Raw genomic sequence first — 57,671 nt, forward strand, 5'->3', positions numbered from 1 at the left:
GCGCATCCACAGGGTTCTCACTCCACCAGGCCTGCGAAGCGGCCGTGCCCATCACAGTCGGCGTCATCATCGACATCGCGATCGCCGGATCCGATCCGGTGGGACTCGCGATCGGCATCGGCATCCTGCTCGTGGTGTTCCTCGTACTGATGCTCGCCTGGCGCACCGGGGAGCTCGCCGCCGTCGCGCTGTACACCGAGATGGACTACACGACGCGTCGGGACCTGCTGGCCCGCGTGCTCGATCCGATCGGCCAGGCGCGGCGACGCGGGGGCGAAGTGCTCTCGACGCTGACCAGCGACGTCGGCGAGGCTTCGTCGGTTGCCTGGACCCTCGGTCGCGCGATCTCGTTCGCCGTCGCGATCGCGGTGGCGGCGACCGGGCTTCTGCTGGTGTCCGTGCCGCTGGGCGTCGCCGTGCTGATCGTCACGCCGGTGCTCGTCGTCGCCGTCCACTTCATCACCGGCCCGCTCGAGCGACGCACGGCGGCGGAGCAGGCGGCGCTCGCCGACTCCTCCGCCCTCGCCTCGGACCTGCTCTCGGGCCTGCGCACGGTCAAGGGGCTGAACGCGGAGGACGAGGCCAGGCGCCGCTTCCGCGCCGCGAACACGACGACTCTGTCGGCCGCCCTGCGCGCAGCCAGGGCCGAGGGGGTGTTCTCCGGCGTCACGACCTTGCTCTCCGGGCTCTTCCTCGTCGTCCTCGCGGGGATGTCCTCTCAGTTCGCGCTCGACGGTGCGATCACGGTCGGCCAGCTGGTGACGGTGGTCGGACTCGCGCAGTTCCTGCAATGGCCGGTCGCCTCGCTCGCCTTCGTGGGACCCGAACTCGCCAAGGCCCGCGCGTCACGGCGACGGATCGAGGAGCTGTCAGGAGGGGAGACGGATTCGCTCGGCGCTCCGGTGAAGGCGCCGCGCGGGGACGTGATGATCGACGGCGTCCGACTGCCCTCGGGTCGGGCGGTGACCGTGCTCATCGCCGCCGGAGAGCTGGTCGGCATCGAAGCGGAGGAGGCCGACGCGATCGCGCTGAGCGAGCTCTTCGCCGGAGCGGCACCCGCGCAGCAGGGGTCGATCCTGATCGATGGCGAACCGCTTGTGCGTCCTCCGCTGCCGGGGGACGCGCGCGTCGTCTCCGCACCGCACCAGGCCGTTCTGCTCACCGGAACAGTGGCCGAGAACGTCGGCGCATCCGATCGGGACGACCTCGTGGACGCCGCCGCGCTCGGCGATGTGCTCGCAGGGGAGGGGTGGGGCCGCCAGGTCGGCGAACGGGGCATGCTCCTCTCCGGCGGCCAGCGGCAGCGCGTCGCACTCGCGCGCGCACTCGCAGCGCAGCCGAGCGTGCTCGTGCTGCGCGATCCCACGACGGCGGTCGATGCCGTCACAGAGGCGACGGTCGCCGATGGCATCCGGCGTCACCGGCGCGGGCGGACGACGATCCTGCTCACGCACAGTCCGACCCTGCTGGCTGTGTGCGACCGCGTCGTGAGGATCGGTCGGACGCAGGAGGTGCGCGCATGACGATTCCTCTTCGCACCGCTGATCCTCGGCGCACACGCAGGGTCCTCGCTGGTCTGGTGCGCCAGCACGGGACGGGTCTCGCGGTCGCCGTGACGGTTCTCGCCCTCGCGGCAGCCGCCGGCATCGCGACCCCGTTGATTCTCGGCGGCGCGATCGATGCCGTCACCGATGGGGACGGCGCGCTGGTGCGACTGCTGCTGATCGTGCTGCTCGCGACCGTCGTCGTCCAGGCGGTGCTCGCGACCGGATCGTGGATCGCCGTCGCCGGCGTCGGCGAACGGATGCTGGCGAAGCTGAGAGACCGGCTGATGACCCACATCCTGCGGATGCCGGAGCGCCGCGTCGAGGCCGCTGGTCGGGGGGAGCTGGTCTCACGGGTCTCGGGGGATGTCGCCGTCGTCGGGGACACGGTCTCCTCGGTGGTCCCGACGGCCGCCGGGGCGGCGTTCTCGATCGCCGCCGCAGCGGTGGGACTGGCCGCGATCGATCCCCGGCTGACGCTGGCGGCGTGCCTCGCGGTTCCTGTCCAACTGGTCGCTCTGCGGCACCATCTGCGTCGCTCGATGCCGGTGTACCGTGCATCCAGGGAGGCCGCGGGCGAGCGATCGCAGCGGATGCTGGAGGGCATCGACGCGCACGCCACGCTGTTGGCCTTCGGCAGCACGGCCGGGGTCGAGGCGCGCGTCGACGAGTCCGCGCGTCGCGCCGCCGACCTCAGCATCCGCGCCGCTCGACTGGGAGTGCGCTTCTGGGGGCGGCTCAACATGGCGGAGTTCGTCGGTCTCGCCGCCGTGCTCGTCGCCGGTTTCCTCCTCGTGCAGTCCGGCGCGACGACGATCGGCGCGGCGACGGCGGCCGCACTGATGTTCTTGAACCTGTTCGGTCCGCTCGGCACGGTGCTCGCCGGATTCGACGATCTGCAGCGCGCCTCGGCGAGCCTGTCGCGACTGGTCGGCGTGCTGGACGAGCCCGTCGAGAGCGAGCGCGACGTGCCGGATGCGCGGGAGGATGCCGTGATCGGCGTCCGGATCGAGGGCGTCGGCTTCTCCTACGGCGACGCCGCGGTGCTCGCCGACATCCACCTGGACGTCGGGCCCGGCGAGCACGTCGCGATCGTCGGGGCGAGCGGGGCAGGGAAATCGACCCTGGCGGCGATCGTGAGCGGGCGGCTCGCCGCGGCATCCGGCCGTGTGCGCTTCGAGGGGGCGAACGAGCCGCGCGTCGTGCTGGTCGCGCAGGAGAGCCACGTCTTCTCGGGTCCCCTGGCGGATGATCTGCGTCTCGTTCGTCCGGATGCGACGGACGCCCAACTGACCGACGCCCTCGCCGACGCTGGGGCGGAACGGTGGGTGGCGAGGCTGGATGCCGGTGTCCAGACGGTCATCGGCGCCGGTGGCGTCGACCTGACCGATGTCCAGCGCCAGCAGCTCGCCCTCGCGCGGGTCCGGCTGCGCGATCCGCACGTGCTGGTCATGGACGAGGCGGCCTCGGAGGCGGGCAGCGCCGACGGCGACGTCCTCGATCGCGCGGCGTTGCGCCTCGCACGAGGGCGGACCACGATCACGATCGCGCACCGCCTCGAGCAGGCGAGCATGGCCGACCGGGTGGTTGTGATGGATGCCGGTCGCATCGTCGAGATGGGGTCGCACGACGAGTTGCTGAGCGCGGACGGCGGCTACGCCCGACTGTGGCGCGCGAGCGGACACGGAGAGGCACGTCAGGACGATTTCGCGCGGTGATCGCGCGGGGGTCTCGGGAAGGGAAGAGAAGAGACCCCCGCCGACCCGATTCGGCGGGGGTCTCATGCGGTTGGAAACCGCGAGCGGGAGCGATGCTCACCGCGGCGCGGAAAGTTCCTGACTACCCGTTCCGGTCTGATTCTTCCGCGCAAGAGCAGTTGTAATCGCCCGAAGTGTCCGGCGGGTGAACGCCGGTCGAACTTCGCACTATCGGACTGGAAGCGCTTGCGATATGGGCACCGCCACCCGTGGACGAGTCAACTCTAGTAAGAAATATCACCTGGAAGCGCTTGCAGGTTTCCGTGCGCAACTGCTAGCTTCGGGACCACAGCACCCGAGCACGTCGTCGTGCCCTCCGTCCCCTCAGGAGACTCCCGTGTCGAAGAAGACCGTTCACCGCCGCACCGCCCTGCTCGCCGCCGTGGCACTCGCCGCCTCCGGCATCGGCACGATCGGCGCCCCCGCAGCGGCATCCGCCGCCGACCGGACCGTCGCGCTGGTCGGCGACCTGCAGTCAGAACTCGGCTGCGCTGCCGACTGGGCACCCGACTGCGCCGAGACCGAGCTCCTCCCCACCGGTGCCGAGGGGATCTACAGCGCCGAGTTCGAGGTCCCAGCCGGGACTTACGAGTACAAGGTGGCTCTCGACGACACCTGGGATGAGGCGTACGGTCTCGACGGCGGCGGCGACAACATCCCGCTCACGATCGACGGCCCGTCGACGCTGCGCTTCACGTTCGATGACACTCTCAAGCGGGTCGGTCTCGAGGTGGTCGACCTCCGCGGCGGCTACGGCGACGACGACGCGGCACTCGTGAACGCCCCCGTCCGCCAGCCGGGCGACGGCGAGCAGTTCTACTTCGTGATGACCGACCGCTTCGCGAACGGCGACACGACGAACGACACCGGCGGTCTCACCGGCGACGCGCTCACCACCGGCTTCGACCCCACGAACAAGGGCTTCTACCAGGGCGGCGACATCGCGGGTCTGCACCAGAACCTCGACTACATCGATGGGCTCGGCACCACGGCGATCTGGCTCACCCCGAGCTTCGCGAACAAGCCCGTCCAGGGCGAAGGTGCGAATGCCAGCGCCGGCTACCACGGCTACTGGATCACGGACTTCACCCGCATCGACCCGCACCTGGGCACGAACGCCGAGCTCGAGGCGCTGATCGCGGACGCCCACGACCGCGGCATCAAGGTCTACTTCGACATCATCACCAATCACACGGCCGACGTCATCGACTACGCCGAGAAGACCTACGACTACGTCGACCAGGCGACGAGCCCCTACACGGATGCCGCGGGTACCGCCTTCGATCCCGCCGATGTCGCGGGATCGCCCGACTTCCCGGAACTCGACCCCGCCACGAGCTTCCCATATACGCCCGTGGTCACCGACGAGGACGCGAAGGTCCCGGCCTGGCTCAACGACCCCACGCTGTACCACAACCGCGGAAACTCGACCTGGTCGGGAGAGTCCGTCACGTACGGCGACTTCGACGGTCTGGACGACCTGATGACCGAGCATCCGACCGTCGTGAACGGCTTCGTCGAGGTGTACGAGGACTGGATCGACCTCGGCATCGACGGGTTCCGCATCGACACTGTCAAGCATGTGAACTTCGAGTTCTGGGAGCAGTGGTCCAAGGACGTCCTCGACTACGCGCACGCGCAGGGCGACGACGACTTCTTCATGTTCGGCGAGGTCTACGACGCCGACCCGGTGAAGCTGTCGCCGTATGTGCGGAATACCGACATGAACTCGGTCCTGGACTTCACGTTCCAGTCCTCGGCGGTGAGCTTCGCGGCGGGCAACTCGGCCAAGGGGCTGCAGTCGCTGTTCGCCGGCGACGACTACTACACGACCGCCGACACGTCCGCGACGGCGCTGCCGACCTTCCTCGGCAACCACGACATGGGTCGCGTCGGGTCGTTCCTCGACAACCTGGACGCGCCGCTCGAGCGCGACGAGCTCGCGCACGAGCTGATGTTCCTCACCCGCGGCCAGCCTGTCGTCTACTACGGCGACGAGCAGGGCTTCACCGGCCCCGGCGGCGACAAGGACGCCCGCCAGACGCTGTTCGCCACCCAGGTCGACGAGTACGCGGACCAGAACCTCATCACGGGCGAGCAGGCCGGATCCGTCGACCGCTACGCCACCGACGCTCCGCTCTACGCGCATATCGCCGAGATCTCGGCCCTGCGCGCCGCCCACCCCGCCCTGTCCAGCGGCGCGCAGATCGAGCGCTACGCGGCATCCGGCCCCGGCATCTATGCCTTCTCCCGGGTGGATGCCGACGAGAAGGTCGAGTACCTCGTCGCGGTCAACAACGCCACGACCGCGCAGACCGTCGACGTCACGACCCTCACGGCCGACGCCGGTTTCGCGCCGCTCTACGGCGACGCCGCAGCGTTGACCACGGACCAGAGCGCCGTCACGAGCATCACGGTTCCGGCCCTGTCGGCCGCCGTCTGGAAGGCGGATGCCGTGGTGACCGCTCCCGCCGAGGCGGCGCCGATCACCCTCACTGTTCCCGCACCGGGTGCAGGCGTCGAGGGTCAGGCCGTCGTCACGGCGGACATCGCCGACCAGTGGACGCAGACGAGCTTCTCCTGGCGCGTCGCCGGCTCGGACGAATGGCACCCGCTCGGCACCGCCGAGGACACCGATCCGCGGGTCTTCCACGACCTCGGGGGCCTGAAGAAGGGCACGCTGGTCGAGTACCGCGCCGTGACGACGGATGCTGCAGGGCACCATGCCGCGGCATCCACCTACGCGTCGGTCGGCAACGCCGTGACCCTCACCGAACAGGAGGAGCCGCAGCCGACGTTCGATTCGGTGACGATCGCCGGCAGCCTGAACTCCGAGATGGGCTGCGCCGCCGACTGGGAGCCCGGCTGCGAGAAGGCGAAGCTGACCCTGCGCGCCGACGGCGTCTGGGCCGGGACCTTCGACCTCCCCGCCGGCGATTACGAGTACAAGGCGGCGATCAACGGCAGCTGGACCGTCAACTACGGCCAGAACGGCGTCCCGGACGGCTCGAACATCGCGATCGCGCACGCCGGCGGACCGATCTCCTTCTACTTCGACCCCCGCACGAACATCGTGCAGTCCAGCGCCGAAGGACCCACCGTCACGCTCGCCGGATCCCTGCAGGACGAGCTCGGCTGCGCCGCCGATTGGGCGCCGGACTGCCTCGGTACGCTCATGGCCGATGGGGATCGCGATGGCGTGTACGAGTTCTCGACCTCGGCGCTTCCCACCGGGGCATACGAACTGAAGGTCGCGCACGGTCTGAGCTGGGCCGAGAACTACGGCGCCGACGGCGTCCGCGACGGGGCGAACATCTCGTTCAGCGCGACCGAGGGCAAGGTCACGACGTTCCGCTACACGCTCGAGACCCACGTGCTCGAGATCGTGAGCGACGACCCGCCGCTGCCGGGTGTCGGCGAACTGCGCGCGCACTGGATCGACGAGAGCACGATCGCGTGGCCCGCGGACCTCGGATCGACCGATGACGCCGCGTACGTGCTGCACTCGGCATCCGACGCCTCCCTCGCTCTGACGGACGGGCAGGTCACCGGCGACGATGCGATCGCACTGACCGTCGACGGTCCGCTGACCTCGGAGCAGACCGCGCGCTTCCCGGCCCTTGCCGGCGCCCTCGCGCTGAAGCTCCCCGACGCGGATGCCGCGGCCCTCGTCCGCACTCAGCTGGCCGTCTCGCAGGCGGGTGTCGACGGAGCACTCACCGCGTATACGGGGGTGCAGCTGCCCGGCGTGCTGGACGACCTGTTCGCACCGGAGCTCGACGACGTCGATCTCGGCGTGACCTTCCAGGGCAAGAAGCCGACGTTCCGGCTGTGGGCGCCGACCGCCCAGCAGGTGACCCTGCTGACCTGGGATGCGGGCGCTGACGGAGACCCCGTCCGCCACGAAGCGACGTGGAATGAGGCATCCGGCGTCTGGCAGGTGAAGGGCGACAAGAAGTTGAAGAACGACGAGTTCCTGTGGGAGGTCGTCGTCTACGCGCCCAGCACCGGGAAGATCGAGACCAACCTCGTCACCGACCCGTACTCCACGGCGCTGACACTGAACTCGGAGCGCTCCGTCGCCGTCGACCTCGACGACAAGGCGTGGGAGCCGAAGATCTGGAAGAAGGCCGAGGCGCCCGAGGTCGAGCGCGATGTGGATCGGGCCATCTACGAGCTGCACATCCGCGACTTCTCGATCGGCGACGAGTCGGTGCCGGAGGACAAGCGCGGCACCTACCTCGCCTTCGCCGAGGACAGCGCGGGCACGGATCAGCTCCGCGAGCTGGCGGATGCCGGCATCAACACGGTCCATCTGCTGCCGTCCTTCGACATCGCCACGATCGAGGAGGACCGCTCGGCACAGGCCGTGCCGGAGTGCGACCTCGCCTCATTCGGTCCCGACTCCGCGGAGCAGCAGGCCTGCGTCGGCGCTGTCGCCGGAGCCGACGGATTCAACTGGGGCTACGACCCGTTCCACTACTCGACGCCGGAGGGCTCGTACGCGGTCGACGCGGACGGCGGTGCCCGCGTGAGCGAGTTCCGCACCATGGTCGGATCGCTCCACGACATGGGGCTCCAGGTCGTGCTGGATGAGGTGTTCAACCACACCGCGGCATCCGGACAGGCGGACACATCGGTCCTCGATCAGGTCGTGCCCGGCTACTACCACCGCCTGAACGCCTCCGGTGCCGTCGAGACGAGCACCTGCTGTCAGAACGTCGCGACCGAGCATCTCGCCGCTCAGAAGCTCATGGTCGATTCGATCGTGACGTGGGCGAGGGAGTACCGCGTCGACGGCTTCCGCTTCGACCTGATGGGACACCACTCGAAGGCCAACATGCTCGCCGTGCGCGAGGCGCTGGATGACCTGACGGTCAAGAAGGACGGCATCGACGGGTCGTCGATCTACCTGTACGGCGAAGGCTGGAACTTCGGCGAGGTGGCGGACAACGCCCTGTTCGAGCAGGCGACGCAGGGCCAGCTGGGCGGGACCGGCATCGGCACGTTCAACGACCGGCTGCGGGATGCCGTGCACGGCGGCAGCCCCGTCGACGGCGCCTCCACGTTCCGCCAGGGCTTCGGGACCGGTCTCGGCACGGACCCGAACGGGGACCCGATCAACGGCACGCCCGAGCAGGCGATCGCGGACCTCGGCCACGAGACGGATCTCGTGAAACTGGGGCTGGCGGGCAACCTGCGCGACTATTCGTTCACGACCAGCGACGGCGTCGTGACCGCGGGATCCGGCATCGACTACCGCGGGGCGCCGGCCGGCTACGCCGACGAGCCGGGCGAGGTCATCAACTACGTCGACGCGCACGACAACGAGACGCTGTACGACCTGTCGGTGCTGAAACTGCCGACCGGCACCTCGATGGCGGACCGCGTCCGCATGAACACGCTGTCGCTGGCCACTGTGACGCTGTCGCAGTCGCCGTCGTTCTGGCACGCCGGCACCGAACTGCTGCGGTCGAAGTCGCTGGATCGCAACAGCTACGACTCCGGCGACTGGTTCAACCGGATCGACTGGACCGGCCAGGAATCGACGTTCGGCTCGGGCCTCCCGCCCGCGGCGGACAACCAGGACAAGTGGTCGATCATGGCACCGCTGCTGGCGGATCCTGCACTGAAGCCCGCGGCCGCCGACATCGCATCCGCCGAGGCGTCCGCGCTGGATCTGCTGCGCGTGCGCGAGGAGGTCGACCTGCTGCAGCTCGGATCGGCGGAACTGATCGGCGAGAAGGTGACGTTCCCGAACGGTGGGACGGATGCTGCGCCCGGCGTCATCGTGATGCTCATCGACGATCTGGTGGGCGACGACGTCGACCCGGCGCTGGATGGCGCCCTGGTCGTGTTCAACGCTTCGGCCGAGGCGGTGACGCAGACGGTGCCGTCTCTGTCCGGCCGCGGCTTCGCGCTGACGGATGCGCAGGCGAACGGCGCCGACGCCGTCGTGAAGACCACGACGTGGGATGCTGCGGCGGGAACGGTGACGGTACCCGCGCGCTCGGTGGCGGTCCTCGTGGACGAGCAGGCGGAGCCGGTGGACACGCGCATCCGACTGTCCTCGCCGAAGATCACGGCGAAGGCCGGATCGACGTACACGCTGAAGGCGACGGTGTCGGCTGACGACGGCAGTGCGCCGGTGGGCACGGTGACGGTGCTCGATCGCGGCTCCGTCGTCGCCACGATCGAGCTGACGACGGATGCCCGGGGCAAAGTCCAGGCGACCATCCCGAAGATCAGCCGCGGCCTGCATCTCCTCTCGGTGCGGTTCGAGGGGGCGGAGCCGTACGAGCCATCGCGCACGCTGCTGCCGCTGCCGGTGATCGTCCGCTGATCGCATCGAGCGGGTGGGCCGGGGTGCCCGGAACCACCCGCTCTGCACAGGGGACGAGTTGGCGGCGAGTTGTCCACAGGCCTCGGAATTCCGTGAGGTCATGCGCGAGGATCGCGCGATCATCGCCTCATGACAGATACGAGCACGACTCTCAAAGACCTGATCCTCGATCGCGACGACGACCTGCGCGACCTGCTGCACGTGCTGCTGCGGCGGGCGAATCTCCGCCAGATGTGGCTGCTGTTCATCGATGAGCACGGCCGCCTCGGTGACCCGCTCATGCCGATGGACGACTACCCGGAAGACCCGCATGAAGATGTCGAGGTCGACGACCTCGGGCGCGTCGACCAGGCGCACCTGCTCATGCATCGCAGCGGCATGCTCCTCGAAGCCACCGGTAACGCGAGCGTCGTGCTGGTGTGGGAGCGCGTCGGACCCAGCACGCTGGACGACGACGATCGTGCCTGGGCCGGCGCGATGGCTGATGCCGCTGTCTCGCTCGGCGTGCCCCTTCGTGCGCAGTTCCTGCTGCACAATCGCGGGATCCGCCAGCTCCACGCGGACGACTGGATCTAGATACTAGGACGCCCTAGTAAATCCGCGAGGGGCAAAGTAAACTTCCCTTGTGCCAATGACGGCATGAAGGGACTTTGCACAATGACTCGCACCATCCCCCACTTCGTAGGCGGATCGCTTCTGACTCCAGACTCCGGGCGCTTCGCGGACGTGTTCGACCCCAGCACGGGATCCGTTCAGGCTCGCGTCCCGCTCGCGAGTGCCGACGAGGTCCGTCGCGTCATCGCGGACGCCGAGGCCGCGCAGCCGGGGTGGGCCGCGACCAACCCGCAGAAGCGCGCCCGCGTACTGATGCGCTTCCTCGATCTCGTCCATCGCGACATGGACGACCTCGCGCGACTGCTCTCCAGCGAGCACGGCAAGACGTTCGAAGATGCGAAGGGCGACATCCAGCGCGGCCTCGACGTGATCGAGTTCGCCACCGGAGCGCCGCACCTGCTCAAGGGCGAGTACTCCACCGAGGCGGGTACGGGGATCGACGTGTACTCCCTGCGCCAGCCGCTCGGCGTCGTCGCCGGCATCACGCCGTTCAACTTCCCGGCGATGATCCCGTTGTGGAAGGCCGGACCCGCGATCGCCGCAGGGAACGCGTTCGTGCTCAAGCCCAGCGAGCGCGACCCGTCGGTGCCGGTCCGGCTCGCCGAACTGTTCCTCGAGGCCGGGCTGCCCGCAGGCATCCTCAACGTCGTGCATGGCGACAAGGAGGCCGTCGACGTGCTGCTCGAGGACGAGCGCGTCAAGGCGATCGGGTTCGTCGGATCCACGCCGATCGCCGAGTACATCTACGCCACCGCGGCTGCGCACGGCAAGCGCGCGCAGTGCTTCGGCGGAGCGAAGAACCACCTCGTCGTCATGCCGGATGCCGACCTCGGCCAGGTCGTCGATGCGCTGATCGGGTCCGGCTACGGTTCGGCGGGGGAACGCTGCATGGCGATCTCGGTCGCGGTGCCGGTCGGAGACGAGACGGCTGATGCCCTCGCGGCCAAGCTCACCGAGCGGGTCGCTCAGCTGCGGATCGGACCGTCGCTCGCGGACGGCATCGACTACGGCCCGCTCGTCACCCGCGCGGCCGTCGACCGCGTCACCGACTGCATCCAGCAGGGCGTGGATGCCGGGGCCACCCTCCTCGCCGACGGACGAGGTCTCGTCGTCGAGGGGTACGAGGAGGGTTTCTACCTTGGTCCGACCCTGTTCGATCACGTGACGACCGACATGTCGATCTACCGCGAGGAGATCTTCGGTCCTGTCCTCGTGATCGCCAGGGCGCGGGACTACGAGGAGGCGCTCGCGATAGCATCCGATCACGAGTACGGCAACGGCGTCGGCATCTTCACCCGCGACGGCGACGCCGCCCGCGACTTCGCCGCCCGTGTGAACGTCGGGATGGTCGGGGTGAACGTGCCGATCCCCGTGCCGCTGGGCTACTACACGTTCGGCGGCTGGAAGCGCAGCGGGTTCGGAGACCTGAATCAGCACGGTCCCGATTCCTTCCGGTTCTACACGAAGACCAAGACGGTGACGAGCCGGTGGCCGGCCAGCCCGCTGCGGTCAGTCGCCGAGCCCGTCGAAGCGGGAGCCAGTTTCGTCATGCCCACCACCCGGTGACGGGAATCGTTCGTTGAGCGAGCACCAGCGAGTAGAAACGCAGCAAGGAGCACCGATGACCCTCATCACCACCACCGCAGAGGAACGCCAGGCGATCCTGCAGGCGGTACGCGAGTTCGCCGAGACGGAGCTCGCCCCGTATGCACTGGAGCGCGACGAGCAGCACATCTTCCCGCGCGAGAGCCTCCAGCTCGCGGGCGAGCTGGGCCTGGGCGGCATCTACGCCGCCGAGGACTTCGGCGGCACCGGACTCTCTCGCGCCGACACCGTCGCCATCTTCGAGGAGCTGGCGAAGGGAGACCCAGCGGTGGCCGCCTACATCTCGATCCACAACATGGTGGTCGGGATGATCGATCGCTACGGCGATGAGTCGCAGCGGTCGCACTGGCTCCCGATCCTCACCGGCATGACCGGCTTCGGAGGCTACTGCCTGACCGAGCCGGGCGCGGGCTCCGACGCCGCGGCCATCGCCACGAGCGCGATCCGCGACGGAGACGAGTACGTGCTCACCGGGGTGAAGCAGTTCATCTCCGGTGCCGGCGAGGCGTCGGTCTACGTGGTGATGGCGCGCACCGCCGATTCGGGTGCGCGGGGCATCACCGCCTTCCTCGTCGCGGGAGACACCCCGGGGCTGAGCTTCGGGGCGCCGGAGAAGAAGATGGGCTGGCACGCCCAGCCGACCAGGCAGGTGATCCTGGACGAGCTGCGCGTCCCGGCATCCGCTCGACTCGGCGAGGAGGGCGGCGGGTTCAAGATCGCGATGTCCGCGCTCGACGGCGGGCGCCTCAACATCGCGGCCTGCTCGCTCGGCGGTGCGCAGTGGGCACTGGATCAGGCGATCCGGTACGTTCACGAGCGCTTCACGTTCGGTGAACCGCTCGCCGACAAGCAGAGCATCGTGTTCGCGATCGCGGACATGCGCGCACAGCTGCATGCGGCGCGGCTCATGGTGCAGGACGCGGCGACCGCGGTCGACGAGCACGACGACGACGCATCCGTGCGGTGCGCCATGGCCAAGCGCTTCGCGACGGACGCCGGCTTCGACGTCGCCAACCGCGCACTCCAACTGCACGGGGGCTACGGCTACCTGCAGGACTACGGCATCGAGAAGGTGGTGCGCGACCTCCGCGTGCACCAGATCCTGGAAGGGACCAACGAGATCATGCAGCTCATCGTCGGACGCGAGACCCTCAAGGTCGCGTCATGAGAATCGCATTCCTCGGCCTCGGCCACATGGGCCTGCCGATGGCCCGCAACCTCATCGCCGCCGGGCACGAGGTGTCCGGCTACGACGTGGTGCCGCAGGCGCGGGATGCCGCAGCATCCTCCGGAATTCCCATCGCCGACGCTGGAGCGGATGCCGCGGCATCCGCCGAGGTCGTCATCACGATGTTCCCGGCCGGCGCCCATGTGCTGTCGGCCTATCGGGAGGGCCTGCTCGAGGCGGCGTCGCCGGGAACACTGTTCATCGAGTCCTCCACGATCGCCGTCGCCGACGCACAGGAGGCGCACGCGCTCGCCGTCGCCGCCGGCCACCGACAGGTGGACGCGCCCGTCTCCGGCGGCGTCGTCGGCGCCGAGAACGCGACGCTGGCGTTCATGGTCGGTGGTGTGGACGAGGACTTCGACGCCGCGCAGCCGATCCTCGAGACCATGGGCAGACGCATCGTGCACTGCGGTGGTCCGGGGCTCGGTCAGGCGGCGAAGGTGTGCAACAACATGATCCTCGGGGTCTCGCAGATCGTGGTCGGTGAGGCGTTCGTCCTCGCCGAGCGCCTCGGTCTCAGCCACGAGGCGCTGTACGAGGTCGCATCGAACGCATCCGGGCAGTGCTGGGCGCTGTCGACGAACTGCCCCGTCCCCGGACCTGTGCCGACCAGCCCGGCCAATCGCGACTATCAGCCCGGCTTCGCCGGTGCCCTGATGGCGAAGGACCTGGGGCTCGCGCTCGAGGCGATCGAGCAGACCGGCACGGACGCGCGCCTCGGACGGCTGGCGCAGGAGATCTACGCCGTCTATGCCGCGGGCGCCGGGGGCGGCCGTGACTTCTCCGGCATCATCGCCGACATCCGCGACGGCTCCGTGTGACGCGTCCGACGTGTCGTCCGGTCAGAGCTTGCTGAGCGTGGCCCGGCTGCCACGGCGGCCCAGGGGGCGGACCAGATAGTGCCCCAGGATGGAGCCGGCGGCGATCGACGCGGCGATGGCCGCGGCCAGGAAGACGTCGAACAGGCCGCGCACATCGGAGGCGGCGATCAGCATCAGCCCGTCGAACAGCATGAGACCGGGCAGCATCGGCACCAGGGGCGCCACGATCATCGGCAATGCGGGGGTGCGCGCAGTCCGTGTGAGCAGCGACGCCGTGAAACCCACGGCCACCGAGGCGGCCGCGACCGACCAGATCGGTCCGAGCCCGGCATCCGTGCCGAGGAGGGTGATCGTCTCGGCGAGAGCGGCGAGCACCGCCACGACTCCCAGCGCACGCCACGGCACCTGGGTGGCGATCGAGAAGCCCAGTGCCATCACGACGGCAGCGGCGACGGCGACGGCGGGCAACTGATCGGGGCGCGCTTCGGTCACGGAGATCTCGACCGGCGCACCCAGGCGGTCCAGCAGCAGCGAAGTCGCGATCACGCCGGCGGCGATGCCGACGGTCGCCACGATGGCCTCGGTCAATCGTGCCAGGCCCGTGACGTAGAAGGCGGTCAGGATGTCCTGCACGCCACCGAACACGGTGACCCCGGCCAGCAGCACGATCACGGTGGCGACGACGACCAGCGTCGGGGAGGCGTCGGGCTGGATGATCTGGGCGATCAGCGCGGCGACGGGGCCGATGGCGCCGCCCAGGAACGTGCGGAAGAGCAGCGGGACACCGCCGCGCTGCAGCGCGGCCATGATCGCGTTCAGCGTCACGGCCGCGACGAACGCGACGGCGGCGGCGACGATGCCGCCGCCGAGCAGCACCGTCGCGCCGGCGCCGACCAGGCCCCAGCCGATCTCCTGGACCCAGCGGGGACTGAGCGGACGAGACGCACGGATCCGGGACAGCCGCCGCGCTGCGTCGGCCAGGCCGATCCGCTTCTCGACGATCTGGCGGTACAGGGCGGCAGCGGCCGACAGTCGGGAGTAGTCCAGCTGCCGGGCGCGCAGATTGTGGCTGCGGGTGTAGGACTCGTCCGTGCTCGGGTTGGTCCATGTCAGCGACAGCACGGTGTGGGTCACATCGGCATCCGTGTTGCGCAGCCCGTAGGTGCGGGAGACCGCTGTCATCGCTTCGGTGGTCTCCTGCGCTCCCGCGCCGGATCCCCACAGCGCCATCGCGAGGCGGATCGCGAGGTCGAGGATGGCCCGCGTCCGCGCGCGGGCATCCGGGGCGTATCGCGGCTGGTCGCTCATCGGCCCCATTATGCGCCGCTTCGCGCCGAGGCATACTGAGACCACCCCGAGGGAGAGGACATGCATGACCGAGTACGAGACGATCCTGGTCGAACAGCGCGGCCGCGTCGGATGGATCACCCTGAACCGGCCGCAGGCGCTGAACGCCCTCAACGCGCTGGTGGCGGATGAGGTCACCGCCGCCGCCGTCGCCTTCGACGCGGACGACGGCGTCGGCGCGATCGTCGTCACGGGCAGCGAGAAGGCGTTCGCCGCCGGTGCAGACATCAAGGAGATGGAATCGATGACGGCATCCGAGATGCTCGCCACCGATCACTTCGGCGCCTGGAACGACTTCGCCGCGGTCCGCACGCCGGTCATCGCCGCGGTCAGCGGCTTCGCGCTTGGCGGCGGGTGCGAGCTCGCGATGATGTGCGACATCATCCTCGCCGCCGACACCGCGAGGTTCGGACAGCCGGAGATCAATCTCGGCGTCATCCCCGGGATGGGCGGCACGCAGCGTCTCATCCGCGCCGTCGGATACTACAAGGCGGCAGAGCTCGTGCTCTCCGGACGTCTGATCGGCGCGGAGGAGGCGGAGCGCGCCGGGCTCGTGTCGCGGGTGGTCCCGGCATCCGATCTGCTCGTCGAGGCGTCGACGCTGGCCAAGACGATCGCGTCCAAGTCCCTGCCGAGCATCTATGCGGCCAAGGCCGCGCTGGATGCCGCGATGGAGACGACCCTCGCCGACGGCCTCGCCCATGAGAAGCAGTCCTTCGCGGCGCTGTTCGACACCGCGGACCAGAAGGAGGGGATGGCCGCGTTCCGCGAGAAGCGGGCACCGCGGTTCACGAACAGCTGATGGCGCGTCGAGAAACCACTGCGCGCGCGAGAAACACCTTCGCGCATGGTTTCTCGCGACGAGAGCGGTTTCTCGCCGCGGGCATGGATGCGGACCAGGACTGCGCCGCGTCAGGCGCGCAGCGCGGCGAGCACCTTTTCCACGCGACGGATGCGGGTCTCGTCGGTCTTCGCCTCGGCGACCTGGCGGGCGTGCTCCTTGCGCTTCGAGTACGAGAGTGCGTCGAAGGCGGCGCGCAGCGCGGCGTCCGCATCGAGCGCCTCGGCGAGGGCCGGCGGGATCTCGATCTCGCGCTCGGCGGTGTCGACAGTGATCGTCACGTCGATCTCCTGCCCCATCTCCAGGCCCATCTCGGTGCGGGCGGCCTTGCTGAATCCGATCATGTTCAGCCCACCCATCCGGGCGAGGCGCAGACGGATGCGGCGATCGTCGAAACCGACGACGACGGGGAAGACCTTGCCGGCGCCGAGGGCGGCGACCTGTTCGTCGGTGAGCACGATCGCGGCCGCGGGACCGTGCGGTTCGAGGATGGTGTGCAGGCGCAGTTCGGTCATGCCGGACAGGTTACGCGCGCTCGACCTCAGCGGCCAGGATGGCGCCGCGTTCGTCGATCAACCGCCGCATGTACGCGCGCATGAACAGCCGGTCGACGAGCGAGCCGATCGGGCCGAAGGGGGCGCGCAGCGTCACGGTGTCGCGCATCAGCGTGCCGTCCGGATGCTCGTCGAACTCGTGTTCGTGGTGAAACTGCGCGAACGGACCCGCGACCTGTCGATCGCAGAAACGGCGCGGCGGATCGAGATCGAACACGACGGACGTCAGGTGGAACGGGAGGCCGAAGTGCCGGGCGCGCCAGGTCACTGTCGACCCCTCTGCGAAGATTCCGCCGTCGGGTCCGGCGACCATGGTCTCGCCGTACCTGGCCATGGTCCGCACGTGCAGCTGCGGGTCGAGGGATGCCGCGTACACCCGATCGGGCGCCGCGCGGATCACGCGCTCGATGACGAAGGAAGCCGTCACAGCGGATCGGGCTGCGGACGCGGATCCGTGAAGTCGCCGGCATTCTTGCGCAGGCGCGCCACGATGCCGACGAGATCGGCGGCGTCCTCGGCGCTGATGCCCGGGGCGGTGAAGACCTCGGTGTTCAGGGCCGCCGTCGCGCGCTCGACGAGGTCGCGGCCGGCGTCCGTGAGCGCCAGCATCGCCGCCCGTCCGTCGTGCGGGTGCGGTTCGCGGACGATCAGTCCGTCGCGGACGAGCCGATCGGATGTGCTCGTGACCGTCGTGGCGTGCACCTGCAGACGCGACACCACGCTCGACAGCGGCAGACGCTCCCGGCGGCTGAAGGCGAGCAGACGCAGCACTTCGTAGCGGGCGAACGACAGCTCGAAGGGCTTGAGCGCCGCGTCGACCCTCGCCAGGAGCAGCTGCTGCGCGCGCATCACCGAGATGACGACGGTCATGCCCTCTGCGGCATCCGTCCATCCGTGCGCGAGCCATTGCCGCTTCGCCTCGGCGAGCGGATCGATCGGCAGGGGTCGGTGCTGGGCCACGTTTCCACGGTACTCGGCCCTGCCGCGGAGTCGGTGCGGCGCGCTACGCTCGGAGGCGGAGACCACTGGTCGGCATCCGTGGGACTGAGTTTCACCGGACTAGACTCGGAGTGTCGTGAGGAGCAATCGATGAAGATCTTCGTCCTGGTCAAAGAGGTGCCGGACACCTACGGTGATCGCAAGCTGAATCTGGAGACCGGCCTCGCCGATCGCGCGGCCGGCGATGTCGTGCTGGACGAGATCACCGAGCGTGCGCTCGAGGTCGCACTGACCTACGCCGACAAGAACGAGGGCACCGAGGTGGTCGCGCTGTCGATGGCGCCCGAGTCGTCCACGGCATCCGTGCGCCGCGCGCTCGCGATCGGAGCCGGCTCCGCCGTGCACATCGCGGACGAGCAGCTCGTCGGCGCCGACCTCGGGCTGACCGCAGAGGTGCTCGCCGCCGCGATCCGCCGTGGCGGGGCTGACCTCGTCATCACCGGCAACCTTTCGACCGATGGATCGGCCGGCCTCGTCCCGGCCATGCTCGCCGAGCATCTCGGCTTCGCCCAGGCGACCGCGCTGAGCGCGGTCGAGATCACGGCAGACGGCATCTCCGGCACCAGAGCAGCGGATGCCGGGGCGCAGCCGGTCTCGGCATCCCTCCCGGCCGTCATCTCGATCACCGAGGCGCTGCCGGATGCCCGGTTCCCGAACTTCAAGGGCATCATGGCGGCCAAGAAGAAGCCGCTCGAGGTGCTCTCGCTCTCCGACCTCGGTGTCTCCGCCGATCCGGGGGCGGCGCCGCGGACGATCATGACCTCCGTCGCCGAGAAGCCGCCGCGGGCGGCCGGCGTCAAGATCACCGATGAGGGGGATGCCGCGCAGCAGCTGGTGGACTTCCTCGTGCAGAACAGGCTGGTGTGACCATGGGCTACCCCGAGAACTCGATCCTCGTCCTCGTCGACGTGACGCCGTCCGGCGAAGCCGCGGCCAGCACGGCGGCGCTGATCGGCGCGGCGTCGTCCGTCGGCAGTCCGGTCGCGCTCGTCCCCGGCGGCTCGCAGAGCGCTGTGGATGCCGCGGCGGCTGCCGGAGCATCTGTGGTGCTCACCGCCGCGATCGACGACACCGTTCTGGTCGTGCCGCTCGTCGACGCACTGCAGGCCGCATACGAGCAGGTGTCGCCTGATGCCGTGCTCGTGTCGAACTCGATCACCGGACGCGACGTCGCCGGCCGGCTCGCGGTGCGCACGCGCAACGCCGTGTCCGTCGATGCGATCGGCGTCTCCCGCGATGACCAGGGCATCGTGGCGCATCACTCCGTGTACGGAGGCGCCTATCTCGTGGACTCGGCGCCGACCTACGGGGCACCGATCATCACCGTGCGCCAGGGGGCCGTCGACACCAGGGCCGAGGCCGTGGCGTCGCCGACCGTCGAGGAGCTCGCCGTGACGGCATCCGGTGCGCCTGCGGCCACGGCCGGCGCGATCGAAGCGGTCGAGCAGGCATCCTCCCGCCCGGATCTGCGGGGCGCGGCCCGCGTCGTCTCGGGCGGCCGAGGCCTGGGTTCGAAGGAGAAGTTCGTCCTCGTGGAGCAACTGGCCGACGCGCTCGGCGCGGCCGTTGGCGCGTCTCGTGCCGCGGTGGATGCCGGATACATCCCGTATGCGCATCAGGTCGGACAGACCGGTGTCTCGGTGTCGCCGCAGTTGTACATCGCGCTCGGGATCTCCGGTGCGATCCAGCACAGGGCCGGTATGCAGACCGCCAAGACGATCGTCGCGATCAACAAGGACGGCGAGGCGCCGATCTTCGACGTCGCCGACTTCGGCATCGTCGGAGACGTGTTCGCCGTCGTGCCGCAGGTGATCGAGGCCCTCGAAGCACGGGGGAAGTAGTGCTGCGTCGCGGACTGCCTCGCCTGCCGGGCGGAGAGCCGTGGCCTCCGGCCGACGTGTCGTCCGACGAGCCGGCGTCCGCGGTGGTCACGACGGTCGTCGGAGCAACCGGCGCCGCCGCAGCAACCGGAGCCGGGACCGCCGGAGTCGGGACCGCCGGCGCCGGCGGCGCCAAACCCGGGGCCGACACGCCAGATGTCGGACCGTCCGGCGAAGAACGTCCGACATCTGGCGTGTCGGCCCCCCGGACCGATGCCGGCGATGCCACGACGGCGTCGCACACCGCCTCCCGCGCGCTGCGTCGCGGACTGCCGCGCACGCCCGGCGGCGAGTCCTGGCCCCCCGCCGATTCGGCGCCGACGGGCGCAGGTGCCGTGGCGGCGTCCCATGCCGTCGTCGCGGCCGTGCCTGCGGACGCGTCCGACGCGAGCGCGCCCGCATCGACGCCGGCGCCCGACGTCGGCGGAGCCGCCCCTGTCGCGACGCTCGTCTCGTCGGCATCCGTCCCGCCTGGGGCAGGGGATGCCTCGTCGGCGGCGCATGTCGCCGGGAGCGTGCTGCGCCGGGGGCTTCCTCGCACTCGTGGCGGCGAACCCTGGCCTCCTGCCGGAATCGCGGTCGCCGCGCCGTCTGTCGCTGCGCCCGCCACTGCCGGAGCGCCCGTTGCTGCGACGCTCGTCTCGTCGGCATCCGGCCCGCCTGGAGCGGGGGACGTCTCGTCGCCGGCGCATGTCGCCGGGAGCGTACTGCGCCGGGGGCTTCCTCGCACTCCCGGCGGCGAGTCCTGGCCCCCGGCCGGAACCACGGTCTCCGCGGCCGAGCCCGCCTCCACCAGTCCGGGGTCCGACACGCCAGATGTCGGACCGATCGGCGAAGAACGTCCGACAGGTGGCGTGTCGGCCCCCCAAGTGGCGGCCTCGGCCGGCGGCGCGCGCGACGTCTCCGTCCCGCTGGCCGTCCCGCGCGCCGCGTGGAACGGTGTCGCACCGCGGCACGCGCCGGCCGCGGCATCCGAAACCACGCGTCCGACGTGGACGCAGGCCGTCGCGGGTCTCCTCGGCCTCGCCGGTCTCGGCATCCTGGGCATCGCCGCCATTGCGTTCGTCCGGACGATCCTCAGCACGCCGGTGATGATGGACTTCCTCGCCGCGTTCCCCGGCGAATATCACCTGCCCGAGGGCACTGCGCTCGGCATCCCCGGATGGGTGGGGTGGCAGCACTTCTTCAACATGTTCCTGATGGTGCTGATCATCCGCACCGGACTCACGGTGCGCGCGGAGAAGCGCCCGACCGTGTTCTGGACCTCGAAGCGCAACCCCAAGTACAAGATCAGCCTGACGCTGTGGCTGCACCAGGCGCTCGACGTGCTCTGGCTCGTCAACGGCGTGATCTTCGTCGTGCTGCTGTTCACGACCGGGCACTGGGTGCGTGTCGTCCCGACCAGCTGGGAGGTCTTCCCGAACGCGCTGTCCGCCGGTCTGCAGTACGTCTCGCTGGACTGGCCCACCGAGAACGGCTGGGCGAACTACAACAGCCTGCAGCAGCTGGCCTACTTCACGACGATCTTCGTCGCCGCCCCGCTGGCCGCGATCACGGGTGTGCGGATGTCGGGCATCTGGCCGAAGAACGCCGAGAAGCTCAACAGGGCCTACCCGGTGGAGTGGGCACGTGCGGTGCACTTCCCGGTGATGATCTACTTCATCGCCTTCATCGTCGTGCACGTGATCCTCGTGATGGCGACGGGCGCGCTGCGCAATCTCAACCACATGTACGCCTCGCAGGACCTCGTCAGCTGGACCGGGTTCTGGGTGTTCGTCGCATCGCTCGTGGTGATCGCGATCGGCTGGTTCGCCGCCCGCCCGCTGATCGTCGCGCCGATCGCCAAGGGCTTCGGCAACGTCTCAGGGCGCTGAATCGGAAATCGACCTCGGAGGAGGAAGGACATGGCAGAGGCATACATCGTCGACGCGGTCCGCTCACCCGTCGGCAAGCGCGGCGGTGCGCTCTCCGGCATCCATCCGGCTGACCTCGGGGCCCACAGCCTGCGTGCTCTGATCGAGCGCACCGGCGTGGACCCGGCCGCGATCGACGACGTGATCATCGGCGCGATCGACGCGATCGGAGGGCAAGCGGGCAACGTGGCGCGCACGGCGGCCCTGGTGGCGGGCTTCCCCGAGCACGTCCCGGGTGTGACGATCGACCGGCAGTGCGGCTCCAGCCAGCAGGCCGTGCACTTCGCCGCTCAGGCGGTGATGAGCGGGACGGCCGATCTCGTGATCGCCGGCGGACTGCAGAACATGTCGCGGCTGCCGTTGACGTCGTCGGTCGTCGTCGGGGAGCAGTACGGGTTCACGACCCCGTACGCCGAGTCGCCGGGGTGGCTGGCGAGGTACGGCGATCAGGAGATCTCGCAGTTCGCCGGGGCCGAACTGATCGCCGAGAAGTGGAGCATCGCGCGCGAGGCCATGGAGCGGTTCGCCGTCGAGAGCCACCGCCGCGCCGCCGCCGCGCAGGACGAGGGCCGCTTCGACGACGAGATCGCGCCGCTGAACGGACTGACCGCGGACGAGGGCATCCGCCGCGACACCACGCTCGAGCGCATGGCGGGGCTGCAGCCGTTGCGCCCCGGCGGACGGATCACCGCAGCGGTGGCCTCGCAGATCAGCGATGCGTCCAGCGCCGTGCTGATCGCCGGCGAGCAGGCCCTGAAGGATCACGGGCTCACGCCTCGAGCCCGCATCCATCACCTGTCGGTGCGCGGGGATGATCCGGTCCTCATGCTCACCGCGCCCATTCCGGCCACGAAGCACGCGCTGGAGCGCGCCGGCCTGACGATCGACGACATCGATCTGTTCGAGATCAACGAGGCGTTCGCGTCGGTCGTGCTGGCCTGGCTGGAGGAGACCGGCGCGCCGCACGAGAAGGTGAACGTCAACGGCGGCGCGATCGCTCTCGGGCATCCGATCGGCGCGACGGGTACGCGGCTCATGGCGACGCTGCTGAACGAACTCGAGCGCACCGGCGGCCGCTACGGTCTGCAGACGATGTGCGAGGGCGGCGGCGTCGCCAACGTCACGATCCTCGAGCGCCTCTGACCCCGGCATCCCGCCCCACGGAATCCGCGAGACGTACCTTGCGGGGTGAGACTTGGCCGGTGGGGCCAAGTGTCACCGCACAAAGTACGTCTCGCGGGGGTCAGGATGCCGTGGCCACCCGCTCAGCGGACGAAGCGGACCTCGGTCAGCGTCTCGCCGAGGAACGGCTCGGTGTGCGAGGCGCCATCCAGGTGGAATCCGTTGCGCGTGTAGAAGCGGTGCGCGCGGGGGTTGTCCTCGGCGACCCACAGGTACAGCGGCTCGTCCGTCTCGACGGCGGCATCGAACAGCTTCTGTCCGAGACCGGTGGAGTGCCAGGCATCCAGAAGATAGATGAAGTAGAGCTCGCGGTTCGCGGGAGCATCCTTGTCGCGCGCGGGGCCGGAGCCGACGAAGCCGACGATCTCCCCGTCGACGAGCGCTGCGCTCATCTTGAACTCGGGGCCCTGGATGGCCCAGTGCGTCCACAGCTCGGCGAGACGCCGGGGTGAGACCTTCTCGAGTGCTGCCTTGCTGATCAGGTGGTCGTAGGTCTCGTGCCAGCACTGTGCGTGCACACGACCCAGAGCCTCCGCGTCCACATCACGGACCGGACGGACGATGACTTCTGGCTGGGCTTCGGCGCTCATGCCCGTGACTCTACGCGCGGGTCGGGAGAACCGGAAATCTACCGTGTGTAGAAGATGGGGGTACTCTCGCACCTTGTGAACGTGATCTGGCGGACCCTGCTCGTGATGTGGAGCGCACGGCGTCGTGTGCGGCGCGAAGGACGCATCGCGCCCACTGAGATCGGCCGCATCCGGTTGACGACGCTGCCGACGGACATCGACGTCCTGCGGCATATGAACAACGGCCGCTATCTGTCGCTGTTCGATCTCGGCCGCTGGGATCTGCTCGTGCGCACCGGCATGAGCGATGTCATGAAGCGCAACGGCTGGTACGCGGTCGTCTCGGCCGAGACGGTGACGTTCCGCAAGTCGCTCGAGCTCTGGCAGCGGTTCGACGTCGAGTCGCGCCTGCTCGGTCACGACGACAAGGCGATCTACATGGAGCACCGCGCGGTCGTGGGCGGCGAGATCTACGCGCGGGTCATCGTCCGGGCCAGGATGCTGAAGCGCAGCGGCGGCACGCTCTCGCACCAGGAGCTCTTCGCCGCCGTGGGGCGCCCGGAGGGCATCCCGGATGTCGAGCCTTGGATGCACGAGTGGGCGGCGGCCTCCGCACTGCCGTCGACGCGCGCCGAGGCGCCCAGCGTCTGGTCGTGACGCGGCGGGGGCGCTAACGTGGCTTCGTGCTGACCCTGCTCTCCTCGACCTGGCGCGTGCTCGCCGGGCACTGGCCCGCGCTCGTCGCGTGGTACCTGGCGGGGTACCTGGTGCACTTCGGGCTCATTCAGCTCGCCGGGTGGGTCGGTGCATACACGGGCACCGGCGGGCTCCTGCTGCTTCCGCTGGCGATCCTGGCGCGACTGATCGCCTTCGTCGCCATGTTCCTCGTCGTCCGCGACGGCCTGCGCGAGCTGCAGGCGATCGCACCGGTGCCGCAGGCGGCTGCCGAACGGCGTGAGACGTTCCTGAACACGCTGCTCGCCAGCATCCTGCCCTTCTTCGCGGTGTACGCCGCGTGGGGGATGCTGCAGGACGACGTGATCGCGTACGACTTCCGTGCACTCCAGGTGCGCAGCGACATCAGCTGGCAGGCCATCGCGAACCAGACCGAAGCACCGACCGGTGGGGTCGGCAGCAACCTGACGCTGGATGCCGTCACAGGCGTGCTGATCATCGTGGCGTTCGCCGGGCGGTGGGCGTGGAAGAAGTGGCCGAAGAAGCTCCCCGCGGTGTTCTCCGTGGTGGCGGTGTACCTCGAGGCCGTCTGGGTGCTCCTCTCGATCATCGTCATCAAGGACGCACTCGAGGCAGTGAACGGCTGGGTGGACACTCGCGTCGGCATCCAATGGGCGCTCGACTTCCGCGAGTGGGTGAGCGCGCAGCTCGTCCCCGTCGCGTGGGTATGGGACGGCCTCGAGTGGTTCATCGGGCAGCTCGCCGGACTCGTCGTCGAACCGCTCGCCTGGCTCGCGATCGCCGGCGTCATCTACGGTCAGGCGATCGCCGCGGAGAAGCCCAAGCTCGACATCGCGCTGTACAAGCGGGCGCGCACGCACGCGGAGAAGGTCCCCACTCTGCTGCGCCGGATGCTGGGGCAGCTGGGCGCCGAGTTCGCGTCGCGCTTCACCCCGATCGTCGATGCGGTCGTGCTGATGTGGCGTGCCGGACCGTTGCTCATCGGCACGTTCATCCTGCTCTACACGATCGTGCTCGCCGGCGACACGACGCTGAGCTACCTCGTGACCAGGGTCATCGGACCGCAGAGCCGCGTCGATTTCTGGTTGGTCGTCAACGATGCGCTGACACTCGCCCTCGCGCTCGTCATCGAGCCGATCCGCATCAGCGTCGTCGCTGGTGCCTACGACACCTCACTCGGCGCGTTGCGCCGGCACCGGATGGTCGAAGCGGCGACCACGCCGACGGGCGGTCACGGTTCGACCGAGAACCTCATGAACGAGGGGTAGGAGTTGATCTCGGCCACCTCGACCCAGAACGGACCCTCGACGTCCTCGGGAACGATGTAGCCCACGACGATCTCGTACGGGACGATCGGCCCGGGGTCGCCGTTCTCGTCCTCCTCCGGTTTCGTGCAGCTCGTCGGCTCCTCGGCCGAGTAGGGGATGCCGAGCTCGATCGTCATCTCCTCCCAGCGCCGCCCGGTGTCCTTCTCCACCAGGACGGGGGAGAAGCAGGACGGTGAGTCGCCGTGCGGGTCCACAGGAACAGCAACGGCGATCACCCGGGCATCCGATGGCGCCGTGAGCTCTTCGACGTCGGTGACGTCGACAGCCCGCACCGGGCCCCACGTGGCATCGGCGAGCTCGATGGTCTCCCCCTCGGCGGCATCCCGCGGGAGCGTCGGCTCATACAGGTAGTGCCGCGACCAGGCGACGCCGACCAGCGTCGCTGTCGCCACCGGGACGAGGACGGCGAGAGCGATGAGCGCGAGCCGGTTGCGCCGCCACCAGCCGGTCACGGGTGGGTCCAATTGGTCTCGCGGATCTCGGCATCCGCAACCGGAGTGAGCTCGCCCAGGTCGATCTCGAGCTCGGCGATCGAGTCGACGCGGGTGTCCTCTCTCGCGGACAGCTGCAGGACGGCGGTGCTGTCGCGCGCGTCGGCGGGAAGCTCGAAGGCGAGTGCTCCGCTCTGCGAGACGCCCGTCACCAGCTGCGTCGACAGGAAGGACGGTACGCGCTCACTCGCACGGAACGACTGGCCGTCGATGATGAGGGTCGCACCCTTGAAGCTCATTCCGTACTGGTCGAGGTTCGTCTCGGCATCCAGTTCGACCACCAGCCAGGTGCCCTCGGCGCTCCAGCCCTTCGCGCCCGTCACCGCGTCAGCGAGTGTGACATCCTGCACCGTCACGCTGAAATCGCGGCCGACGGCCTCCTCGCCGATCGTCACGGGGACGATGAAGGGATCGGCGGACGCGCTGTCGTCGGGCGTGACGAGCGCCACCAGCCACGCTGCCGCCAGCAGCGCGGCCGTGATCAGCCAGGGGGCCGCCCGCTTCACTCCTCCACCCCCGCACCGACGTCCTCGATGGAGAGTGCGGCGTAGGCACCGGTCTCTTCGTCTTCCCAGTACTCGCCGTAGACGAAGAACTCGCCGGTGTACTCGGTCGCCGTGGGCAGTGCCATGCGGATGTCGTCGCCGTCGGAGAAGCCGGAGGCAGGGACCGCCCAGGTCAGCACCAGCTGCGCCGGCACCCCGGGCTGCAGCCACGGAGTGAGGGTCGTATCGTCGTACCGAGCGACAGCCGGCTCGATGTCGGGCGCATCCTCGACGCGGATCGCGGTGAGCGATCCCTTCCCGATGCTCGACGAACGAGCCGCATCGTCGACGTTCGTGACGTCCATGATGACCACGAGCAGACGTTCGCCTTCCTTCGGCCGGACCCCGGTCTCGTTGAGCTCGTCGATGAGCACCGCGCGCTGCGGAGTCATCTCCCACCCCGCCCCGGTGAAAGTGTCGCCTGCCCCGATCTCGGGCAGCGGCGGCTCGGGGACCGCCTCGAGACCGCCGAACGCGGCGGTGGCGCCGAGGATGAGCACGGTCGCGGCGCCGCCGATCCACTTCGTGGAGACGCGGGAGGTGACGGCGGAGACCCATTTCTTCGACTGCGGGTTCGATCCCGCAGGCGCGGTCGAGGACGCGGACGCCACCGCGTTGTCGATCGCGCTCCGCGCGCCCCCGGACTCTGCCACGGCAACAGCCTAGGGTTTCGCGTCCGTTCCGGTGAAGTGAGCCGCGCAAGGGGAGTGCTGCGGCAGCGTGCCCACGACGTTCGCGCCCGATGGCGACGGGAAGAAGAACCGCAGCGGCGCCCCGCTGTGCCTCAGGCCCGGACCGCCCGCGCGCTCCTAGGCTGTGGCCATGGTCGTCTCACCCGTGTCGTCCGATCCGCTGGCCCAACGCGCCGTGGCGCTCGTGCGGCGCTGGGTCGCTGAAGCGGCGATCGTCGAACCGGACCCGGCGGCGCAGCGGCTCGCCGAGGTGCTGCGCGACGAGCGCGGCCTCGCCTTCACGCTCGGGTTCGTCGATGGCGTGCTGCGACCGGAGAGCCTGAGCGCCGCCGCGGCGCAGCTGCGCCGGATCGCCCCTGATGTCCCCGGTTTCCTGCCGTGGTATCTGCGCGGAGCCGTGCGTGTCGGCGGCGGCATCGCCCCGGCGCTGCCAGCCCCGACCGTGCCCATCGCCCGTCGTGCGCTGCGGGAGATGGTCGGCCACCTGATCGTGGACGCGCGACCGGCGAAGCTGGGTGTCGAGATCGGACGCATCCGTGAAAGCGGGGCGACACTCAACATCAACCTGCTCGGCGAAGCCGTGCTCGGCGAGTCGGAGGCTCAGCGCCGTCTCGACGGCATCCACGATCTGATCCGTCGTCCCGATGTCGACTACGTCTCGGTCAAGGTCTCGTCGATCCTCAGCCGGCCGGACGCCTGGTCGTTCGACGAGGTGGTGGATGCCGCGGCCGCGCGTCTCCTGCCCCTCTACGTCACCGCACTCGAGCACGGGGTGTTCATCAACCTCGACATGGAGGAGTACCGCGACCTCGATCTGACGATCGCGGTGTTCACTCGCATCCTCGAAGAGCCGAAGCTCGCGCACCTCGAGGCCGGGATCGTCCTGCAGGCGTACCTGCCGGATGCGCTGTCCGCCCTGCGCGAGCTCACCGCCTGGGCCCGCGACCGTGTCGAGCACGGCGGAGCGCGCATCAAGGTCCGCCTCGTGAAGGGCGCGAACCTGCCGATGGAGCGGGTGGATGCCGTGATGCACGGGTGGCCGCAGGCCACGTACGACACCAAGCTCGACACCGATGCGAACCATCTTCGCCTGCTCGATGAAGCACTGCAGCCTGCGAACGCCGCGGCGGTGCGCGTCGGCATCGCGGGACACAACCTCTTCGACATCGCGTACGCCCGGCTGCTGGCGAGCGAGCGCGGGCTGTCGACCCCGGCGGACACCACGAACAGCCCGGACGTCGAGTTCGAGATGCTGCTCGGCATGGCCGAGGGGCACCGCCACGCCGTCTCGAAGGACGTCGGCCCGGTCCGGCTGTACGTTCCAGTGGTGCATCCGCGCGAGTTCGACGTCGCGATCGGGTACCTCGCGCGCCGCCTGGAGGAGAGCGCGTCGCCGGCGAACTTCCTCTCGGCCGCGTTCCACCTCGCCGAAGACGAGTCCCTGTTCGCCCGGGAACAGGATCGCTTTCTCGCCGCCCTCGAACGATCGGAGCACCGCACCCTGCGGGAGACGCCGAACCGGACCCAGGACCGCCGAGCGCCGGTGCACGAGTCGGTGCGCAGCGCGCCGCCCGCCCCCGCACCCGAGACCGACCTGACGAACATCGTGCTCGGGATCTCCCGCGGTTCAGAAGACGACCCGTTCCTGGAGACGGCGGTCTACTCGCAGCTCGAGACCGCTCCGGATGCCGGTGGTGCGCCGGGCTTCGCCAACACCCCTGACACCGACCTCTCACTCGCGGCGAATCGCGAGTGGGCGTACGGCATCCGCTCCCGCGTCAGCGGATCGACCCTCGGGCTCGACCTGGTGCGCGCGGCGCTGGTGACCGACGAAGCGGCGGTCGAGCGGATCGTGGCTCGCGTGCGCAACGGCGGAACGGCGTGGGGAGCGCGGCCGGCGGCCGAGCGCGCCGAGGCGCTGGTGCGCGCCGCTGTCGCGCTGGAGTCGCGCCGCGCGGCGCTCATCGAGGTCGCGGCCGACGAGACGGGCAAGGTGCTCTCCGAGGGCGACATCGAGGTCAGTGAGGCCGTCGACTTCGCCCGCTACTACAGCGCCAAGGCGCGTGAACTGGATGCCGTGGCCGGCGCGACGTTCGTGCCGTCGGGCGTCACCGTCGTCGCTCCGCCGTGGAACTTCCCGCTCGCGATCCCGGCCGGGGGAGTGCTGGCCGCGCTCGCCGCGGGGTCCGGCGTCGTGCTGAAGCCCGCGCCGCAGGCGCGGCGATGCGCGGCGGTGATCGCCGAGGCGCTGTGGGAATCCGGCATCCCGCGCGATGTGCTCGTGCTCGCGGACGTGCCGGAGGGGCCGCTCGGTCGGGCGCTCATCACCCATCCCGACGTCGACAGGGTGATCCTCACCGGATCGTGGGACACCGCCGAACTGTTCCGCTCCTGGCGGCCGGATCTGCCGCTGCACGCCGAGACGAGCGGCAAGAACGCGATCGTCGTGACGCCGTCGGCCGATGTCGATCTCGCCGTCGCGGACCTTGTGCGCAGCGCCTTCTCGCATGCAGGGCAGAAGTGCTCCGCGGCATCCCTCGCGATCCTGGTCGGTCCCGTCGGACGCTCGCAGCGCTTCGCGCGGCAGCTCGCCGACGCGACGCGCTCGCTGCGCGTGGGATGGCCGAGCGAGGCGCGTGTCGACGTCGGGCCGCTGATCGAGCCGCCTTCGGGCAAACTCGCCTGGGCGCTGGGTGAACTCGAGCAGGACGAGCGCTGGATCGTGCGCCCCGCTCCGGCGCCGGCGGACGAGAGCGGACGGCTGTGGAGTCCCGGCATCCGTGCGGGAGTGCTCCCAGGATCGCGATTCCACCGGGAGGAGTTCTTCGGACCGGTGCTCGGCATCATGCACGCGCCCACGCTGGAGCGGGCGATCGAACTGCAGAACGCGGTGGCGTACGGGCTCACCGCCGGGCTGCACACGCGCGACCCGGATGAGCTCGCGCTCTGGCTGGATCGGGTCGAGGCGGGCAACCTCTACGTCAACAGGGGCATCACCGGGGCGATCGTGCAGCGGCAGCCGTTCGGCGGTTGGAAGCGCTCGTCGGTCGGGCCCGGCGCGAAGGCCGGCGGGCCGAACCATCTGATCGGGCTCGGCACCTGGCGCGCGGGCAGCGCGGCTCCGGCATCGAGCACGCTGCACCTGCGCGGTCTGGATGCCCGGATCACCGACCTCATCGAAGCCGCGCAGCCGTCACTGGATTTCGAGCGCTTCGAGTGGTTGCGCCGGGCGGCGCTGTCGGACGCGATCGCCTGGGACCGGGAATTCGGTCAGGTGCACGACGCCTCTCGGCTGGGCGTGGAGCGGAATCTGCTCCGCTACCGGCCCGTGGACGTGTCGATCAGGGCGACAGCGGATGCCGGGTCGCACGAACTGCTGCGCGTCATCGTCGCGGCGATCCGCAGCGGCGCGGACTTCTTCGTCTCGACCCCGATCGGCCTGCCTGCGCAGGTGCGCCGCTCGCTGACCGAGCTCGGCGCGAACGTCGCGGTCGAGTCGGACGACGAGTGGGTGCAGCGCATGTCGGGTCCGTCCGACCTGCTCGATACGGAGCCGCGGCCGCCGCGGGTGCGGCTGGTCGGGGCGCGCGATGCGGTCGCCGACCTGCATCGGCTGCTCGCGGAGGCTGTCGACGGCGATCCGGACCTCGCGATCTTCGCCGGTGAGGTGACCTCCGCTGGCCGCATCGAACTGCTGACGTTCCTGCACGAGCAGTCGATCTCGATCACCGCGCACCGGTTCGGCCAGCCCGACGCGTGGAGCGCCGCCGTGATCTGACCGGGTCCGATTCGAACGGCCACGGTGCAAGGCTCTTGATACCTCGCCGTGCGAGGCGCACACTTGCCATCCAGATCGCCCGTGCCCTCGGCGCCGGGCTCGATGAGATCTTCCACCCGGACCAGGAGGCAGGATCGTGACCGAGACGATGACGGCCTGGCGGTGCGAGACCTACGGGCCGGCCGCGGGCACGGCGCCGGCCGAGGTGCCGATTCCGACGCCGGGTCGCGGCGAAGTGGTGGTCCGGGTGCGGGCCACGGCCCTCAACGCGGGCGACCGGCACATCATGCACGGCGACCCGCTGCTGGTGCGGCCGGTGTTCGGGCTGCGGCGACCCAAGCAGCCTGTACGCGGGATGGATGTCGCGGGCACCGTGACGGCCGTCGGCGCCGGTGTCGTCAGCGCCGAGATCGACGAGGAGGTCGTGGCCGAACTGCCCGGCGGGGGAGGCCTCGCAGCATTCGTCGCCGCCCCGGCATCGCGGTTGGCCCCGCGACCGCCCGGGGTGGCTCCGGCGCTCGCCGCCTCCCTGCCGATCGCCGCGGGCACCGCCTGGCAGGCCCTCGACCTCGCGGGCATCGGCATCGACGGGGATGCGAAGCCCCGCGTGCTGATCCTCGGCGCGTCCGGCGGCGTCGGCACGTTCGCCGTGCAGCTGGCGGCCCTGCGGGGTGCCGAGGTCTGGGCGACGTGCGGAGACCGCGCCGCCGCCCTCATCAGCAGACTGGGCGCGGCACGCACGTTCGACCTCCGGCGGGCGAGGTCGTCTCCGCTTCCCGAGGGCGGCTTCCACGCCGTGCTCGACATCGCCGGAGGGATGCCGCTCCAACAGCTCCAGCGACTCCTCGCGCCCGGCGGGCACGCGGTCCTCGTCGGCGGTGAAGGAGGGCGCGTGCTCGGCCCGATTCCGCGGATGCTGGGGGCGACGGTCCGCTCGGTCGGCTCGCACCGCCGCATCCGGTCGCTGGCGGCATCCGCGCATCCGGAGATCCTGCGAAAGCTGCTCGCGCTCGTGGACGAGGGGCTACTCGTGCCGGTCATCGAGCGGGAGTACCCGTTCGCCGCAGCATCCGAAGCCCTGGCGCAGCTCGAGGCCGGGCACACGATCGGCAAGATCGTGGTGCGCGGCGCTTGAGCGCGTCGACGCGGCCGACTCGGAAATCTGGCGCGTTCACAGCACCGGGTGACACAATGGCATCTGGCGTGCCCGTGTCGCATCTTCCCCGTCTCTGTTGAGCTCCGGGTCGAAGGCCCGCCGGGCCCCTGGACAGCGTCCGCCGCATCTCTTCTGAGGAGCACCATGTCGACGCCCGAGACCGCCCTTCGCCCGGCTCAGGGACCCGCCGAGGTCCCTGCCCGCACCGCGCACCACCGCCGCTACCTGATGTGCCGCCCTGAGCACTTCACGGTCAGCTACACGATCAACCCGTGGATGGAGCCCGCGAAGCCCACCGACACGGCCAAGGCGATCGCGCAGTGGCAGCAGCTGCACGACCTCTATCTCGAGCTGGGCCACGAGGTCGAGCTCATCGAGCCGCTCGCCGGTTACCCCGACATGGTCTACACGGCCAACGGCGGCTTCCTCATCGACGGCCGCGCGTACGTGCCGGAGTTCCGCTTCGTCGAACGCCAGGGCGAGGCCCCCGCATTCGCCGAGTGGTTCCGCGCGAACGGCTTCGACACGGTCATGCCGAAAGAGGTCAACGAGGGTGAAGGCGACTTCCTGCTCGTCGGCGACGTCATCCTCGCCGGCACCGGCTTCCGCTCCACCGGCGACAGCCACCGCGAGGTCGGTGAGGTGTTCGGCCGCGAGGTCGTCTCGCTGAACCTCGTCGATCCGCGCTTCTACCACCTCGACACCGCGATCGCCGTGCTCGACCCCGTTCAGGGCGCGGCCGACGGCGGCCCGGAGCGGGCCAACATCGCCTACCTGCCCGGTGCATTCGACGACGCCGGCCGCGCGATCCTCGAGGAGCGCTTCCCCGACGCGATCCTGGTCTCGGATTCCGACGGCGCCGTCTTCGGCCTCAACTCCGCGAGTGACGGGTACAACGTCATCATCTCGCCGCGCGCGACCGGCTTCGAGAAGCAGCTGCGCGAGCGCGGATACAACCCGATCATGGTCGACCTGTCCGAGCTGCTGCTCGGCGGCGGCGGCATCAAGTGCTGCACGCTCGAACTGCGAGGAGCGAAGTGACCTCTCTCGAACCGCACGTCGCGGAGAACTACCTCCCGCTGCCCGTCACGATCGCCCGTGGCGAGGGCGCCTGGGTGACGGATGTCGAGGGCAAGCGCTACCTCGACCTTCTCGCCGCGTACTCCGCGGTGAACTTCGGGCACCGTCATCCGGCGCTCGTCGCGGCCGTCACCGAGCAGCTCGGCCGCGTGACGCTCACCAGCCGGGCCTTCATGAACGACCGACTCGAGCCGTTCGCCGAAGCGCTCGCGCGGTTGTGCGGCAAGGAGCTCGTACTGCCCATGAACACCGGCGCAGAAGCCGTCGAGACCGGCATCAAGGTCGCGCGGGCGTGGGGATACCGCGTCAAGGGCATCCCCGCGGATGCCGCGCGCATCGTCGTCGCGGCCGGCAACTTCCACGGCCGCACCACGACCATCGTCAGCTTCAGCGACGACGAGTCCGCCCGTGGCGGGTTCGGCCCGTTCATGACCGGTTTCGACATCGTGCCGTTCGGAGATGCGGATGCCGTGGCCGCCGCCATCACGGAGGACACCGCCGCGGTCCTGGTGGAGCCCATCCAGGGCGAGGCCGGCGTCGTCATCCCGCCGGAAGGCTACCTCCGCCGCATCCGGGAGATCTGCACCGAGCGCAACGTGCTCTTCATCGCCGACGAGATCCAGGCCGGGCTCGGCCGGGTCGGCGAGACCTTCGCATGCGACCGCGAGGGCGTCGTGCCCGATCTCTATCTGCTGGGCAAGGCGCTCGGCGGCGGCATCCTGCCGGTGTCCGCCGTGGTCGGCGACCGGGACGTGCTCGGGGTCATCCGCCCCGGCGAGCACGGGTCGACGTTCGGCGGAAATCCGCTGGCCGCCGCCGTCGGGCTCCGCGTCGTCGAGATGCTGGAGACCGGCGAGGTGCAGGAGCGCTCGCGCGCCCTCGGCGCTCACCTGGCCGAAGGGCTCGACAAGCTCGTCGGCCACGGTGTCACCGGCGTGCGCGCCGCCGGCCTCTGGGCCGGTGTCGACATCGACCCCGCGAAGGGCACGGGACGGGAGATCGCCGAGAGGCTGATGGACCGCGGCGTGCTCGTGAAGGACACACACGGGCAGACGATCCGCATCGCTCCGCCGCTCGTGATCCGCGCGACGGAGATCGACTGGGCTCTGGAGCAGCTGCGGCTCGTCCTCGAGGGCTGACGCCGCTCGGCACGCGGCACAGCAGAGGTCGCATATGGTCGCCTCTCGCTTCCGGAGGCGACCATTCGCGTCCCGTGCGGGATGCGGTCGTCAGGCCGGGCTGTCGTCAGGCCGGGCTGTCGTCAGGGTCGAGGCTGCGCAGCGTGTCCTCCTCGGCCGCGTTGTCGGCCGTGAGCTGCTCCTCGGTCGTCTCGTCTCCGCCCAGCGGTGCACCGCGATCGCGCTGGTCGACGTCGTCGTCCGCATCGGGGTCGTCATCCGCCGCGTGCTCGCGGTCGACGGGGTAGTCGTCGTCGAGGTCAGGCCCTTCGGCCGGCTCCTCGGCGTGGGGTGTGCGTCTGCTGAACTCGTCCATGCGTCGACGGTACGGATCCGCCCGACCGTGGTGGAAGGGCATTGACAATCGGTCGCTCAGCGCACCGGCGATGTCCCGTCCTCGCCGTGCTCGGGGATGTCCTGGTCGTCGTACGACGAGAGCTCGTCCTCCGACACGAGCTCGTCGACGTCGAGCACGTTGGGTCCGGCATCCGCGCGGCTCTCGGCATCCAGCAGCTCCTGCGGGATGCGGATCGGAGTCGTCGGCGCGACCGGCATCCCGAGTCGGCGCTGCAGCTGACGCAGCCAGCGCGGCTGCGCGCCGAGGATGCCCTGCTCGGCACGCGATTCGACCTCGAGCCCGTAGTAGTCGCCGATCTTGTCGATGAGCTGCGCGCGTTCGGCCCGCGTGTACGCGCGACGTTCGCGGATGAACGCGATCGCCGTCGCCCAGCAGATCAGGATCATCACCACGCTGAACGGCAGGGCGATGGTGATCGCCGCGGTCTGCAGCGCCGTCAGACCACCGGCCAGCAGCAGCGCGATCGCGAGGATCGCCGTGACCGCGACGAAGAACGCCCGGATCCAGCGCTTCGGGTTCTGCTGGCCTCCGGTGGCGATCATGCCCATCACGAGCGCGCCGGAGTCCGCCGATGTCACGAAGAAGATCGAGATGAGCAGGATCGCGCCGATGGTGACGACCGTCGTCCCCGGTACGTGCTGCAGCAGTTCGAACAGTGCGCCCTGCAGATCGACCGTGCCGTCCTCGTTGGTCAGGGTTCCGGGTGACTGGAGTTCGATGGCGAGCGCCGATCCGCCCATCACCGCGAACCACAGGATGCCGAGCAGCGTCGGCACGAGGATGACGCCGGCGACGAACTCCCGCACCGTGCGTCCCTTCGAGATCCGGGCGATGAAGATGCCGACGAACGGGGCCCACGAGATCCACCAGCCCCAGTAGAACGACGTCCACTGCGCCTGCCACTGCTCGCCGGCCTCGCCCTGGAAGGCGCTGACGTTGAACGACAGGCCGACGAAGTTCTGGACGTAGTAGCCGATCGACTGCACGAATTCGCGCAGCAGGAACTCGGTCTGGCCCATGACGAGCAGGTACAGCACCAGGAGTCCGGCCATGATGAGGTTGATGTTGGACAGCCACTTCATGCCCTTCGTGACCCCGGAGAGCACCGAAGCGAGCACGAAGACAGAGATGATGAGGATGATGACGACCTGGGTCGGCTCGTCCGGCTTGCCGAGGCCTGCGGAGGAGAGGCCGGCGCTGATCTGGATCACTCCGAGTCCGAGCGAGGTGGCGACGCCGAACAGCGTTCCGACGAGCGCGACGACGTCGATCGCATGCCCCCAGCCGCCCTCTACGCGCTTGCCGAGCAGCGGTTCGAGCGTCCAGCGGATCGAGATCGGACGGCGTCGGCGGTGGATCGCATAGGCCAGGGCCAGTCCGATCACGACGTAGATGGACCAGGCATGCACGCCCCAGTGCAGGTAGGTCTGCCCGAGTGCGGCCTGGGCGAGCTGCTCCGGTGTGCCCGTCACACCGGGCCGAGGGCTCGTGAAGTGGCTGAGCGGCTCGGACACGCCGTAGAACACCAGGCCGATGCCCATGCCGGCCGCGAACAGCAGCGAGAACCAGCTCATCAGCGAGAACTCCGGTTCGTCGTCGTCCCGGCCGAGCTTGATGTCGCCGAAACGGCTGAAGCCCAGGAACAGGCTGAAGGCGACGAACAGGGCGGCGATCAGCACGTAGTACCAGTTGAACGCGTTGACGATCGTGTTCTGGATGGCGCCGAACATCTCCTCCGCGAGATGCGGTGCGATGAGCGTGAACGACACGAAGGCGAGGATGATCACGGCCGCAGGCCAGAACACCCAGCGCTGCAGCGGCGGCAGCGACCGTCGCCGCTCCTGCGCGCTGCCGTCCGTCGAGGATGCGGATGCCGCGGCATCCGTGTTCTGCGCGTTCTCCGGTCCGCTCATGCTTCCACGGTAGCGAGATCGCTCGCCGACGTGGGGAGAAACTCAGGCGGAGACGGGCCCGGAGGAGCGCCGGACGACGAGCTCGGGCAGCGGCACCTCGAGATCGATCGCATGGGCGGGATCGATGAGAGCGAGGAGCCGATGCAGAGCAGCACGGCCCTGCAGCTCGAACGGATTGTGGACGGTGGTGAGAGGCGGGTCGTAGAACTGCGCCTCCGGGATGTCGTCGATGCCCACGACGCTGACATCCTCCGGTACTCGCTTGCCTGATTCTTTCAGCGCGAGCATGGTCCCAAGCGCGGTCTGGTCGTTGGCGGCCACCACGGCGGTGGCTGTGCCGATCCCCGGCTCTTCGATGATCGCGACATAACCGGATCGAGCAGACCAGTCGCCCTGTACGACCGCGGCTGCTTCCAGACCGTGCCGGGTCAACGCCGCGTGGAATGCCCTGGTGCGGTTTCGGGACGCCGACCAGTTGTCGGGGCCGGCGATCAGTGCGATCCGGCGATGCCCCAGCGCGACGAGGTGATCCACAAGGGCCGGCACCCCGACGGTCGACAGCCGGTTGCGGTGCTGGTCGGGGGCGTCATCGGATTCGACATCGATGAAGGTGGGCACGCGGAAGGTGGTCGAGGCGAAGGCCTGTGACATCTCGTCCGTCGAGCCCAGGGCGAGGATTCCCGCGAGATCCTGCTGCGTCAGCAGCGCGAGCGACTCGTCGACCGCGTGCGGGTTGCGCATGTCGAGGGAGACGAGGTCGAGGACATAGCCGGCTTCGCGAGCGGCGGCAGCGGCCCCCTCGGCGATGCGGCTCGGGCCGACCTGCGAGAGTTCGTGCGTCAGCGCACCGATGCGATGCGATCGCCCGGACTTCAGGCTGCGTGCGGTGAGGTTGGGCCGGTAGCCCAGGTCGGCGATCGCCCGCTCGACGCGCGCCTGCGTCTCGGGGCGGATCCCGGCGAAGCCGCGGAGGAAGCGCGTGACCGTCTGATGGGACACCCCCGCGGCCGCCGCGACGTCGTAGATCGTCGATTGCTTGGCAGGGGGGTTCCCGGCGGTCATGCGTGCTCCCGTCGTCAGGCCTCTCATGAACTTTTCCAGATCGTGAGGAAACCGGGCCTTGACAAACGTATGTTGTCGACAACATAGTATCTCCCATCGGATGTTGTCGACAACATCCACGGCCACGATGACAACGGAGTACGTCAGATGAACCACCAGCGCCCCCGAGAAGCGCGTGAACTCACCGGCATCCTGTTCGGAGCCGCCTACTACGCGGAGTACCACCAGGACGAGCGCACCGAGACCGATCTCGATCTGATGAAGGATGCCGGGTTCACCGTCATCCGGGTCGGCGAGTCCGTGTGGTCCACGTGGGAGCCCAGGGACGGCGAGTTCGACCTGGACTGGCTGCAGCCCGTCCTGGACGGAGCTCACGCCAGGGGCATCTCCGTGATCCTGGGGACGCCGACGTACGCGGTGCCGCCGTGGCTCCAGCAGGCATACCCCGAGATCGCGGCCGAGGTGAGAACCGGAACATCTATGCCCTGGGGCGCGCGACAGGAGGTCGACTACTCGCACCCGGCCTTCCGGTTCCACGCCGAACGCGTCATCCGCGCGGTCATCGCTCGATACGCGGCGCATCCGGCTGTGATCGGCTACCAGGTCGACAACGAGCCGGGGATGCTCCTGCCGCACAACCGCGGCACCTTCCGCCGCTTCGTGCGCCGGCTGGCTGCGGCCTACGGCGACGTGGAGACCCTCAACCGTGAATGGGGCCTCACCTACTGGTCGCATCGCATCGCGGACTGGTCGGAGCTGTGGACCCCCGACGGCAACTCGCTTCCGCAATACGACCTCGCGTGGCGGCGGTACCAGGCCGACCTCACGACCGAATTCATCACCTGGCAGGCCGAGATCGTGCGCGAGTACGCGCGTCCAGAGCAGTTCGTGACGACGTGCATCGCCTACCCGCGACCGGCCGTCGATGACGAGAAGCTGGTGCGCGCGCTCGACGTCACCGCCGGCAATCCCTACTACGCCATGCAGGACCACCTCGACGCGACGTGCGAGCGGGAACCCGTCACGCCGTGGACGACATCGGGCGTGTCCGGGCTGCTCCGGCAGGCGGATCGGCTGTTTTCATCCAAGCAGTCCCGCTTCCTCGTCACCGAGACGGATGCGCAGTCCATCGGCGGCCCGGAGTTCAACCTGCCGCCGTACCCTGGACAGCTTCGGCAGTCCGCCCTCGCGCTCATCTCCCGCGGGGCCGCGATGATCGAGTACTGGCACTGGCACACCCTGCCCTACGGCACGGAGACCTACTGGGGCGGCGTGCTTCCGCACAGCCTCGAACCCGGTCGGATCTATCGCGAAGTCGCCGAACTGGGGGCGGCGCTCGGCACGGTCGGAACCCGTCTGGACGGGTACGAACCGGATGCCGACGTGGCGATCCTCTGGTCGAACGACAGCCGGTACGCCCTCGAGTTCACCCCGCCGTTCCCGGATGCCGCAGGCCGGCCGGACCGCGCCGCCTACCAGCGCGTCTTCGATGCGTTCCACCGCGGTGTCGTCGACGCCGGAGCGCAGGCCCGCATCCTGCATCCGGTGCAGGCGCTCGGGATCGGTGCCGCGGCGCTCGCGGAGCGTTTTCCCACGCTCATCGCGCCGGCCTTCTACGTGGCGACCGACGAGGAGCTCGACCTTCTTGCGGCCTACGCCGCGGCGGGCGGGCATCTGGTGATCGGCATCCGGACCGGATACGCCGACGAGGAGGCACGCGCCCGCGTCGCCCAGGCTCCCGATCGCCTGGCAGCGGCGGCCGGCGTCCGCTACGAGGAGTTCTCGAACCTGCAGAGTGCCGTGCCTGTCCAGTCGACCCGGCTGGGTGACGGAGCCGGTTCGGCCACGCTCTGGGCCGACGGATTGATCGCCGATGAGGATGCCGAGATCATCGCCGAGTACGACCACCCGTGGTTCCGCTCCTTCCCCGCGATCGTGACGAAGCAGCACGGCGACGGACGGGTCACCACTGTCGGCACCGTGCCTTCGACGGAGCTCGCAGCGGACCTCATCCGCTGGGCCGTGCCGCGCGCGATCGCCGACAGCCTCACCGCCGACCGGGCCCTGCCGGTGACGATCGGATCCGGCACTCTGCCGGACGGACGCCGGGCCTGGTTCGTCTTCAACTGGAGCTGGAGCGCCGCTCCGATCACGCTCGCCGCAGACGTCGTGGATGCCGTGGACGGCCGCGTTCACGGGGCCGGCGACGAGCTGACCATCGAACCCTGGGGATCGCTGATCCTCATCGACCGCTGACGCGCATCCGCTCGTCACTCGAAGAAGAGGAAGAAGGACATGAGAAACACAGCACAGCGTCGCGCCGCGCTCATCGCCGGCGCCGCCCTCACCGCACTCGTCCTCGCCGGGTGCACACCCGGCGGCCAGGAGCAGAGCACCGGTCCGGTCACGGACGAGCAGCGCGAGGAAGCACTGAGCACTCCGACCGAGCTGACGTTCTGGACGTGGGTGCCGAACATCGAAGACGAGGTCGCGCTCTTCGAGGAGAAGTACCCGGAGATCGACGTGAAAGTCGAGAACGTCGGGCAGGGGCTGCCGCACTATCAGAAGCTGCGCAGCGCGCTCGAGGCGGGGGAGGGCGCTCCGGACGTCGCTCAGATCGAATATCAGCACATCCCGTCGTTCGTCCTGTCCGAGGCGCTCCTCGATCTCGCACCCTACGGCGCGGACGACCTCGCCGACGACTACGTCGGGTGGGCATGGAACCAGGTCTCACCCGGAGACGAGGTCTGGTCGATCCCGCAGGATGTCGGCCCGATGGGCAATCTGTACCGCGAGGATCTGCTGACTCAGGCCGGGATCGCCGAGGCGCCGGAGACCTGGGACGAGTACGCCGCGGCGGCGCAGGCGGTGAAGGATTCCACCGGTTCGTACATCTCCAATCTCGGCGCGACGCAGGCCGGCCAGATGATCGGCTTCTTCTGGCAGGACGGGCTGAAGCCGTTCGGCTACGACGGGAAGGAGACCGTCTCGATCGACGTCAACAGCGACGGCGCGAAGGCGATCGCGTCGTACTGGACGGATCTCATCCAGAAGGACCTCGTCGCCACCGACGTCGACTTCACCGACGAGTGGTACCAGGGCCTGTCCAACGGCAAGTACGCCGGCTGGCTCACGGCGGCGTGGGGGCCGGTGTTCCTGCAGGGCACGGCCGAGAACACGTCCGGGCTGTGGCGCGCTGCGCCGCTTCCGCAGACAGAGGCGGGCGCCTCGGCATCCGGCAACTGGGGCGGATCCTCGGATGCCGTCCTCGCGACGAGCAAGAACCCGATCGCCGCCGCCGAGCTGGCGATGTTCCTCAACCACGATGAGGAGTCCGCGCTGCAGTTCGCGACCCAGCAGTTCCTCTACCCGCCGCAGCTCTCGGTGCTGGAGGACCCGGAGTTCGCCGACATGGAGTCGGAGTTCTACGGGGGGCAGCAGGTGAACAAGCTGTTCGCGGAGATCTCCGAGACCGTCGACACGGACTTCCAGTGGCTGCCGTTCATGGACTACGCCTACGCCTCGTACGAGGAGAACGTCGGCACCGTGATCGCCGCGAAGGGCGACATCGCCGAAGCGCTCGACGCGTGGCAGGACGATCTCGTCGGATACGCCGAGGACCAGGGCTTCACGGTCGAGTGAATCAGGGCGGGGCGCTGATCAGCGCCCCGCCGACATCTTTCCGAGAGGATCCGCCATGTCGCAGTCCCCGCTGCCGATGACGCAGAGACGTCGAACCGGCACGATCAAGCGCAAGCAGCAGCGCGCCGCCTATCTGTTCATCCTTCCGTTCTTCATTGTCTTCACGGCGATGCTCGTCGTCCCGCTCATCTACTCGGGCTATCTGAGCCTGTTCGAGAGCAAGCTCATCGGCGGCGAGCAGTTCGCCGGGCTCGCCAACTACGTCCGCGCCCTGATGGATCCCGACTTCCTGGCCAGCCTGGGGCGCGTCGCCCTGTTCCTCGTGGTGCAGGTGCCGATCATGCTCGGCCTCGCGCTCTTCTTCGCCCTCGCGCTGGACAGCGGCAGGGCGAGGGGATCGCGCAGCATCCGGCTCCTGATCTTCATGCCGTACGCCGTCCCGGCCGTCGTCGCGACCCTGATGTGGGGATACCTGTACGGGCCGGACTTCGGGCCGATCGCCCAGGTGGCGCGTGCAGTCGGGCTCGGGACGCCGGACTTCCTGTCGCCGGGGTCGATTCTCGGATCGATGATGAACATCGTCACCTGGGAGTTCATCGGCTACAACATGATCATCATGTACGCGGCGCTGCGGTCGATCCCCGCCGAGCTCTACGAAGCAGCCGAGATCGACGGAGCCGGCCAGTTCCGCGTCGCCTGGAGCATCAAGATCCCCGCCATCCGGCCGGCGATCATGCTGACGATCATCTTCAGCATCATCGGCTCGTTCCAGCTGTTCAACGAGCCGAGCCTGCTCAACACGATCGCCCCCGATGCGATCTCGAACTCGTTCACCCCGAACTACTACGCGTACAACCTCGCGTTCATCAACCAGGAGCTGAACTACGCCGCCGCCATCGCCTTCCTGCTGGGGATCGTGATCGCCGTGGTGTCGTACATCGTCCAGCTCAGCGAACAGCGCCGCGAGCGGCGCGAGCGGAGGCTCTCATGACCGATCTCGACACCCGCGCCGTCGTCGCCCCTGGTTCCGCCGTCCGGCGCGGGCGCGCTCGCCGCCCCCGTCCGTATGTGGCGCAGAAGCGGCGCAGCCTGCTTCTGACCGTGCTCCTCTGGCTGTGCGTGCTGTACTTCGTCCTTCCGCTGTGGTGGCTGATGGTCTCGTCCACGAAGGACAACGCCGCGCTGTTCACGACGTTCGGTCTGTGGTTCGGCGGTGACTTCTCATTGGGGGACAACCTGGTCCAGCTCTTCGCGATGCGCGACGGCATCTTCCTGAGGTGGATCCTGAACACGATCCTCTATGCCGTCGTCGCCGCCATCGGAGCGACGCTGCTGTCGGCGATGGCCGGCTACGCGTTCGCGAAGTACGAGTTCCGTGGGGGGAAGGCGCTGTTCAGCATCACGCTGGGGGCCGTCATGATCCCGTTGACCGCTCTGGCGCTGCCGACCTATCTGCTGTTCTCGGCGGCGAACCTGACGAATACGCCGTGGGCCATCATCGTGCCGTCGCTCGTGAGCCCCTTCGGCGTCTATCTCATGCGCGTGTATGCGGCTGATGCGATCCCTGACAGCCTCGTCGAGGCCGCTCGCGTCGACGGGTCCGGGGAATTCCGCACGTTCTGGCAGATCGGGTTGCGGTTGATGGGTCCCGGCCTCGTGACCGTGTTCCTCTTCTCGCTGGTGGGCACCTGGAACAACTACTTCCTGCCGCTGATCATGCTGAACACCTCGGAGTTGTATCCGATCACGGTCGGCCTCGCGCAGATCCAGGCAGCCGCATCCGCAGGCGGAGGCTCGCAGGCGGTGTTCTCGACCGTCATCACCGGATCGTTCGTCTCGATCCTGCCCCTGGTCGTGGCGTTCCTGTTCCTGCAGCGCTACTGGCAGACCGGCCTCGCGGCGGGCAGCGTGAAGGAGTGAGATCGCACCTCATGGCAGTCGTCGCTCGGCGCGTTCGGTCTCCCACTCGTCGATGAGCTGCGGCATCCGCCGGGACATGAACCGGAAGAACTCCGACATCTCCTCGGTGCGCTCCCTCGCGACAGCGTCATCCCCGTGCGCGGCACCGATCTCGTCGATGTGCGCCGCGAGGCGCTCGTACACGGGCGAATTGCCTGCCATGACCTCGTACCAGGCATCCGAGACGATCTCGTATCGGACCAGACGCTGGTCCGGCCGCGAGATCCGTCGGATCATGTGCACGGTCTGCAGGTATCGGACGGCGCCGGACACCGCCGCCGGACTCACCCCGAGGCGCTCGCCGAGTTCTCCGGCCGTGTAACCGCCGGCCGGTGCCGCGATCAACGCCATCATGACCCTGGCCGGCATGCGAGGGAACCCGACGGCGGTGAGCACGGCGGCGGCTCCTTCGGCGGCGTCGATGCCGACGTGCGCCGCGCTGCTCTGGCTCGTCATGCGCTCATCCTCCCATCGGTCAGCCGGAGGGGTGCAGTTCGCGGCGGCGCATCAGGGCGAGGGATGCCGCGGCGCCGACCGCAGCAGTGGTGACCAGCCACCATCCGCCCTTGACATCGACGGCGCCGGCATCGAGCGTCGGCGTCTGCGCGAACGGGGAAAGGCTCGTGAGCCACTCCGGCATCGAGAACAGCGGCCCGAACAGCCCGATGAGCACGGCGATCAGCACCAGCATCCATCCGACGACGATGGTCGCCCGAGGTGCGAGCACGAACACCAGCGCGGTGACGGCGAGGAATACGCAGGCGGCGACGGCCTGTCCGACCCCGGCGACGACGGCATCCTCGACCAGTGACCAGTCGCCGCCTGCGGCGCCCAGCATCGATCCGGCGATCGCCGCCGCGACGGTGAGCAGCACGGCGATGAGGGCGATGACGAGATATCCGCCGAGCCACCGCACCCGATCGACGGCCGACGCCAGAACCGGCTCGCCGGTCCCGTGCGCTTCCTCCTGCCGCGCGCGGCAGACGGTCTGCACGGCCGCGCAGGACGCCAGGACTCCGACGATGATGTAGAAGATCACGACCATCCCGGCTTCGAGTCCTCCGGTCTGCGACAGGGCTTCGAAGAGCGTCTGCACGGCCTCGATCCGCGTGCCGAGTTCGTTCACGACCGAGGCCAGGCTGGTGGCCAGCAGACCCGTGAGCAGTCCGCCGATCGCCCATCCCACGATCGAACCGCGGGTGAGCGTCCAGACCAGCCCGATCGGGGAACCGAGCGACCTGCCGGCCCACGTGCGCCCGCGCCGCTGCGGCACGACGCCTTCACCGAGGTCGCGGACGGCCTGCACAGCGAACGCGATGCCCACGAAGACGGCACCGGTCCCGATGGCCAGCAGTGCGGGCCATATCGCGTCGTCGGCGAAGGGGCGCGTGTTCTCCGCCCATCCGAAGGGCGACAGCCACGCCAGCCAGCTGCTCTCCATCCGGGTCAGGTCGTCGCTCGGAGTGCCCAGGGCGTTGCCCAGTCCCGCCATCACGTAGGTGGCGACGAGAATCCACACGGCCAGCGAGTTCGCGCCGCGCGAGGTGCGCATGAGCTGGGCGGCGAGCAGGCCCACGCCGAGGAAGCACAGCCCGACGGATGCCGCAGCAAGACCCGCCACCCACGAACCCGCCGCCGGGTACCCGGATGCGACGTAGACCAGCCCCACGAGCAGGCCGAGGAGGATGTTCGCCAGCGCGCCGTGCAGGATGGTCGCCGCGAGCGGCGCGACCCGGCCGGCAGGCGTGGCGGCGATGAGCTCGGCGCGGCCCTGCTCCTCTTCGGCTCGCGTGTGCCGCACCGCGAGGAAGGCGCTCATGAAGGCCGCGAGCATGGCCAGGAACGGGAGGATGAGGAACAGGGCGACCTGCTCCTCGCCGGCCCCGGAGGGGAGGCCTCGGAACATCAGGATCACCGGATTGGCCATGACGGTGGCGAGGACGGCCGTGCGCGCTTCGAGATCGCCGTAGGACTGCGTGACGCCGCTGACCGCGGCCCCCGCCATGGCGGCCGTACCCGCGATCCACAGCAGCAGCTGCACCCGGTCGCGGCGCAGGCGCTGCCGCAGCAGGATGCCGATCACGGCCGTGCCCCCTGTTCCTTCCGAGCGCGACGCGTCAGCGCCTCCGGCCTCGCGGCGCCGTTCTCGAGCGCATCGAGGTCGTCGCCGTAGTGCCGCAGGAACAGCTCCTCGAGGGAGGGCGGTTCGATCCGCAGACCCTCGACGCCGCGGCGGGCGAGTTCGGGGAGCACCCCAGAGACGCGGTCGCTGTCGACCGTGAACCGTGCGCGTCCTTCGGCGACGGCGCCGTCGTGCGCGTCGGCGATCCCGGCCAGGGCGTCGTCGGCTGCCGCATCGAAGGAGATCTCGGTGCGCGTCAGGTGCCTGAGCTCCGCCAGCGTCCCGGTTTCGACGATGCGTCCTGCCCGGATGATCGAGAGACGGTCGCAGAGCTGCTCGACCTCGCTCATGATGTGGCTCGACAGCAGGACGGTCGCCCCGGCATCCCGCACCCGCACGATCTCGCGACGGAACATGACCTCCATCAGCGGGTCGAGACCGCTGGTCGGCTCATCCAGGATGTAGAGGTCGGCGGGCACCGCGAGCGCGGCGATGAGGGCGACCTTCTGCCGGTTGCCCTTCGAGTACGAGCGGCCCTTCTTCTGCGGGTCGAACTGGAACGCCTCCATGAGGCGCGTCTTCTCGGCACGATAGGCGGGGTCCCTGGTGCGCGCACCGCGCAGCCGGGCGAGCAGATCGATCGCTTCGCCGCCGGACAGATTCGGCCACACGCTCACATCTCCGGGCACGTAGGCGATCCGGCGGTGCAGGCGGGATGCCGCCTGCCACGGGTCCTCGTCGAAGACCGTGACCTCGCCCTCCGATCTGCGGGCCAGCCCCAGCAGGATGCGGATGGTCGTGGACTTGCCTGCGCCGTTCGGCCCGAGGAAGCCGTGCACGTCACCGGCGCCGACCTCGAGATCCAGACCGTCGAGGGCATGCACGCGTCCGTAGGTCTTGGTCAGACCGTGCGTGCGGATGATGGTGTTCATGAGAGGCGACGGTACGCCGATTTCACGGATTCGTGAATACTGTGAACGCGATCCTCACGAAACCCTCACGGCGATCTCGTGCCACCCCGTCGCGCCGTCCGGTGCGGGTGGTGCGGATACCTCGGTCTGGGTCTCCCCGTCGCCGCCGATCGCCCGGCACCGGATGCGATGATCGCCGGATGCGGCGCGCCACGGCATCCGCCACTGCACCCACGTGTCATCGGAGATCGCCGTGGCGAGCTCGGCGCGCTGCCAGTCGCCGTCGTCGATCTGCACCTCGACTCCGGAGATGCCAGCGTGCGGTTGCCACGCGACGCCCGCGATCACGGCGTCGCCGGCGTCGATGCCGCGGCCCGCGCGGGGGACGTCGATGCGGGACTGCAGTTTGATGGGACCCCGTTCGGACCAACCGCGGTCGGTCCAGTAGGCGCGCGCCCGGTCGAATCGCGTGACCTCGAGATCCGCGACCCACTTGGTCGCCGAGACGTAGCCGTACAGCCCTGGGACGACCATGCGCACGGGGAAGCCGTGCGCGAGCGGCAGCGGCTCGCCGTTCATGCCGATCGCGAGCAGCGCGTCGCGGTCATCCGTGAGCGCCTCGAGAGGTGTTCCCGCGGTGAATCCGTCGGCTGAAGTCGACAGCACCATGTCGGCGTCGTCGGCCGGCCGCGCCCTGGCGAGCAGTTCGCGGATCGGATACCCCAGCCACACCGCATTGCCGATCAGGTCGCCCCCGACCTCGTTCGACACGCACGACAGCGTGACGGTCGTCTCGATCAGGGGCAGTGCGAGCAGTTCGTCCCAGGTGAGCTCGACCTCCTCCTCGACCATCCCGTGGATCCGAAGGCGCCACGATGCCGGGTCGACCGTCGGCACCACGAGCGCGGTGTCGATGCGGTAGAAGTCGCTGTTCGGCGTGATGAGCGGCGCGAGGCCGGGGACGTCGAGCGCGGCACCGGCGGGCGGACTCGGCGCCGGCGTCGCCGGGTGCGGCAGGCTGAGGGCGTCGCGCACGCTCGCGACGACGGCGGTCCCGGCTCGGGCGACGGACCCGGCGACGGCGAGGGCGACCCCGAGCACGGCCGCGCCTCCGGCCCAGGCGAGGAAGCGCCGTCGAGTGGGGAGATCGGCGTGCGCCGCGGCATCCGGAGCCGGACGCCAGGGCAGGATGCCCACGAGCAGGTGCAGGGCCCACCCGCCCCCGGCGCCGGCCGCCAGGGCGGGAAGCCACGCGAGCATCCCGGCATCCGGGCGGGTGAGCGCGAGTCCCGCTGCCCCGGCGCCGATCACGACGAAGGCGATCACGCCGCTGCGTCGCCATCGGGCCTCGCAGAGGCCCGCGAGAGCGGCGGCCGCGATGAGCACGACGCCGATGCCCACCAGCAGCGCGGCTTTGTCGGCCGTGCCGAACCAGGCGATCGCGGTGTCCTTCGCCCACGCGGGCGCCGCGTCGATGAGCGCGCCGCCCACGACGGCGAACGGGCTGGACGACGCCGCGACGAACCCCGCGGTGAGCTCGCCGACGCCCGCGCCGACCATGGCCGACGCGATGCCCGCTAGCGCGGCCATCGGTCTGCCGTGCGGGGCGGGATCGGTCACAGTCCTCAGGCTACGAGCACCGCGGTGCGCACGGTGCTGCGGTCATGGAATCGTAAGAACTCGGAATGGCGAGAAACCACTCCGCGCACGAGAAACCGTGCGTGCAGGCGTTTCTCGCGCGCCGGATGGTTTCTCGCGGCTACTGCTCCGCGTCCTTGCGCTCCATCCGGATCGGGGTCGTCGCCGCCGTGCGCTCGTCGAAGGCGGTCGGCTCCATCGCGCGCATCACGGAGATCGGCCGCGTCTCGTCGAGGGTGAGCAGGAAGCGGGCGTCCTCACGGCGGTGGAGCCGGCCGGACCACAGCATCCAGGTCACGCCGATCGCGCAGGCGAGGAGACCGGCCGCGCCGCCGACGACGATGGCCGTGCGCGCCGAGAAGGTGTCGACGATCCAGCCGGCGATCGGAGCGCCGATCGGCGTCGAGCCCATGACGACCGCCATGTAGAGCGCCAGGACGCGACCGCGCAGGGCCGCGTCCGTCGTCGTCTGCACGTAGCCGTTCGCAGTGGTGAGCATCGTCACGGTCGAGAAGCCGACGAACATCAGCACGAACGCATACGCCCAGTAGCCGGTCATCATGGCCGAGACGATGGATGCCGCGCCGAACCCGCCGGCGGCGATCACGAGCACGCGCACTCTCGCGCGGTCGCGCCGCGCGGCGAGCAGGGCGCCCGCGAGAGAGCCGATCGCGAGCACCGAGCTCAGCAGGCCGTACCCGTCGGCGCCCCGGCCGAACTCGAGGGCCATCGTGGAGGCGAAGATCGGGAAGTTCATGCCGAAGGCCCCGATGAGGAACACCATCACGAACACGACCTTGAGGTCGCTGCGCCCCATGACATAGCGGAAGCCAGCGGCGAGGCCGCCGCTGCGACCGCCCTTCGTGCGCGGCACCAACTGGTCGCGGCGGATCAGCAGCAGCGCGATCAGCATGGCGAGGAAGGTGACGGCATTGGCGACGAACACCCAGCCCGACCCGATCGCGACGATCAGGATTCCGCCGACGGCCGGCCCGATCAGGCGGGCCATGTTGAAGGATGCCGAGTTCAGCGCCACGGCGTTGGAGGTGTCCTCCAGGCTGACCATGTCGGAGACGAACGCCTGCCGCGCCGGTGCGTCGAACGCGTTGGTGACGCCGAACGCGAGGGCGAACAGGAACATCAGGGGGAGGGTCATGACGCCGGTGAGCAGGAGTGCCGCGACCCCGAGCGCGAGCAGCAGCAGCGTCGTCTGCGTCACGAGAAGGACCCTGCGGCGATCGAAGCGGTCGGCGACCCATCCGGTCAGGCTGACCAGTACGAGGGGAGGCCCGAACTGCAGGGCCATGGTCACGCCCATGGCGGTCGCGTCGTTGTCGGTGAGCTCGGTCAGCACCACCCAGTCCTGCGCGGTGGCCTGCATCCACCCGCCGATGTTCGACACGAGGGCGCCGAGGAACCAGACCCGGTAGTTGACGTTCGAGAACGAGCGGAACATCGCCGTCATCGTTCGGCCACCTTCCGCATCAGGGCGCTGGCTTCGCGCAGCGTCTGCAGCTCCGATTCGCTGAAGTCGAGTTCGGCGAGCGCACCGGACAGCGCGGCGTCGCGCTTGCGCACCGTCGCCGTGACGACATCCGTTCCGGCATCCGTGATCTCCACCTGGACCCGGCGGCGATCCTCTTCGTCCTGCACGCGGGTGACGTAGCCGTCCTCGACGAGGGCGGCCACGGTCGTCGACATGGTCGGCGCGGTGACCCGCTCGCGCTGAGCGAGGGCGCCGACCGAGAGGGGCCCGTTCATCTTCAGGCAGGCGAGCACCGCGAAGTGGGCGTCGCTGATGTGGTCGTCCGCGCGTTCGCGGCGCAGGCGCCGGGCCAGGCGAAAGGTGGCCAGGCGCAGGTCGGTGGCGGTGTCGTGCAGAGATTCGTCCGAGGCAGTCATTACTTAGGTAGTCTAACTAAATTTCGGATGCCGTGGGCGATCCGCTTGGACAGGAACCGGTTTCTCGACTACCGTGAGGGAGATGGAACTCGTCGAAGACGCGAGCTGGTATCGCAACCCGATCATCGATGCCGATGTGCCGGATCCGGACGCCATCCGCGTCGGAGACCGCTTCTATCTCGTGGCATCGAGCTTCCACCGCGCCCCGGGACTGCCGATCTTCGAATCCGACGATCTCGTCACCTGGACCCGCATCGGCTACGCGCTCGAACGCAACGAACCGGCGGCCTGGTTCGCGCTGCCCCGACACGGCGCCGGAGTGTGGGCGCCGTCGATCCGGCACCACGACGGGACGTTCTTCGTCGTGTACCCCGACCCCGATCAGGGGATCTTCGTCGTCACCGCGGAAGACCCGGCAGGGCCCTGGTCGCCACCGCGGCTATTGCTCGCAGGGCTCGGTCTCATCGACCCGTGCCCGCTGTGGGACGAGGACGGCCGCACCTACCTCGTGCACGGCTGGGCCCGCTCGCGCTCGGGGCGCAAGAACGTGCTGACCGTGGTGGAAGTGGACGAGCAGCTCACCGAGACCCGCGGTGTCGCGGCCGACGTCATCGACGGCGACCGGCTGGACGGCTTCCGAACCCTCGAGGGGCCGAAGTTCTATCAGCACGACGGCGACTACTGGATCTTCGCTCCGGCCGGCGGAGTCGCCACCGGCTTCCAGGCCGTGTTCCGGGCAGACAACCCCTACGGTCCCTACGAGCATCGCGTCGTGCTGGCACAGGGCGACACCCCGGTCAACGGTCCGCATCAGGGGGCATGGGTCGATGACGGCGATGGTGGCCACTGGTTCCTGCACTTCCAGGACCGCGGCGTATACGGCCGGGTGCTGCACCTGCAGCCCATGGCGTGGCAGGACGACGGCTGGCCGGTCATGGGCCAGGCGGTCGCGGGTGGGCCGGCGCAGCCGGTGCTGCAGCATCCGTCCCTGCGCGGCGCGCCCCAGGGCATCCGCACGCTCGCCCGACCGGACGACTTCGCCGGCGGCATCCCGAGCGCCGACTGGCAGTGGGAGTCCGACCCGGATCCGGATGCCGTGGTCGGCCGTGACCATGGCGCCTGGTGCGACGATGCGCTCACGCTGCGCGGCAGCGCCGACGGCGGCAACGTCCGCACGCTTCCGCGGGTGCTGTCGCAGGCCCTGCCCGGTCAGCCGTCCACGGCGCGCGTCGACGTCGAACTGGTCTCCGCGCGGGCGGGCGACCGCGCCGGCATCGCCGTGCTCGGGTACTCGTACGTCTGGGCGGGAATCCGGATCGGCGAGCAGGGGCCGGAGGCCGTCGTCGCGGTCCGGGAACGCGACGATCAGGAGGAGCGCGTGATCCTGCGCGTGCCGCTCATCGCAGCCCGCGCGACCGTCGCGCTGGAGACGGACGCCGAGGCGCGCGTGCGCGTGAGTCTGGCAGACGGCGACGCGCGGTTCGACGTCGACCCGCAGTTCCAGGCGACCGAGGGGCAGTGGGTCGGGGCTGGGGTCTCGCTGTTCGCGGCCGGCCGATACGGTAGCGGTGAGGCCCTGGCGCGATTCCGCGGCTTCGACATCACGATGGGGGATGCGTGACGATGGCGACACGACGAGCGCGGACGGCGCCGACCCGGGAGACGACGATCAACGACATCGCCCAGGCGGCCGGTGTCTCGAAGGCGACGGTCTCGCGGGTGCTCAACAGCATCCCGACGGTCAACGCCGAGATCGCGCAGCGGGTGCGGCAGGTCATCGACGAGCTCGGCTACACGCCGAGCCAGACCGCCCGTTCGCTCTCGCTCGGCGTCAGCAAGACGGTCGGCGTACTCGTTCCCGATCTCGGCAACCCGATGTTCCACCAGGTGCTGCACGGCTTCAACAGGGCCGCGGCCGCAGATGGATACCACGTCGTCGTCACGGACTCGTTCGAGGATGCCGACGGCGAACCGGATCTCGCCCGCGACCTGCGCGACCGCACGGACGCCGTCGCGCTGTTCTCTCCCCGTATGACCCGGCCGGATCTGCTCGAACTGCTGCCCCGGATCGGCCCGGTCGCGGTCTTCAACCGCACCACGGGCAAGAACGCCGGATCCGTGCTGATCGACTATCACGAGGGCGTGATCGTGCTCGCGAAGCACCTCATCTCGCTGGGTCATCGTCGGATCGCCTTCCTCGCCGGCCCCGCGTACGCGCGTGCGAACTGGGAGCGCGAGCGCGGTCTCGCCGAGATCCGCGAGAGCGAACCCGGCGTCGAGATCATCGATGTGCCGTGCGGGCACTCGTTCGAGGACGGCTACGACGCCTGGCCGGCGCTGCGCGCCACCGGCGCCACCGCGGTGATCGCCTACAACGACGTCGTGGCGCTCGGCCTGCTGGGCCGGCTGTCGGAGGAGGGCGTCTCCGTGCCGGAGGAGATGTCGGTCGCCGGCTTCGACGACATCCCCTTCGCGCGCTACTCGTCGCCGTCGCTCACCACCATGACGTCGCGACTCGGCGAGATCGGGGAGCAGATCTGGACCGTGCTGCGGGCGGAGATGACGGCCGATCCGCTGCGCGAGCCGATCATGTTCTCGCCGTCCCTCGCCCCGCGCAGCAGCACCAGGGCGACGGCATGACCGTCGAGCTGCTGCGCCGTGCAGCCGCGGTCATCGAGTATCACGATGGAGCAGCCGTCGACCCGCGGCTCTCGCCTCGGCCGTTCCTGACGGCGACCACACCGCTCGGAGTGCCGGTCACACAGGTCGAGCCGGAGGACCACCTCCATCACCTCGGCCTGAGCGCCGCGCTGCCGGACGTCAACGGCACGACCTTCTGGGGCGGGCGCACGTACGTCCGCGACCAGGGGTCCACGATGCTCGACAACCACGGGACGCAGCGGGTGACAGGGCGCGAGGTGCAGGGCGGCGCGGTGATCGAGCAGCTCGCCTGGCTCGACGGGCGCGGCGACCTCCTGCTCGACGAGGAACGCACGATCACCGTCCGCGAGGGCGACGACGGCTGGGAGATCGTCTGGGTCTCGCGGCTCACCGCCACCACGCAGGACGTGAGCTTCGGCAGTCCGCACACGAACGGTCGCCCGGGCGCCTTCTACGGCGGCGTGTTCTGGCGGGCGCCGTTCCCCGCCGCCGCCGTGCGCACCGCCGACGGCATCGGTGTCGATGCTGCGCACGGGTCGCTCTCGCCGTGGATCGCGCTGGATGCCGAGCACACGTCGCTCATCGGGGTGAGCACGAACGGGATGCCGTGGTTCGTGCGCGCCGAGGGATACGTCGGGTTCGGCCCAGCGGTCGCCGCTGACACGAGACGGTATCTGGGCACGGGCGAGACGCTGCGGCTCGACTTCGCCGTGGCGATCATGGACCGCGCACCCGAGGATCCGGCCGAGGTCGCCGACCGTCTGCTGGCCGGCGTCAGGGACGCGGTGTGACCCTTCGGACCCTGCTCGCCGAGGCGCAGGCCGCGGACATCGCGCTGCACTCGATCGAGATCAGCGTCGCCAGTCGCACGATCGTGCGCGACGGCATCGCCCCGTTCGGGCCCGACGTGCCGCACCGGCTGTACTCGGTGTCGAAGTCGTTCACCGGCCTCGCCGTGCTGCTGCTCGCCGAGGAGGGGCTGCTCGACCTCGACGACGGCATCCTGACGCACTTCCCCGAGCAGGCGCCCGTCCACTCCTGGCTCGAGCAGACCCGCATCGACGACATGCTCGCCATGACGGGACCGTACAGCCGCACGACGTACGTCGAAGCATCCGACAGCTGGTTCGATTCCTACTTCCGCGTGCCGCCGACGCACCGCGCAGGCACCCTCTTCGCGTACGACACGAGCGCCTCGTACGTGCTCGCGGCGCTGGTCGAGCGCCTCGCCGGGATGCCGATGCTCGACTACCTCCGGCTCCGTCTGCTCGACCCGCTCGGCATCGGTGCCGGGGCGCGCTTCCTCACCGGCCCCGAGGGGATCAGCCACGGCGGTTCCGGTCTCGTCCTGGCACCGGCGGATCTGCTCCCCATCGCGGAAACCCTCAATCAGGGCGGATGCCGCGGCGGCGAACGCATCATCCCGGAACGCGTCGTCTCGCGACTGCTCGAGCACCGCAGTTCGCCGGGGATGCAGACCTGGGGCGCCCCGCTGCGCGCCGGGTACGGGCGCCAGATCTGGCTCCCCGGCGGTGGCAGCTGGATGATGTTCGGCCTCGGCGGGCAGATCGTCTACGGCGACCCTGAGCGGCAGCTCGCGGCCGTCGTCACCGCGGATACGACCACGCTCACCGGTGGCGATCAACGGCTTGTCGACATGCTGCTGCGGGCGCTCGGCGATGTCCTTGACGACGTGCCGAACGGCGGCGAGCCGATCGACGATCGTGAGATCGGTCTGGCACCACCCGCACCGCCGCATGATCCGCGGCACGCCAGGTCTGTCCGCACCGCCGCGGACGCGATCACCGGCGAAGACGCCCCGGACGGGATCGTCGTCGAGGCGGATGCCGACGGCGGCCGCGTGCGCTGGGACGCCGAGCACGAGCTCGTCTTCGCGACCGCACGCCCGACGACGGCGATCACGCCGCTCGGTGACGCCGTCGCCACGGCCGGCTGGACGGCGCCCGGCGTGCTCGACGTGCGCCTGAGCGCCGTGGCCGACGACATCGCCTCGGTGCGCCTGCGGCTGGTCATCGGCGCCGACGGCATCCTGACCCTGATGTCGCAGGGATTCGGCCCTGCGATCGGGCCGTCCTGGACCTTCCGCGGCAGCTACCGTCCTCGATCGAGGTGACTGCAGAACGTCCGCATCATCCGATCCGGACGAGACGCAGCCGCCGACGATCGGATCTGCGATCCTGGCGGGCAGCGCCGACACCGATCCCGGCCGGCCGGGGGACGCCAGCCGGGATCGGGAGCTCTCAGCCCTTGACCGAGCCGACCAGCGCGCCCTTGACGAAGAAGCGCTGCACGAACGGGTAGATGAGGAGCATCGGCAGCGTGGCGACGAAGATCACGGCCATGCGGATCGACTGCGCCGGCGGCACGATGTCGACCGCCGATTCGCTGGCATTCAGTCCACTCGCCACGATCACGATCTGGCGCAGCAGCACCTGCATCGGCCACAGCTCCGAGCTGTTGATGTACAGGATCGCGCTCTGATACGTGTTCCAGTAGTAGACCGCGTAGAACAGGCCGATCGTGGCGATCGAGGCCAGCGACAGCGGCAGCACGATCCGCCAGAAGACGCCGAACTCGGAGCATCCGTCGATGCGCGCCGCCTCCTCCAGGCTCTCCGGGATGCCCTGGAAGAAGCTGCGCATGATGACGAAGTTGAAGGCGTTGATGGCCACCGGGATGATCAGCGACCACAGCGAGTCGATCATGCCGAGGCTCTTGACGACGATGAACGTCGGGATCATCCCGCCGGCGAACAGCATGGTGAACAGCACCATGAAGTTGATGACCCTGCGGCCCTTCAGATGCTTCTTCGACAGCGCGTACGCCATGAACGCGGTCAGCACGAGCGAGATGAACGTGCCGCCGATCGTGACGATCGCCGAGACGCCGAGCGCCCGGAAGATCGTCGGCGTCGAAAGGATGTAGCGGTACGCGTCGAGACTGAACGTCTCGGGCCACAGGATGAACGGGCGCGTCGCGAGCTCCCCGGGGGTGGCCAGCGAGCTCGCCAGCACGTTGACGAACGGCAGCACGCAGATCAGCGCGAAGGCGATCAGGACGATGGCGTTGATGATCGTGAACGCGCGGCGGCCCGGTGTGACACGGCGCTTGTTGCGGGCCGCACGACGCACCTGGATCGGGATCGTCGCGTCTGAGACGGGTACCGTGTTGGTCATTTCGAGCTCCCAGGGGTGGGCTTGCGCACCGCGAACAGCGCTGCGGAGAGGAAGAGGTCTGTACGGAGAGATGGCGTCATGTCCGGCTCCCCGGCGTCGGCTTCCGCACCGCGAACAGCGCTGCGGAGAGGAAGAACAGAAAGGCGACGGGGTACAGCACGAGTTGCGTGCCGATGAGGCAGGCCAGTCCTGCGCCGGCGAACCACCAGCCCGTCGAGCGACGACGCGGACGATACGTGGCGAAGAACCAGCCGACAGCGCACAGCAGTGCGATCACGACGAGCGAGAACCCGAACCATGCCGCGAGAGTGTTCAGCACGGTGTGCGCATCGGCCGTGGGGACGTCGAGACCGGCGGCGGTGAGGGCGGGGAGGACGGATTCCTCGAGCGTCTCGGCATCCGCCCGGTTGATCACCAGGGCGACACCGCCCTGCAGCACGGCCGAGGCCGCGAAGCCGACAGCCGCGATGATCAGCTCGGCGCGGCGCCGGAACGGAGCAGCCGGGGTGGCGTCCTGGGACTTCGACGAATCGATCATGACACTCATACCAGCGCACCTCCGCGGGTCTCCAGGGTCGCCGTGCCGTCGGTCACGAGCACGGGGCCGACGGCGCCGTCGATCCGCAGGCCTGTGAGGCGCAGGCCCTTCGCGAACTGCGCGTGCACTCCGGCCGACGCCATCGCCGGGACGCCGTCGGCCATCGCGGGGACGACGGGAACGGCATCCGGTGCGAACGAGACGACGAAGTCGTCGATGGTGAGGTCATCGATGGGAGCCTCGGGAAGGCCCGAGACCCAGGCGGCGCACGACGTGACGTTCGTCGCGGTGATGTGGGCCAGGTGGATGCCGCGGAAGCGCGGTGTCCCGGCATCCACCGGCTGAGGCGTCCGGTCGGACACGATCGGCGCCTTGCCCTCCGGGCCGCAGAAGTAGAAGGGGTTGATGACGAGCGGACACATCACGGCGTCCATCACGATGTTCGAGACCCGCACGTCGGCCACCGTGCCGCCGCGGCCGCGACGCGACTTGATGCGGATGCCGCGGTCGGTGCCCTGGAACACGCAGTTCGAGATGACGACGCCGCGGACGCCTCCGGACATCTCGCTGCCGATCACGACGCCGCCGTGGCCGTGCACCATGGTGCAGTTCGTGATCGCGATGTTCTCGCACGGCACGCGGTCGAGGGACTTCTCGCTGCCGGCCTTGATGGCGATGCAGTCGTCGCCGACATCGATGTGGCAGTCGCTGATGCGCACGTTGCGGCATGACTCCGGATCGATGCCGTCGGTGTTGGGGGAGTCGGCGGGGTTGAGGATGCGGATGCCGGAGATCCGTACGTCCTCGCACAGCAGCGGGTGGACCGTCCACGCCGGCGAGTCGCGCAGCGTGACACCGCTGATCTCCACGCGCGAGCAGCCGTGCAGGCCGATCAGCGTCGGACGGGGGAATGACAGGGACCCGTTGCGGAAGGCATCCCACCACCAGGCGCCGCCGCCGTCGATCTCGCCGCGACCGGTGATCGCGATGTCCGACGCGTCCCTGGCGTAGATGCAGGGGGAGTGGATCGTGGTCGCTGCACCCTCCCAGCGCGCGCCGACCGGAGGGTAGAGGGCGGGGTCTGCGACGAATCGCAGCACCGCCCCCGCCTCCAGGTGGAGTTCGACGCGGGAACGCAGGCGCAGGGCGCCCGTCTCGTGCACGCCGGACGTGATGGTGACACGCCCGCCGCCGGCGTCCGCCGCCCGATCGATGGCGTCCTGCAGCGCGAGGGTCGTGCGCTTGACGCTGCTGGGCCCGATACGGGTGGGAGTGCTCTGCACCTGCGTTCCGCTCATCTCAGTTGTTCTCCGCGTAGGAGGCGCTGAGCTCTTCGATGATGGTGCTCAGGCCCTGGCCGTCGAGCTTCTCGATCGCGTCCTCGTAGCCGGCCATGTCGAGCTGACCGACCATGTACTTGTTGTACGCGTCGTTCGCGGCCTGCTGGATCGTGGACCAGCTCTGGTCGAACGCGTCGGACGAGAGCGGCAGCGACGGGTCGACCACCGCGAACTCCGTGTTCTCTTCGATCTTCTCGTTGCCCTCATCGACGTACGGCGTCGAGCTCTTGAACGTGACGACGTTGTCGCTGGGGCGGGACGACGAGTACGGCTGCACCTCCTGCTC

At 69.5% G+C, this 57,671-nt stretch carries 47 protein-coding genes (2 of these 47 only partly in view); 26 read left to right on the forward strand and 21 right to left on the reverse strand.

The features are described 5' to 3' along the window. The 7 genes from M2317_RS05110 to mmsB form a co-directional block, all read left to right on the forward strand. Positions 1-1,523: the 3' portion of an ABC transporter transmembrane domain-containing protein gene (locus M2317_RS05110; protein ID WP_429457941.1), read on the forward strand. It extends 52 nt beyond the left edge of the window; 1,523 of the gene's 1,575 nt are visible here — the last part of the coding sequence; its start codon lies beyond the left edge, outside the window; the stop codon is at positions 1,521-1,523. Then, positions 1,520-3,262 carry an ABC transporter ATP-binding protein gene (locus M2317_RS05115; protein WP_429457943.1) on the forward strand — a complete coding sequence of 581 codons (1,743 nt, stop codon included), beginning with the start codon at positions 1,520-1,522 and terminating at the stop codon, positions 3,260-3,262. The genes M2317_RS05110 and M2317_RS05115 overlap by 4 nt, the downstream gene beginning before the upstream one ends. A gap of 376 nt (positions 3,263-3,638) precedes the next feature. After that, a complete protein-coding gene (gene pulA, locus M2317_RS05120; RefSeq protein ID WP_429457945.1) occupies positions 3,639-9,644 on the forward strand; it encodes a pullulanase-type alpha-1,6-glucosidase in 6,006 nt (2,001 codons plus the stop codon). Between the two features lie 129 nt (positions 9,645-9,773). After that, positions 9,774-10,220: a hypothetical protein gene (locus M2317_RS05125; protein WP_429457946.1), complete on the forward strand. Its 447-nt coding sequence runs from the start codon at positions 9,774-9,776 to the stop codon at positions 10,218-10,220. Positions 10,221-10,301: 81 nt separating this feature from the next. Next, positions 10,302-11,825 (forward strand): CoA-acylating methylmalonate-semialdehyde dehydrogenase, encoded by a 1,524-nt coding sequence (locus M2317_RS05130; protein ID WP_429457949.1) that lies wholly within the window; start codon positions 10,302-10,304, stop codon positions 11,823-11,825. 55 nt (positions 11,826-11,880) lie between these two features. Continuing rightward, positions 11,881-13,032: an acyl-CoA dehydrogenase family protein gene (locus tag M2317_RS05135; protein WP_429457951.1), complete on the forward strand. Its 1,152-nt coding sequence runs from the start codon at positions 11,881-11,883 to the stop codon at positions 13,030-13,032. Then, the gene (mmsB, locus tag M2317_RS05140; protein ID WP_429457952.1) at positions 13,029-13,913 is read left to right on the forward strand and encodes a 3-hydroxyisobutyrate dehydrogenase; all 885 of its coding nucleotides are present in this window, start codon (positions 13,029-13,031) and stop codon (positions 13,911-13,913) included. Before M2317_RS05135 ends, mmsB begins: the two co-directional genes overlap by 4 nt. Positions 13,914-13,934: 21 nt before the next feature. Here mmsB and M2317_RS05145 read toward each other — a convergent pair whose 3' ends face one another. Further along, on the reverse strand, positions 13,935-15,221 hold the full coding sequence (locus tag M2317_RS05145) for a threonine/serine ThrE exporter family protein (protein WP_429457954.1): 1,287 nt from the start codon (positions 15,219-15,221) through the stop codon (positions 13,935-13,937). 64 nt (positions 15,222-15,285) lie between these two features. On the opposite strand from M2317_RS05145, the gene M2317_RS05150 reads away from it, so the two are divergent. Further along, a complete protein-coding gene (locus M2317_RS05150) occupies positions 15,286-16,062 on the forward strand; it encodes an enoyl-CoA hydratase-related protein (RefSeq protein ID WP_429457957.1) in 777 nt (258 codons plus the stop codon). Between the two features lie 110 nt (positions 16,063-16,172). Here M2317_RS05150 and M2317_RS05155 read toward each other — a convergent pair whose 3' ends face one another. Genes M2317_RS05155 through M2317_RS05165 form a run of 3 tightly spaced genes read right to left on the reverse strand, consistent with a single transcriptional unit; the run spans position 16,173 to position 17,615 of the window. After that, positions 16,173-16,616: a YdeI/OmpD-associated family protein gene (locus M2317_RS05155; RefSeq protein WP_429457959.1), complete on the reverse strand. Its 444-nt coding sequence runs from the start codon at positions 16,614-16,616 to the stop codon at positions 16,173-16,175. A gap of 10 nt (positions 16,617-16,626) precedes the next feature. Then, positions 16,627-17,082: an SRPBCC family protein gene (locus tag M2317_RS05160; RefSeq protein WP_429457962.1), complete on the reverse strand. Its 456-nt coding sequence runs from the start codon at positions 17,080-17,082 to the stop codon at positions 16,627-16,629. Continuing rightward, positions 17,079-17,615: a MarR family winged helix-turn-helix transcriptional regulator gene (locus tag M2317_RS05165; RefSeq protein ID WP_429457964.1), complete on the reverse strand. Its 537-nt coding sequence runs from the start codon at positions 17,613-17,615 to the stop codon at positions 17,079-17,081. Before M2317_RS05165 ends, M2317_RS05160 begins: the two co-directional genes overlap by 4 nt. Before the next feature lie 129 nt (positions 17,616-17,744). Here M2317_RS05165 and M2317_RS05170 point away from each other — a divergent pair, with 129 nt between their 5' ends. The 4 genes from M2317_RS05170 to M2317_RS05185 are packed head-to-tail and all read left to right on the forward strand — an operon-like array spanning position 17,745 to position 22,590. After that, entirely contained in the window at positions 17,745-18,521 is a 777-nt protein-coding gene (locus M2317_RS05170; protein ID WP_429457966.1) for an electron transfer flavoprotein subunit beta/FixA family protein, read from the forward strand. A 2-nt stretch (positions 18,522-18,523) separates the two neighbouring features. Beyond that, positions 18,524-19,495, forward strand: coding sequence for an electron transfer flavoprotein subunit alpha/FixB family protein (locus tag M2317_RS05175; RefSeq protein WP_429457967.1), 972 nt, complete (start codon positions 18,524-18,526; stop codon positions 19,493-19,495). Then, on the forward strand, positions 19,495-21,408 hold the full coding sequence (locus tag M2317_RS05180; RefSeq protein WP_429457969.1) for a cytochrome b/b6 domain-containing protein: 1,914 nt from the start codon (positions 19,495-19,497) through the stop codon (positions 21,406-21,408). Before M2317_RS05175 ends, M2317_RS05180 begins: the two co-directional genes overlap by 1 nt. A 30-nt stretch (positions 21,409-21,438) precedes the next feature. Further along, positions 21,439-22,590 (forward strand): acetyl-CoA C-acetyltransferase, encoded by a 1,152-nt coding sequence (locus M2317_RS05185; RefSeq protein WP_429457970.1) that lies wholly within the window; start codon positions 21,439-21,441, stop codon positions 22,588-22,590. Between the two features lie 122 nt (positions 22,591-22,712). On the opposite strand, the gene M2317_RS05190 is transcribed toward M2317_RS05185, so the two are convergent. Next, positions 22,713-23,219 carry an N-acetyltransferase family protein gene (locus M2317_RS05190; protein WP_429457972.1) on the reverse strand — a complete coding sequence of 169 codons (507 nt, stop codon included), beginning with the start codon at positions 23,217-23,219 and terminating at the stop codon, positions 22,713-22,715. Positions 23,220-23,294: 75 nt separating this feature from the next. Here M2317_RS05190 and M2317_RS05195 point away from each other — a divergent pair, with 75 nt between their 5' ends. Beyond that, positions 23,295-23,855, forward strand: a complete 561-nt coding sequence (locus tag M2317_RS05195; RefSeq protein WP_429457975.1) for a thioesterase family protein — start codon at positions 23,295-23,297, stop codon at positions 23,853-23,855. Positions 23,856-23,881: 26 nt separating this feature from the next. After that, positions 23,882-25,162 carry a hypothetical protein gene (locus tag M2317_RS05200; protein WP_429457976.1) on the forward strand — a complete coding sequence of 427 codons (1,281 nt, stop codon included), beginning with the start codon at positions 23,882-23,884 and terminating at the stop codon, positions 25,160-25,162. On the opposite strand, the gene M2317_RS05205 is transcribed toward M2317_RS05200, so the two are convergent. The 3 genes from M2317_RS05205 to M2317_RS05215 are packed head-to-tail and all read right to left on the reverse strand — an operon-like array spanning position 25,126 to position 26,911. Beyond that, entirely contained in the window at positions 25,126-25,674 is a 549-nt protein-coding gene (locus M2317_RS05205) for a hypothetical protein (RefSeq protein ID WP_429457978.1), read from the reverse strand. The genes M2317_RS05200 and M2317_RS05205 overlap by 37 nt on opposite strands. After that, a complete protein-coding gene (locus tag M2317_RS05210) occupies positions 25,671-26,219 on the reverse strand; it encodes a hypothetical protein (protein WP_429457979.1) in 549 nt (182 codons plus the stop codon). The genes M2317_RS05205 and M2317_RS05210 overlap by 4 nt, the downstream gene beginning before the upstream one ends. Then, positions 26,216-26,911: a hypothetical protein gene (locus M2317_RS05215; RefSeq protein ID WP_429457982.1), complete on the reverse strand. Its 696-nt coding sequence runs from the start codon at positions 26,909-26,911 to the stop codon at positions 26,216-26,218. Before M2317_RS05215 ends, M2317_RS05210 begins: the two co-directional genes overlap by 4 nt. Positions 26,912-27,080: 169 nt before the next feature. Between M2317_RS05215 and M2317_RS05220 the strand changes: the two genes are divergently transcribed. The 4 genes from M2317_RS05220 to rocD all read left to right on the forward strand — a co-directional run bounded on the left by M2317_RS05220 (position 27,081) and on the right by rocD (position 34,103). Then, entirely contained in the window at positions 27,081-30,728 is a 3,648-nt protein-coding gene (locus tag M2317_RS05220; protein WP_429457983.1) for a proline dehydrogenase family protein, read from the forward strand. A gap of 136 nt (positions 30,729-30,864) precedes the next feature. Further along, positions 30,865-31,863 (forward strand): NAD(P)-dependent alcohol dehydrogenase, encoded by a 999-nt coding sequence (locus tag M2317_RS05225; protein ID WP_429457986.1) that lies wholly within the window; start codon positions 30,865-30,867, stop codon positions 31,861-31,863. A 165-nt stretch (positions 31,864-32,028) separates the two neighbouring features. Beyond that, a complete protein-coding gene (gene ddaH / locus M2317_RS05230) occupies positions 32,029-32,925 on the forward strand; it encodes a dimethylargininase (protein WP_429457988.1) in 897 nt (298 codons plus the stop codon). Next, entirely contained in the window at positions 32,922-34,103 is a 1,182-nt protein-coding gene (gene rocD / locus M2317_RS05235; RefSeq protein WP_429457991.1) for an ornithine--oxo-acid transaminase, read from the forward strand. The genes ddaH and rocD overlap by 4 nt, the downstream gene beginning before the upstream one ends. Positions 34,104-34,209: 106 nt before the next feature. Here rocD and M2317_RS05240 read toward each other — a convergent pair whose 3' ends face one another. The 3 genes from M2317_RS05240 to M2317_RS05250 are packed head-to-tail and all read right to left on the reverse strand — an operon-like array spanning position 34,210 to position 37,631. Beyond that, on the reverse strand, positions 34,210-34,458 hold the full coding sequence (locus M2317_RS05240; protein ID WP_429457993.1) for a hypothetical protein: 249 nt from the start codon (positions 34,456-34,458) through the stop codon (positions 34,210-34,212). A 56-nt stretch (positions 34,459-34,514) separates the two neighbouring features. Further along, entirely contained in the window at positions 34,515-36,413 is a 1,899-nt protein-coding gene (locus M2317_RS05245) for a BCCT family transporter (RefSeq protein ID WP_429457995.1), read from the reverse strand. Positions 36,414-36,455: 42 nt separating this feature from the next. Continuing rightward, the gene (locus tag M2317_RS05250) at positions 36,456-37,631 is read right to left on the reverse strand and encodes a LacI family DNA-binding transcriptional regulator (RefSeq protein ID WP_429457996.1); all 1,176 of its coding nucleotides are present in this window, start codon (positions 37,629-37,631) and stop codon (positions 36,456-36,458) included. Here M2317_RS05250 and M2317_RS05255 point away from each other — a divergent pair. The 4 genes from M2317_RS05255 to M2317_RS05270 are packed head-to-tail and all read left to right on the forward strand — an operon-like array spanning position 37,623 to position 43,037. Continuing rightward, positions 37,623-39,731: a beta-galactosidase gene (locus M2317_RS05255; protein WP_429457999.1), complete on the forward strand. Its 2,109-nt coding sequence runs from the start codon at positions 37,623-37,625 to the stop codon at positions 39,729-39,731. The two genes, M2317_RS05250 and M2317_RS05255, sit on opposite strands and share 9 nt — an antisense overlap. Positions 39,732-39,770: 39 nt before the next feature. Beyond that, complete coding sequence (locus tag M2317_RS05260; RefSeq protein WP_429458002.1) at positions 39,771-41,117, forward strand: ABC transporter substrate-binding protein; 1,347 nt, start codon at positions 39,771-39,773, stop codon at positions 41,115-41,117. A 55-nt stretch (positions 41,118-41,172) separates the two neighbouring features. After that, the gene (locus M2317_RS05265) at positions 41,173-42,108 is read left to right on the forward strand and encodes a carbohydrate ABC transporter permease (RefSeq protein WP_429458005.1); all 936 of its coding nucleotides are present in this window, start codon (positions 41,173-41,175) and stop codon (positions 42,106-42,108) included. Further along, positions 42,105-43,037 carry a carbohydrate ABC transporter permease gene (locus M2317_RS05270; protein ID WP_429458007.1) on the forward strand — a complete coding sequence of 311 codons (933 nt, stop codon included), beginning with the start codon at positions 42,105-42,107 and terminating at the stop codon, positions 43,035-43,037. Before M2317_RS05265 ends, M2317_RS05270 begins: the two co-directional genes overlap by 4 nt. Positions 43,038-43,046: 9 nt before the next feature. On the opposite strand, the gene M2317_RS05275 is transcribed toward M2317_RS05270, so the two are convergent. From M2317_RS05275 to M2317_RS05300, 6 genes are all read right to left on the reverse strand, one after another. Next, on the reverse strand, positions 43,047-43,532 hold the full coding sequence (locus tag M2317_RS05275; protein WP_429458010.1) for a GbsR/MarR family transcriptional regulator: 486 nt from the start codon (positions 43,530-43,532) through the stop codon (positions 43,047-43,049). 19 nt (positions 43,533-43,551) lie between these two features. Next, entirely contained in the window at positions 43,552-45,159 is a 1,608-nt protein-coding gene (locus tag M2317_RS05280) for an ABC transporter permease (protein ID WP_429458012.1), read from the reverse strand. Then, entirely contained in the window at positions 45,156-46,130 is a 975-nt protein-coding gene (locus M2317_RS05285) for an ABC transporter ATP-binding protein (RefSeq protein ID WP_429458015.1), read from the reverse strand. The genes M2317_RS05280 and M2317_RS05285 overlap by 4 nt, the downstream gene beginning before the upstream one ends. A 54-nt stretch (positions 46,131-46,184) precedes the next feature. Further along, entirely contained in the window at positions 46,185-47,699 is a 1,515-nt protein-coding gene (locus M2317_RS05290) for a molybdopterin-dependent oxidoreductase (RefSeq protein ID WP_429458710.1), read from the reverse strand. 169 nt (positions 47,700-47,868) lie between these two features. After that, positions 47,869-49,203: an MFS transporter gene (locus tag M2317_RS05295; RefSeq protein WP_429458712.1), complete on the reverse strand. Its 1,335-nt coding sequence runs from the start codon at positions 49,201-49,203 to the stop codon at positions 47,869-47,871. A gap of 5 nt (positions 49,204-49,208) precedes the next feature. Continuing rightward, a complete protein-coding gene (locus M2317_RS05300; protein WP_429458017.1) occupies positions 49,209-49,649 on the reverse strand; it encodes a MarR family winged helix-turn-helix transcriptional regulator in 441 nt (146 codons plus the stop codon). 82 nt (positions 49,650-49,731) lie between these two features. Between M2317_RS05300 and M2317_RS05305 the strand changes: the two genes are divergently transcribed. Genes M2317_RS05305 through M2317_RS05320 form a run of 4 tightly spaced genes read left to right on the forward strand, consistent with a single transcriptional unit; the run spans position 49,732 to position 54,444 of the window. Further along, entirely contained in the window at positions 49,732-51,270 is a 1,539-nt protein-coding gene (locus M2317_RS05305) for a family 43 glycosylhydrolase (protein ID WP_429458019.1), read from the forward strand. Between the two features lie 2 nt (positions 51,271-51,272). Next, positions 51,273-52,289 (forward strand): LacI family DNA-binding transcriptional regulator, encoded by a 1,017-nt coding sequence (locus tag M2317_RS05310; RefSeq protein ID WP_429458021.1) that lies wholly within the window; start codon positions 51,273-51,275, stop codon positions 52,287-52,289. Then, on the forward strand, positions 52,286-53,101 hold the full coding sequence (locus M2317_RS05315) for a DUF6807 family protein (RefSeq protein ID WP_429458023.1): 816 nt from the start codon (positions 52,286-52,288) through the stop codon (positions 53,099-53,101). The genes M2317_RS05310 and M2317_RS05315 overlap by 4 nt, the downstream gene beginning before the upstream one ends. After that, the gene (locus M2317_RS05320) at positions 53,098-54,444 is read left to right on the forward strand and encodes a serine hydrolase domain-containing protein (RefSeq protein ID WP_429458025.1); all 1,347 of its coding nucleotides are present in this window, start codon (positions 53,098-53,100) and stop codon (positions 54,442-54,444) included. Before M2317_RS05315 ends, M2317_RS05320 begins: the two co-directional genes overlap by 4 nt. Before the next feature lie 127 nt (positions 54,445-54,571). Here M2317_RS05320 and M2317_RS05325 read toward each other — a convergent pair whose 3' ends face one another. The 4 genes from M2317_RS05325 to M2317_RS05340 form a co-directional block, all read right to left on the reverse strand. Further along, complete coding sequence (locus tag M2317_RS05325) at positions 54,572-55,507, reverse strand: carbohydrate ABC transporter permease (protein ID WP_429458027.1); 936 nt, start codon at positions 55,505-55,507, stop codon at positions 54,572-54,574. A gap of 76 nt (positions 55,508-55,583) precedes the next feature. Beyond that, positions 55,584-56,054 (reverse strand): hypothetical protein, encoded by a 471-nt coding sequence (locus M2317_RS05330; RefSeq protein ID WP_429458029.1) that lies wholly within the window; start codon positions 56,052-56,054, stop codon positions 55,584-55,586. Further along, complete coding sequence (locus M2317_RS05335) at positions 56,051-57,343, reverse strand: glycoside hydrolase family 28 protein (RefSeq protein ID WP_429458032.1); 1,293 nt, start codon at positions 57,341-57,343, stop codon at positions 56,051-56,053. The genes M2317_RS05330 and M2317_RS05335 overlap by 4 nt, the downstream gene beginning before the upstream one ends. Before the next feature lies 1 nt (position 57,344). Further along, a protein-coding gene (locus tag M2317_RS05340) for an extracellular solute-binding protein (RefSeq protein ID WP_429458035.1) crosses the window boundary here: on the reverse strand, positions 57,345-57,671 show its 3' portion. Its footprint extends 1,191 nt past the window's final position; only the last 327 of its 1,518 coding nucleotides appear in the window; its start codon lies beyond the right edge, outside the window; its stop codon occupies positions 57,345-57,347.

The organism is Microbacterium sp. ZKA21 (assembly GCF_050434165.1).
In the GTDB taxonomy this organism is placed as follows: Bacteria; Actinomycetota; Actinomycetes; order Actinomycetales; family Microbacteriaceae; genus Microbacterium.

What these genes read in the sequence shown, in the direction of transcription:
- M2317_RS05115 (WP_429457943.1), top strand. Translation starts at nt 1,520, where the DNA reads ATGACGATTCCTCTTCGCACCGCTGATCCTCGGCGCACACGCAGGGTC.
- M2317_RS05125 (WP_429457946.1), top strand. Translation starts at nt 9,774, where the DNA reads ATGACAGATACGAGCACGACTCTCAAAGACCTGATCCTCGATCGCGAC.
- M2317_RS05130 (WP_429457949.1), top strand. Translation starts at nt 10,302, where the DNA reads ATGACTCGCACCATCCCCCACTTCGTAGGCGGATCGCTTCTGACTCCA.
- M2317_RS05135 (WP_429457951.1), top strand. Translation starts at nt 11,881, where the DNA reads ATGACCCTCATCACCACCACCGCAGAGGAACGCCAGGCGATCCTGCAG.
- mmsB (WP_429457952.1), top strand. Translation starts at nt 13,029, where the DNA reads ATGAGAATCGCATTCCTCGGCCTCGGCCACATGGGCCTGCCGATGGCC.
- M2317_RS05145 (WP_429457954.1), bottom strand. Translation starts at nt 15,221, where the DNA reads ATGAGCGACCAGCCGCGATACGCCCCGGATGCCCGCGCGCGGACGCGG.
- M2317_RS05150 (WP_429457957.1), top strand. Translation starts at nt 15,286, where the DNA reads ATGACCGAGTACGAGACGATCCTGGTCGAACAGCGCGGCCGCGTCGGA.
- M2317_RS05155 (WP_429457959.1), bottom strand. Translation starts at nt 16,616, where the DNA reads ATGACCGAACTGCGCCTGCACACCATCCTCGAACCGCACGGTCCCGCG.
- M2317_RS05170 (WP_429457966.1), top strand. Translation starts at nt 17,745, where the DNA reads ATGAAGATCTTCGTCCTGGTCAAAGAGGTGCCGGACACCTACGGTGAT.
- M2317_RS05175 (WP_429457967.1), top strand. Translation starts at nt 18,524, where the DNA reads ATGGGCTACCCCGAGAACTCGATCCTCGTCCTCGTCGACGTGACGCCG.
- M2317_RS05185 (WP_429457970.1), top strand. Translation starts at nt 21,439, where the DNA reads ATGGCAGAGGCATACATCGTCGACGCGGTCCGCTCACCCGTCGGCAAG.
- M2317_RS05190 (WP_429457972.1), bottom strand. Translation starts at nt 23,219, where the DNA reads ATGAGCGCCGAAGCCCAGCCAGAAGTCATCGTCCGTCCGGTCCGTGAT.
- M2317_RS05220 (WP_429457983.1), top strand. Translation starts at nt 27,081, where the DNA reads ATGGTCGTCTCACCCGTGTCGTCCGATCCGCTGGCCCAACGCGCCGTG.
- ddaH (WP_429457988.1), top strand. Translation starts at nt 32,029, where the DNA reads ATGTCGACGCCCGAGACCGCCCTTCGCCCGGCTCAGGGACCCGCCGAG.
- M2317_RS05240 (WP_429457993.1), bottom strand. Translation starts at nt 34,458, where the DNA reads ATGGACGAGTTCAGCAGACGCACACCCCACGCCGAGGAGCCGGCCGAA.
- M2317_RS05245 (WP_429457995.1), bottom strand. Translation starts at nt 36,413, where the DNA reads ATGAGCGGACCGGAGAACGCGCAGAACACGGATGCCGCGGCATCCGCA.
- M2317_RS05255 (WP_429457999.1), top strand. Translation starts at nt 37,623, where the DNA reads ATGAACCACCAGCGCCCCCGAGAAGCGCGTGAACTCACCGGCATCCTG.
- M2317_RS05260 (WP_429458002.1), top strand. Translation starts at nt 39,771, where the DNA reads ATGAGAAACACAGCACAGCGTCGCGCCGCGCTCATCGCCGGCGCCGCC.
- M2317_RS05265 (WP_429458005.1), top strand. Translation starts at nt 41,173, where the DNA reads ATGTCGCAGTCCCCGCTGCCGATGACGCAGAGACGTCGAACCGGCACG.
- M2317_RS05270 (WP_429458007.1), top strand. Translation starts at nt 42,105, where the DNA reads ATGACCGATCTCGACACCCGCGCCGTCGTCGCCCCTGGTTCCGCCGTC.
- M2317_RS05275 (WP_429458010.1), bottom strand. Translation starts at nt 43,532, where the DNA reads ATGACGAGCCAGAGCAGCGCGGCGCACGTCGGCATCGACGCCGCCGAA.
- M2317_RS05285 (WP_429458015.1), bottom strand. Translation starts at nt 46,130, where the DNA reads ATGAACACCATCATCCGCACGCACGGTCTGACCAAGACCTACGGACGC.
- M2317_RS05290 (WP_429458710.1), bottom strand. Translation starts at nt 47,699, where the DNA reads ATGGCCGCGCTAGCGGGCATCGCGTCGGCCATGGTCGGCGCGGGCGTC.
- M2317_RS05295 (WP_429458712.1), bottom strand. Translation starts at nt 49,203, where the DNA reads ATGTTCCGCTCGTTCTCGAACGTCAACTACCGGGTCTGGTTCCTCGGC.
- M2317_RS05300 (WP_429458017.1), bottom strand. Translation starts at nt 49,649, where the DNA reads ATGACTGCCTCGGACGAATCTCTGCACGACACCGCCACCGACCTGCGC.
- M2317_RS05305 (WP_429458019.1), top strand. Translation starts at nt 49,732, where the DNA reads ATGGAACTCGTCGAAGACGCGAGCTGGTATCGCAACCCGATCATCGAT.
- M2317_RS05310 (WP_429458021.1), top strand. Translation starts at nt 51,273, where the DNA reads ATGGCGACACGACGAGCGCGGACGGCGCCGACCCGGGAGACGACGATC.
- M2317_RS05315 (WP_429458023.1), top strand. Translation starts at nt 52,286, where the DNA reads ATGACCGTCGAGCTGCTGCGCCGTGCAGCCGCGGTCATCGAGTATCAC.
- M2317_RS05325 (WP_429458027.1), bottom strand. Translation starts at nt 55,507, where the DNA reads ATGACCAACACGGTACCCGTCTCAGACGCGACGATCCCGATCCAGGTG.
- M2317_RS05330 (WP_429458029.1), bottom strand. Translation starts at nt 56,054, where the DNA reads ATGAGTGTCATGATCGATTCGTCGAAGTCCCAGGACGCCACCCCGGCT.
- M2317_RS05335 (WP_429458032.1), bottom strand. Translation starts at nt 57,343, where the DNA reads ATGAGCGGAACGCAGGTGCAGAGCACTCCCACCCGTATCGGGCCCAGC.